The organism is Nocardioides renjunii, assembly GCF_034661175.1.
Classification (GTDB): Bacteria; Actinomycetota; Actinomycetes; order Propionibacteriales; family Nocardioidaceae; genus Nocardioides; species Nocardioides renjunii.
The window spans coordinates 1,068,701-1,123,247 of the sequence record NZ_CP141058.1; the positions used below are offsets into that span (position 1 = coordinate 1,068,701).

Below are 54,547 nucleotides of genomic sequence, written 5' to 3' on the forward strand. Positions count from 1 at the left end.
CCGGTGACCGCCATCGCGAGAGCCTCCACGGCGCCCTCCACCACGGCCCCGGAGCCGCGGGCCCAGTCCGCGTCGGTGGCTCGCAGCGCGAGGCCGTCGGTCCACCCCGGGCGCGTCAGGGCGGGTGCCGCCGTCCCGGACGCGAGGTGGTCGAGCAGCAGCAGCCAGTCCTCCCGCGGCACGTCGGCCGGCAGGCCGAGCGGCCGGGCGATGTCGCGCAGGTGGATGCAGGTGTCGGCGAAGGGCCCCATCGGGCCGACCCGCGGCGGGTCCACCCGGTCGGCCGCGCGCTCGCGCAGCAGGGACACCAGCTCGGTCGGCTCGCGGCGGGCGAGGGACCGGGTGACGTGGTCGACGGTCGCCGCCGTGTCGCCCCGGTGGCGCAGCGAGGCGAGCAGGAACCGACCGAAGCCGACGACCATCGGCTGCACGAGGTGGGCGGCCAGGTGCCGCACCGTCCAGCCCTCGCACAGGGTCGGCGCCTGCCACTGATCCGGCGTCAGCGACGCGAGGAGGTCCGCTGCCGCGCGCCGGTTGCGCGTCGTCCGGGCGAAGACGTCGTCGGCGTCCATCGGCACCTGCACCCAGGTCACTGCGCCCACCGGGCGCGGACCGCGGCCTCGACGCTGCGCAGCACCTCGGTCGCAGCGGCGATCTCCTGCACCGAGCACTCCGGGGCCAGCCGGGCGAGGTCCGCGAGCTCGCGGTCGTGCACCCGGCCGAAGAGGCGACGACCCTCGGCGGTCGGTGCCACGAGGACGGACCGGCGATGGTCGGGGTTGGGCGCGGTCGCCACGTGCCCGAGCCGCACGAGCTCGTCGACCTGGCGCTGGACGTTCTGCCGGGCGAGCGACAACCGCGTGGCGACGCGCGGGACGGTGGCCGCTCCGTCGACGACCAGCACCTCCATGACGGCGCGGGACCCCACGGTCCACCCCGTCCCGCGGAGACCCTCGTCCACGACGCGGGCGGAGCCGAGCACGATCGGGCGGACCAGGCGGAGCAGGTCGTAGAGGACTTCACCGCGGGACGACATGACACCAATGATGTCATTTCGGGTCAGGAGCGGCAACAGGGACGGCAAGGGGTACGGCAACGGCCCCCGGAGGTCCTCGGGGGCCGTCGTGGTCGATCGGTGGCTCAGACGCCGATCGGGTGCCAGACCGTCTTGGTCTCGAGGAAGCGCGTCATCCGGTCGAGATCGGGCTCGGCCAGCCAGTCCGTGTCCGGTGCGGGACGGCGTACGCGCTTGAGGTTGTCGGCGGCCGCCACCTCGAGCCCGGTCGCGAGCGCGGGGTCGGTGACGCCGGTGAGGTCGATGCCGTTGACGTCCATGTGCGAGGCCAGCCACGGCGCGATCTCGGCCTGCGAGCCGGTGAGGACGTTGACCACGCCACCGGGCAGGTCGCTGGTCGCCATGACCTCGCCGAGGGTGATCGCGGTCAGCGGGTGCTGCTCGCTGGCGATCACCACCACGGTGTTGCCGGTAACGATGAGCGGCGCCACGACGCTGACCAGGCCGAGGAGCGGGCCTCGGGGTGCGACGACGGCGATCACGCCGCTCGGCTCGGGCGTGGACAGGTTGAAGTAGGGCCCCGCCACGGGGTTGGCGTTGCCGACGACCTGGGTGATCTTGTCGGCCCAGCCGGCGTACCAGACCAGGCGGTCGATGGCGGCGTCGACGTAGGCGCGGGCCCGGGAGGAGGAGACCCCCTCGGCCGCGCGCAGCTCGGCCTCGAACTGCTCGCGGCGGCCCTCGAGGACCTCGGCGACGCGGTAGACGACCTGGGCACGGTTGTAGGCGGTGCGGCCCGACCACCCGCCGAAGGCGGAGCGGGCGGCGACCACGGCGTCGCGGGCGTCCTTGCGGGAGGCGAGCGCGGCGTTGGCGAGCAGGCGGCCCTTGGCGTCGTTGACGACGTAGGAGCGGCCCGACTCCGAGCGGGGGAACTGCCCGCCGATGTAGAGCTTGTAGGTCTTGCGCACGTCGATGCGGCTCATCAGCTGTCCGCTCCCTTCACGCTGGTTCCCTTGAGGTAGTCCTCGAGCCCGTGGCGGCCGCCCTCGCGGCCGTAGCCGGACTCCTTGTAGCCGCCGAACGGCGAGGTCGGGTCGAACTTGTTGAACGTGTTGGCCCAGACCACACCGGCCCGGAGGCGGTTGGCCATCGAGAGGATGAGCGAGCCCTTGTCGGTCCACACGCCGGCGGACAGGCCGAACGGCGTGTTGTTGGCCTTCTCGACCGCCTCGGACGGCGTGCGGAAGGTCAGCACCGACAGGACCGGCCCGAAGATCTCCTCGCGGGCGATGCGGTGGGCCTGGGAGACACCGGTGAAGACGGTCGGGGCGAACCAGTAGCCGTTGGCGGGCAGGTCGCACGGGGCCGACCACCGCTCGGCGCCCTCGGCCTCGCCGATCGCCGACAGCTCGCGGATCTTGGCGAGCTGCTCGGCGGAGTTGATCGCGCCGACGTCGGTGTTCTTGTCGAGCGGGTCGCCCACGCGCAGCGTCGCCATGCGGCGCTTGAGGCGGTCCATCACCTCGTCGGCGACCGACTCCTGCACGAGCAGGCGCGAGCCCGCGCAGCAGACGTGGCCCTGGTTGAAGAAGATGCCGTTGACGATCCCCTCGACGGCCTGGTCGAGCGGCGCGTCGTCGAAGACGATGTTGGCGGCCTTGCCGCCGAGCTCCAGGGTCACCTTCTTGTCGCTGCCGGCGACCGCGCGGGCGATGGCCTTGCCGACCTCGGTCGAGCCGGTGAAGGCGACCTTGTCGACGTCGGGGTGCGACACGATGGCCCGCCCGGTGTCACCGGCGCCGGTGACGATGTTGACCACGCCGGGCGGGAGGTCGGCCTGCTGGCAGATCTCGGCGAAGAGGAGGGCGGTCAGCGGCGTGGTCTCGGCGGGCTTGAGCACCACGGTGTTGCCGCAGGCCAGGGCCGGCGCGATCTTCCACGCCAGCATGAGCAGCGGGAAGTTCCACGGGATGACCTGGCCGGCCACGCCCAGCGGCGTGGTGCCGAAGCCGGAGTACTGGAGCTTGTCGGCCCAGCCGGCGTAGTAGAAGAAGTGCGCGGCGACGATCGGGACGTCGACGTCGCGCGACTCCTTGATCGGCTTGCCGTTGTCGATGGACTCCAGGACGGCGAGCTCGCGGCCGCGCTCCTGGATGATCCGGGCGATCCGGTAGAGGTACTTGGCCCGCTCGGCGCCGGACATGCGCGACCACACGCGGGTGTGGGCCCGGCGGGCGGCCTTCACGGCCGCGTCGACGTCGGCGTCGCTGGCCTCGGCGACCTCGGCGAGGACCTCCTCGGTGGCCGGGTTGACGGTCTTGAACGCCGTGCCGGTGCCGTCGACGAACTCGCCGTCGATGAACAGGCCGTAGGACGGCTTGACGTCCACGATCGCGCGCGACTCCGGCGCGGGTGCGTACTCGAAGGGGTTGCTCATGTCGCTCAGCCTCAGTCCAGCGTGAAGTAGTCGGGACCGGAGTAGCGACCGGTCGTCATCTTGGTGCGCTGCATCAGCAGGTCGTTGAGCAGCGTGGAGGCCCCGAAGCGGAACCAGTCGGGGTCGAGCCAGTCGGCTCCGCAGATCTCGTTGACCATCACCAGGTACTTGATGGCGTCCTTGGTGGTCCGGATGCCGCCCGCGGGCTTGACCCCGATCATCCGGCCGGTCTGGTCGCGGAAGTCGCGGACCGCCTCGAGCATGACGAGCGTGACCGGCAGGGTGGCGGCCGGCTGCACCTTGCCGGTGGAGGTCTTGATGAAGTCGGCGCCGGCCATCATGGCCAGCCAGCTGGCACGACGGACGTTGTCGTAGGTCTGCAGCTCGCCGGTCTCGAAGATGACCTTGAGGTGCGCGCTGGTGCCGTCGGGGCGGGCGCAGGCCTCGCGGACCTGCGCGATCTCGTCGTGCACGTCGAGGTAGCGGCCCGAGAGGAACGCGCCGCGGTCGATGACCATGTCGATCTCGTCGGCGCCCGCCTCCACGGCGTCACGGGTGTCGGCGAGCTTGATGTCCATCGCCGCGCGGCCGCTGGGGAACGCGGTGGCCACGGCGGCGACGTGGACGCCGCTGTCGCCGAGGACCTCCTTGGCCGTCGCCACCATGTCGGGGTAGACGCACACGGCGGCGGTGGCCGGGCAGGACGGGTCGGCGGGGTCGGGCCGCATCGCCTTGGACGCGAGCGCGCGGACCTTGCCGTGGGTGTCCTGGCCCTCGAGCGTCGTGAGGTCGACCATGCGGATCGCGAGATCGATGGCGTAGGCCTTGGCCGTGGTCTTGATGGAACGGGTGGCGAGGCCGGCGGCGCGGGCCTCGCAGCCGACCTGGTCCACGCCGGGCAGGCCGTGCAGGAAGCGGCGCAGCGAGGAGTCCGAGCGCACGATGTCGTCGAAGGCCCCGCTCACCTGAGGGCTGGCAGTGGGTGTCACCGACCCAGCATAGAGTTGGCCACGAAGAGCCCGGCAATCCCCAGAGGGCCGACAACTGCCCAGCTGGACGAGGAGAAGATGGCACGCCTGCAGGACGAGCGCGACGGGCCCGACACGGTGGTCGAGCGGTTCCACGCCACCAGCGGCCGGGTCTCGGGCTGGCTCGCGCTGGTGCTGTCGAGCCTCGTCGTCGTGGCCGGGCTGGCCTACCTCGACGACGGGTTCCCGCCCTGGGTGGCCGCCGCCGCGCTGCTGGTCGCGGTGCTCTCCTGGGCCGCCATGCTGCGCCCGGCGCTGTGGGCCACCGAGCAGCACCTCGTCATGCGCAACCTCGTCGAGACCGTGCACATCCGCCTCGCCGCCGTCGAGGAGCTCGCCGTGCGCCAGGTGCTGGCCGTCCGCGCCGCCGACCGGCGCTGGGTCTCCACCGTCGTGGGCCGGTCGTGGCGCAAGTCGATCACCGCCGGACGGGGCGGGGGCGAGGCAGGCGGGGCGCGCGAGGGCATGTCCTACCCCGACTTCGTCGACGACCGGCTCCACGAGCTCGTCGACCACGCCCGCAGCGCCGCCGGGGTGCGGCCGGGGTCGCGCGAGCAGCTGGCGCTGCCCGACGCCGTACGCCGCGAGCCCGCGTGGCTGCCCATCGGGCTGGTGGCGGGAGCGTCCCTGGTGCTGGTCGTGTCGTTCTTCCTGTGAAGGCTCAGCCGGCGACAGGGTCTGCGGACCCGGTCCAGTCCGGGACCCGGGTCCCGGTCAGCGCAGCGGGCCACGTCTCACAATCGCGCCTCGAGCCCGTCGAGGACCAGCGCGAGTCCCGGCTCGAACTCGTCGCTGTAGCTGTAGCTGCCGCCGACGACCTGCTGCGCGACCATCTGGGCGAGGTGCGGGAGCTCGGCGAGCAGGTCGATCCCGGCGACGAGCTCCTCGGCCGCCGCTCCCGCCTCGAAGGGCAGGTTCACCTCGGTCAGCACGAACCCGTAGACGTAGGCGTCGATGACGGAGAACGCCGACGCGGCCAGCGGGACGGAGAATCCTGCGGTCCGCAGGCAGCCCAGCACCGTGTCGTGGTGACGGAGGGTGGCCGGGCCGGGGTTACGACGCGACTCGATCAGGCCGAGCCCCCAGGGGTGGGCGACGAGGACCTCCCGGGCCGACCGGGCGCGCAGCTCCATCTGGGTGCGCCACGGACGGCCGACCACCGGCAGGTCGACCTGCGTGAACACCCAGTCAGCGAGACCGTCGAGCAGCGCGTCCTTGTTGGTCACGTGGTGGTAGAGCGACATCGCCTCGACGCCCAGCTCGCGACCCACGCTGCGCATGCTCACCCCACCCAGTCCGGCGGCGTCGGCCACCCGTGTGGCTGCCTCGACGATGGCCGCGGGGGAGAGAGGTGGTCTGGACATCGTGCTCCTCGGATCGACCGGCTTACACACGTAAGGCTACAGTGACGAGCGGTCGTCTTACAGGCGTAAGGGAGTGAGTGCCATGAAGGCAGCAGTCGTCGAGGGGTACGGAGCGCCGGAGGTCGTCTCGGTGCGAGAGGTCCCGGACCCGGTGGCCGGCGCGGGGCAGGTGGTGGTCCGGGTCGCGGCGACCACCGTCAACTCCGGCGACGCCCGCATCCGCGGGGCCCGGTTCCCCCGCGGGTTCGCCACGCCGGCCCGGCTCGTCCTGGGGGTGCGCGGGCCCCGGCGGCAGGTGCTCGGCGTCACGCTGTCCGGGGTGGTCGAGCAGGTCGGGGGCCGGGTCACCGGCCTGGCCGTCGGCGACGAGGTCTGCGGGATGACCGGCGCCGGCATGGGCGCGCACGCGGAGCTCGTCGCGGTGAAGGCGGACAAGCTCGTGCGGAAGCCCGCCGCCGTGAGCCACGCTGACGCCGCGGCCGTCCTCTTCGGTGGCAGCACCGCCCTGCACTTCCTGCGCGACCGCGTACGCCCGGGCACCGCCGTCCTGGTCAACGGCGCCTCAGGGTCCGTCGGCGCGGCCGCCGTCCAGCTCGCCCACCGCGCAGGCGGACGCGTCACCGGTGTGTGCGGCCCGACCAACGGAGCACTGGTCGAGTCCCTCGGGGCGGCTGCGGTCATCAACTACACCCGGACCCCGCTGGACACCGTCGCGGAACGGTACGACGTCGTGCTCGACACCGTCGGGAGCATCTCCCCGGCCGTGGGTCGTTCGCTCCTCGCGCCGGGGGGCGTGCTGCTGCTCGTCGTCGCCGACCTCTGGTCGACCCTGAGGGCGCGGGGCGACGTCGTCGCCGGCGTGGCGCCGGAGCGAGCCGAGGACTTCACGGCGCTGCTCGAGCTCGTCGAGTCGGGCGAGCTGAGGACCGTGGTCGACCGCACCCTCCCGCTCGCCGACGTCGTCGAGGCGCACCGCATCGTCGACTCCGGGCGCAAGGTGGGCAACCTGGTGGTCACGCCGTGAGTCGCCTCGCCGCTGCTGCCGTCCCCGGCGTCGGGAACCAGCGCGCGACGACGGCGCTCTGGCCCAGCGTCCACGTGGAGCTGCACACCCAGTAGACGAGCAGCGCCACCGGGGCGACACCGCCGGCGAGGAGCAGGCCGCCCGCCGACACGACAGGGAGGACGGCCTGCGCGGTGACGACCGCCTCGGGCAGGCCGTCGACCGTGGTGTTCGACGCGACGACGTAGCGCTGGGTGACGTAGGACAGCGCCGCGGCGGTCACCGCCAAGCCCGCGACCACGGCGAGGTGGACGGCGCCGGCACCGAGGTAGCCGCGTCCGGCGAGCGAGACCCCGACGACCGAGGCGGCGCCGAAGGACGACACGAGGTCGGGACCCATGGCGCCGACGGCGGCACCGGAGGACACGTCGGCCAGCAGGTGGTAGAGACCGAGCCACACCGGCAGCTGCACCAGCACCGGGAGGCAGCCCAGACGGCTGACCCCGTGCTCGGCGGAGACCAGGCGGCGCTCCTCGTGGTGCGCCCGGAGGCTCTCGGCGTCGGTGCGGCCGCGGTAGCGCTCGGCGATCCCACGCAGGTGCGGCCGGGCGCGGGCGGCGGCGTGTGCCTGCCGGACCCCGTGGACCACGAGGGGGAGCAGCGCGGTGCGGACGAGGACGACCACGGCGGCGATGCACAGCAGCCAGGTGGTGGCGGCGTCGGGACCGGCACCGAGCGAGGTGAGGCCGTCGTGGGTGGCCGCGAGGACCGCGGCGAGGGCGTGCTTGAACGGTTCGAGCAGGGACATGGTGGCTCCTGGAGCAGGTGGGGCGGGACGGGTCTGCGTGCTCGCGCGGGGGCGAGCGTCAGACGAGTCCAGGAGCGCGCGGTCGGACCGGGTGGTGGCCCACGTCGGTCGTCCGCCCGGCCAGCACGAGGGGTACGTCGACGGCGCGACGCCGCGGCCGCAGCGAGCGCAGGGTGGCGTCGGGGACGGCCGCGGGTCCGTGGACGGCCATCAGCGCCGTCGAGGTCGCCAGCGCGGCGAGCACGACGAGGGCCTCGGTCGACATCGCCGACACGGCCGACGCGGTCGGCGCGAGCGAGATGGCGGCGACGAGCGACGCCAGCGCGACCACCACGGACCGGACCATGGCGCCAGCGTAGCCCCGCGCGTCGGTCACCGGAGCTCGAACGCCCCGAGGTCGACCCGCCCGGCAACCGGGCGTCGGACCTGCCGTGCGGGGGCGACGTACTCCCACCGGGCGCGCCAGCGCGCCGGGACGGCCACGCCGCGGTTGACGGCGGGGGAGCCGGGGCGGAGCCGGAAGTCCTCCGACCCGGGCGCCACGAAGCCGGCGGGGCCCACGCGGCGGTTGCCCCGCGCGTCGGCCGGCCCGCTGGTGAGGTCCCCGGCACCGACGAGGAGGTTGTTGCGCAGGTGGGCGCTGGCGCCCTCGGCCACCGCGACGTAGGTGCCCGACGAGCGCTGGTTGACGAAGGTGTTGTTGACGACCCACAGGGTGCGGGACGGGTGGGTGAGGCCCTCGGCGCCGTAGGACACGACCGCGGGGTTCTCCGAGGCGGGTCCCTGCACGACGACGTTGCCGGCGACCAGCGCCCGGCCGCCGTTGGGCAGGTCGATGGAGTAGCTCGCGGTGCTGTCGCCGTCGCTGATGCGGTTGCCGACGATGGTGGTGCGCGCGGCCCGCGACTTGAGCTCGTGGCCGGTGTCGGCGCCCGACAGCCAGCTCCCGGTGACCGTCAGCGAGCGCACGGCGCCGATGTAGACGTTGTGGGAGTAGCCGTCGCCGGCGCCGTTGCGGAAGAACCGCGAGCCGCGGATGACGATGTCGCTGGCCGGGTCGGCGCCGGTGAGGATGCCGTTCTCGTTGTCGTGGAACCAGCTGCGCGTGACGGTGAGACCCGTGCCCTCCTGCCGGATCCCGGCGCCGTTGCGGTCGACCACGGCGGCGCCGCTGAGCTCGATGCGGTCGACGGTCGTGCGGTCGCCGGCGATCACCCAGATCGCCTTGCCCTGGGCGTCCTGGCCGTCGGCGCGCAGGTGCGCCCGGCCACCCTCGCCGCGCAGGGTGAGGTCGTCCTGCGTCCAGGTCGCGACGTCGCCGGAGTAGGTGCCCGCGTCGATGAGCACGGTGTCACCGTCGCGCGCGACGGCCGCCGCCTGGCTCGGCACGGTGAGCGTGCGGGTGGGGCCCACGTGCCACGTGCGCGGAGCGCTGTCGTCGTACGCCGCCGGGGCGGGCGCGGCGACGGACGCAGGGATGGAGGCGGGGATGGATGCGGCGCCGAGCACCAGGCCCACCACCGCGGCGAGCCCACGGGACGCCTGCACCTCAGGCACCGAAGGCGCTGCTGCGCAGGTCGGCCTTGATCGCGTCGAGCCGGCCGACGGCGGAGATGCGGGCGGCGTCGACGCCGCCGTCGTCGGGGTCCTCGCCGACCGGGACGACCACCTCGAGGTAGCACTTCACCTTCGGCTCGGTGCCGCTCGGGCGCACGATCACCCGGGCGCCCTCGGCGAGCGAGTAGCGCAGGCCGTCGGTCGGCGGCACCTGCTCCGTGCCCTCGGAGAGGTCCTCGACCAGCTCGACCGCGAGGCCGCCGAGGGAGGTCGGCGGCGTGGCCCGCAGCCGCTCCATCGTGGCGGGGATGTGGGCCAGGTCCTCGAACCGCACCGAGAGCTGGTCGGTGGCGTGCAGGCCGTGCTCGTGGGCGATGTCGTCGAGGATGTCGGTGAGCCCGCGTCCCTGCGCCTTGGCCTCGGCGGCCAGCTCGCAGACCAGCAGCAGCGCCGAGACGCCGTCCTTGTCCCGGACGTGCTCGGGGTCGCAGCAGTAGCCGAGTGCCTCCTCGTAGCCGAACGCGAGGCCCTCGACCCGGCCGATCCACTTGAAGCCGGTCAGCGTCTCCTCGTGCGGCTGACCGGCGGCCGCGGCCATCTTGCCGAGCAGGCTGGAGGACACGATCGAGTTGGCAAAGGTGCCGGTGCGGCCGCGGGCGAGCAGGTGGTGGGCCAGGAGGGCGCCCACCTCGTCGCCGCGCAGCATCCGCCAGCCGTGGGCGTCCGGCACGGCGACCGCGCACCGGTCGGCGTCGGGGTCGTTGGCGACCACGAGGTCGGCGCCGCTGCGGGCAGCCAGGTCCATGGCCAGGTCCATGGCGCCCGGCTCCTCGGGGTTGGGGAACGCGACGGTCGGGAAGTCGGGGTCGGGGTGCTCCTGCTGCTCGACGACGTGCGGGGCGTCGAAGCCGGCGGTCTCCAGGACCTGGGCCACGGTCGTGCCGCCGACGCCGTGCAGCGGGGTGTAGACGAGGGTGAGGTCGCGCGGGCCGTCGCCGGCCAGGCCGGCCACGGTGTCGAGGTAGCGGTCGACGATCTCCTCGCCGACGAGCCGGTTGGCGTCGCCGCGCGGCAGGTCGGCGAGCGGCCCGACGGCGGCGATCCGCGCCGCGATCTCGCCGTCGGCCGGCGGCACGATCTGGCTGCCGTCGCCGAGGTAGACCTTGTAGCCGTTGTCCTGCGGCGGGTTGTGGCTCGCGGTGACCATGACGCCTGCTGCGCACCCGAGCTCGCGGATCGCAAAGGCGAGCAGGGGAGTGGGCAGCGTGCGCGGCATGACGTACGCCTTGAAGCCGGCGCCGGTCATGATCTCGGCGGTGTCGCGGGCGAAGACGTCGGAGTTGTGCCGGGCGTCGAAGCCGATGACGACGGACCCGCCGGCGTGGCCGGTGTCCCGGAGGTACGCCGCCAGGCCGGCCGCCGCACGGGTCACCACGACGCGGTTCATCCGGTTGGGCCCCGCGCCGAGCGCGCCGCGCAGGCCGGCGGTGCCGAACTCGAGGGTGCCGGCGAAGCGGTCGGCCAGGTCGGTCGACTCACCGCGCCCGGCCGCCTCGACGAGGGCCCCCAGCTCGGCCCGGGTTTGCTCGTCGGGGTCCTCGGCGGCCCACGCACGGGCGCGCTCGATCAGCTCGGTCTCGGAGGTCGCGGCGGTCATGGACGCACGCTATCCCTCGGCGACCGGGCGGGACGTCATGGCCACTGGTCGCCGGCGCGACCACGCGCCCTGACGTTGTCGGTGGGCGGTGCCACGATCGGGTGATGATCGACCACCTGGGCATCAACTGCACCGACCTGCCGCGCGCCGCGGCGTTCTACGACAGGGTCCTGGGGGTGCTGGGCCACCGGCGCCTGATGGACTTCGGGGAGGCCATCGGCTACGGCACCGACACGCCGGACTTCTGGCTCAGCACCTTCGAGGGCGTGGGGCCCAACCGGGAGGTGCACGTCGCCTTCCTGGCACCCGACGCCGCCACGGTCCGGGCCTGGCACGCCGAGGCCGTCGCGGCGGGGGCGGAGTCGCTCCACGAGCCGCGGCTGTGGCCGGACTACCACCCCGGCTACTTCGGCGCCTTCGTCCGCGACACCGAGGGCAACAACGTCGAGGCGGTCTGCCACACCGGCGACTAGCGTGGGCGGGTGATCGCCACCGTCCGCTCCGTCAACACCGGCCCGCTGGCGCCGGTCGAGGGGCTGCGGCGCCCCAGCGGCATCCGCAAGCACCCGGTCGAGCGGATCGAGGTCCGCGACCCGGGCCCCAAGCGCGGCGGGCTCGGCAGCGGCGTGGTGGGTGACGCGATCTACAGCCGCAAGCACCACGGTGGCGCCACCCAGGCCGTCTACGCAGTCGCCCGCGAGGAGCTGGACTGGTGGGGCCGGGAGCTGGGTCGCGACCTGGCCGACGGGATGTTCGGCGAGAACCTCACGACCAGCGGCATCGACGTCGACGCCGCCGAGGTCGGCGAGCTGTGGCGCGTCGGCCTCACCCTGCTGGAGGTGTGCGGGCCGCGCGTGCCGTGCGCGACCTTCGCCAAGCACATGGCCGAGCCCCGCTGGGTGCGCCGCTTCGGCGACCGGGGACGCACCGGTGCCTACCTCGCCGTGCGCGAGGCTGGCGTGATCGAGCGCGACGACCCGATCGAGGTGGTCCACCGGCCGGCGCACGGGCTGACCGTGCCGATGTTCTTCCGGGCCTGGATGGGCGATCGCGAGCTGGCCGAGGTCTTCGTCTCGGCCCGGGTGCTGGCCGAGGCCGAGCACGAGTGGCTCGCCTCCCGCCTGTGACGCGTCAGCCCAGCGCGGCCACCGCTGCGTCGTAGTCGGGCTCCTGGCCGATCGCGTCGGTCAGCTGGGTGTGCAGCACGGTGCGGTCCTGGTCGAGGACGACGACCGCGCGCGCCAGCATCCCGGTCCAGGCGCCGTCGGCCATCGCGACGCCGTAGTCCTGGCCGAACGAGGAGCGGAAGGCCGAGCCGACCAGCGCGTCCTCGATGCCCTCGGCGCCGCAGAACCGGGCCTGCGCCAGCGGGAGGTCGACGGAGACGTTGACGACGGCGGCGTTGTCGAGGCCGGCCGCGAGCTCGTTGAACCGGCGCACGCTCGCCTGGCACACGCCGGTGTCGATGCTCGGGAAGATGTTGAGCACGACCCGCTTGCCGGCCACGTCGGCGTCGGTGAGGGACTGGAACTTCGTGTTCACCAGGTCGAACCCCGGTGCCTGCGAGCCGACAGCGGGCAGCTCGCCCACGGTGTTGACGGTGGTGTCGCCGAATTGTGTGGTTGCCATGGGCCATTCCTATCGCAGCCGCCCTGACCGCTCGTCGCTGGCTCTACAGTGCGGAGGTGACCACCTCGAAGCGCGCGGACGTCATCATCGACGTGCTGCGCGACGCGTTCGCCCCGCTCATGCGCGCCGACCCGGTGGCGTTCCGCGCCAAGTACCGCAAGATGGCGCGCGACCCGCTCGCGTTCTACCGCGGGACGGCCTGCCTGTTCTACTGCGACGTCACCGGCGAGGACGACCCCTGGGCGGACCACGGCGCCGAGCGCATCTGGATCCACGGAGACCTGCACGTCGAGAACTTCGGCACCTACCTCAACTCCGACGGCCGGCTGATCTTCGACGTCAACGACTTCGACGAGGCCTACATCGGTCGCTTCACCTGGGACCTCCAGCGGTTCGCGGCGAGCCTGGCGCTCCTCGGGTGGCAGAAGGCCCTGCCCGAGGACGCGATCCGCAAGCTCATCAGCCGCTACGCGCGGTCCTACCTCGCCCAGGTCAACCACTACACCGGCACCGAGGAGGACGAGACCTTCGAGATCCGGCTCGACACCGCCCAGGGCCCGGTCCTCACGGCGCTCGAGTCGGCCCGCACGAAGCGGCGCGCCGACCTCCTCGACCGCATCACGGTGATGCAGCACGGGGTCCGGAGGTTCAGCGAGGACGGCACGACGAGGCGTCTGTCCAGCACGGAGCGGGCGAAGGTCGTGGCGGCCTTCCACGGCTACCTCGAGACCATCCCGGAGTCCAAGCGCTTCGACCGGGACCTCTTCTACGAGCTGCGCGACGTCGTCGGCAAGTCGGGCTTCGGCATCGGCAGCGCGGGCCTGCCGGCCTTCAACGTGCTCGTGGAGGGCTACAGCCAGGCGCTCGACAACGACGTGGTGCTGAGCATGAAGCAGGCCAACGTCCCAGCCCTGAGCCGGTTCGTCGAGAGCGCTGAGGTCGACGCCTACTTCGACCACGAGGGGCACCGCACGGTGGTGAGCCAGCGGGCGCTGCAGGTGCACACCGACCCGCTGCTGGGGCACACGAGCATCGACGGCACCGGCTACGTCGTCTCCGAGGTCTCGCCCTACGAGGTCGATCTCGACTGGAGCGAGATCAACGAGCCCGAGGACATGCGGTCGGTGGTCGACCTGCTCGGCCGCGCGACGGCCAAGATCCACTGCGCCTCCGACGAGGACAGCCAGCAGGACCTGGTCGACTTCCAGGTCGAGGAGGCGATCCACAAGTCCCTGGACGGCCGGCGCAACGAGCTGGTGTCGTGGCTGGGCGAGTGGGGGATCGCGTACGCCGCCCGCGTGCGCGACGACCACGCGCTGTTCGTGGACGCCTTCCGCGAGGGCCGGGTCGGGATCACCTCCACCTGACCCGGCACCTCGTGCGCGTCAGGCGTCGATGGTCGACATGTCGCCGTAGCGCTCGCCCGCGACCGCGTCGCGGGGGACGGCCTGCTCGAGCGCGGCGAGGTCGTCGTGGGTGAGCTCGACGGCGACGGCGCCGACGTTCTCCTCGAGGTAGGCCACGCGCTTCGTGCCGGGGATCGGCACGACGCCCAGGTCGGGGTCGCCCTGCGCGAGCACCCACGCCAGCGCGAGCTGCCCGGGGGTGCAGCCCTTGTCGGCGGCGAGCTCCTTCACCTTCGCCACGAGCGCGAGGTTGGCGTCGAGGGCGTCACCGGAGAACCGGGGGAAGCGCCCGGTGGCACGGGAGTCGTCGGCCTCGAGCGACTCGCGGGTCACCGCGCCGGTCAGCATGCCGCGGCCCAGCGGGGAGTAGGGGACCAGTCCGATCCCGAGCTCGCGCAGCACCGGCATGACCTCGTCCTCGAGGTCGCGGGTGAACAGGGAGTACTCGGTCTGCAGGGCCGTGACCGGGTGCACGGCGTGGGCGCGGCGGATCGTGTCGGCGCCCGCCTCGGAGAGTCCGAGGTGACGCACCTTGCCCGCCTCGACGAGCTCCTTCATCGCCCCGACCGTCTCCTCGATGGGCACGGTCTTGTCGACGCGGTGCTGGTAGTAGAGGTCGATGTGGTCGACGCCGAGCCGCTCGAGGGAGGCGTCGCACGCCCTGCGGACGTAGTCGGGGGAGCCGTTGATGCCGACCCACGAGCCGTCGGGGTTGCGCTCGTTGCCGAACTTGGTGGCGAGCTGGACCTCGTCGCGCCGGCCCTCGAGGGCACGGCCGACGAGCCGCTCGTTGGTGAACGGGCCGTACATGTCGGCGGTGTCGAGGAACGTGACACCGAGGTCGAGGGCCCGGCGGATCGTGTCGATCCCGGACTGCTCGTCGGGGGTGCCGTAGAACTCCGACATCCCCATGCAGCCGAGGCCGAGGGTGCTCACGGAGAGCGAGGAGGTGGTGCCGAGGGTGCGCTGGCCGATGGAAGTGGTGGTCATGACTCCCACCAAACTCCTTGGAGTGCGCTCGAAGTCAAGCCCCCTCCGCGCCTTCCCTGCGTGGATCAGCCTGCCGGGGTGACGACGCTGTCGTAGATGGCGATCTTGTGGTCGATCGCGCGGAGGTGGGAGGTCACCTCGGCCAGCTGGCGCTCGACCACCTCGCGGTGGGCGAGCAGGAGCGCGAGGCGCTCGGCCTCGTTGCCGTCGCCCTCGCGGACCAGCGCGGCATAGCGTCGTACGTCGCGGATGGGCATCCCGGTGGCGCGCAACCGGGTCACCATCTGGATCCAGGTGAGGTCGCGCTCGGTGTAGCGCCGGTGCCCGGACGAGGCGCGCTCGACCGAGCCGAGCAGCAGCCCGTCGCGCTCGTAGTAGCGCAGGGTGTGGGCCGTCAGGCCGGTGCGCTCGGCCGCCTCGGCGATGCTCAGGCTGGTCATCGGACCAGTGTCCGACTTCGAGCGCACTCCAAGTCAAGGGCCCCGGCGACGCCTGGCCCGCCGGAGGAGGTCAGTCGCCCAGCGCCGGACGGTGGAACTGCGCGGTAGCGAAGGGGCCGCCGACGAACTCCGCCTCGGCCTCGTCGTCGGGCCCCGGCTCGACGCGGTCGGCGTGGTCCTCGGCGTCGTCCTGCGGCTCGTAGCCCAGGCGGCGGCCGGGCTCGAGGTCCCACCAGGCCCGCGTGTTGGCGCTGATGCCGTGGAGGACGGCGTAGCCGGGGGCCGGGGCGGTCAGCGCCGCCTCCACCATGCGTACGCCGTCGCCGTGGGACAGCCACGTCGACAGCGCGCGCGTGCTCGTCGGCTCCTCGAGGAACGAGCCGATGCGGCAGGCGACCGCGTCGATGCCGTGGCGCTCGGCGAAGAGCCGCATCAGCGCCTCGGCGGCGACCTTCGCGACGCCGTAGTAGGTGTCCGGGCGGGGCGGCACGTGCTCGGTGAGCTCGCCGTCGACGCGCGGCGTGCGACCGACCGCGTGGTTGGAGGAGGCGTAGACCAGGCGCGGGACGTCGTGGGCGACCATCGCGTCCAGCAGTGCCGCGGTGGTGATGACGTGCGAGGTCAGCTCGTCGGGCAGCGACACCTCCTCCGGCACGCCGGCGAGGTGCACGACCGCGTCCAGGCGCTCCTCGGCGAAGACGGCGGCGACCGCGTCGGCGTCGGCGCAGTCGGCCTCGTGCCAGGTGAACGTCGTGCCCTCGGGTGCCGGCACCAGGTCCAGCCCGACGACGTCGTGGCCGAGGTCGACCAGTCCGACCGTGACGACCCGGCCCATGCTGCCGGCCGCGCCGGTGACGAGGACGCGCACGTCAGATCCTCGTGACGACCTGGCTGAGCAGGCCGCCCATCCGGCTGGCCGCGGCACGGCCCGCCTCGAGCACCTCCGCGTGGTCGAGCGGCTCGCCGCTCAGGCCGGCGGCGAGGTTGGTGACGAGACTGATGCCGAGGACCTCCATGCCCGCCTCGCGGGCGGCGATCGCCTCGAGCGTGGTGCTCATGCCGACGAGGTGGCCGCCGAGGATGCCGGCCATGCGCACCTCAGCGGGGGTCTCGTAGTGCGGCCCGGGGAACTGGACGTAGACGCCCTCGTCGAGCGAGCCGTCGACCTCCCGGCACATCTCCCGGAGCCGGGGGCTGTAGAGGTCGGTGAGGTCGACGAAGTTCGCCCCGACGATCGGGCTGGTGCCGGTCAGGTTGATGTGGTCGGAGATCAGCACCGGCTGGCCCGGCTGCCAGCCCGGCTTGAGGCCGCCGCACCCGTTGGTCAGCACGATCGCCGAGCAGCCCGCGGCCGCAGCGGTCCGGACCGGGTGGACGACGGCGGCGACGCCCTTGCCCTCGTAGTAGTGGGTGCGGGACAGGAAGACCAGCAGGTTGCGGTCGCCGCTCTCCGACGAGGTCCGGACGGAGCGGATCCTGCCGCTGTGCCCGGTGACGCCCGCGGCGTGGAACCCCGGCAGGTCGGTGGTCGCGATCTCCGCGGTGGCCTCGCCCAGCGCGTCGACGGCCGGCAGCCAGCCCGAGCCCAGGACCAGGGCGATGTCGTGGCGCTCGACGCCGGTGAGCTCGGCGAGCCTCTCGGCGGCGGAGCCGGCGGCTTCGTAGGGGGTCTGGTCGTCCATGGGCGGCACTCTAGGGGCAGTCGGAGTGCCGGGTCACAGGCCGGTCGAGCGGCAGGCCCGGCGCCGCAGCGCGCCGACGTAGTCCTCGGGCGCCCCCGCCGCCTCGGCGGCGTCGGCGAGCACGCCGAGGTAGGACGCCGAGGGCAGGCCGCCCTCGTAGGCGTCGAGGACGTAGGCCCACACGACGAGCTCGCCGGTCATCGTCGAGACCCGCACCTTGGTCTTGCGGTAGAGCCCGGTGTCGGCGGACTCCCAGCCGTCGAGGGCGCGCTCGTCCTCCGGCGTGACGTCGTAGACCGCGACGAAGACCTGCTCGAAGGGGTCCTGGACGATCGTGGACAGCGCTCCGTCCCAGCCGTGCTCCTCCCCGCCGAACGTCAGCCGCCAGCCCGTCAACCACCCCGTGGAGTGGAGGATCGAATGGGGGCAGCGCTCGCTCATCCGGGCGGGATCGAGGTTCGTCCCGTAGGCGGCGTAGAGCGTCACGGGCCACAGGATACTGAGCCCCGACCTCGGGTGTCCCCGCCGTGGGCCGGACAACTAGGCTGGCACCGTGACCGACACGCACTTCGACACCCTCGTCCTCGGCGCCGGCCCCGGTGGCTACGTCGCCGCGATCCGCGCAGCCCAGCTCGGCCAGAAGGTGGCCGTGGTGGAGGAGAAGTACTGGGGAGGTGTCTGCCTCAACGTCGGGTGCATCCCGTCCAAGGCCCTGCTGAAGAACGCCGAGCTGGCCCACACGCTCCAGCACGAGAAGGCCAAGTACGGCATCGAGGGCGACGTGACCATGTCGTTCGGTCCGACCCACAAGCGCAGCCGCGACGTCAGCGCCGGCATCGTCAAGGGCGTCCACTTCCTCATGAAGAAGAACAAGATCACCGAGATCGACGGCTGGGGCACCCTCCAGGGCCGCAACGACGTCGACGTGAAGGACAAGGACGGCCAGACCACCCGCTACACGTTCGACAACCTGGTCATCGCCTCCGGCGCGACCGTGCGCCTGGTGCCGGGCGTCGAGCTCAGCGAGAACGTCGTCACCTACGAGGAGCAGATCCTCACCGACCAGCTCCCGAGCTCGATCATCATCGGCGGCTCGGGCGCGATCGGCGTCGAGTTCGCCTACGTGATGGCCAACTTCGGCGTCGACGTCACGATCGTGGAGTTCCTCGACCGGATGGTCCCCACCGAGGACGCGGACGTGTCCAAGGAGCTCGCCAAGCACTACAAGAAGCTGGGCGTGAAGGTGCTGACCTCCACCGCCGTCAAGGGCGTCGAGGACACCGGCTCGGGCGTCAAGGTCACGGTGGCCCCGGCCGCCGGCGGCGACGAGCAGGTGCTCGAGGCCGACAAGTTCCTCGCCGCGTTCGGCTTCGCCCCCCGTGTGAAGGGCTTCGGCCTCGAGAACGTCGGCGTCGACGTCACCGAGCGCGGTGCGATCGAGATCGACGACTACTGCCGCACCAACGTGCCGAACGTCTACGCGATCGGCGACTGCACCGGCAAGCTGATGCTCGCCCACGTGGCCGAGGCGATGGGCATCGTGGCCGCCGAGACCATCAACGGCGCCGAGACGATGCCGGTGGAGTACGACTTCGTGCCGCGCGCGACCTACTGCATGCCGCAGATCGCCTCCTTCGGCTACACCGAGGCGCAGGCCAAGGAGATGGGCTACGACGTCAAGACCTCGACGTTCCCCTTCACCGCCAACGGCAAGGCGATGGGCCTCGGCGAGGCGTTCGGGTTCGTGAAGGTCGTCGCGGACGCCGAGCACAACGAGATCATCGGCACCCACATGATCGGCCCCGACGTCACCGAGCTGCTGCCGGTGATGACGCTGGCCCAGAAGTGGGACCTCACCGCCGACGAGGTGGCCCGCAACGTCTTCGCGCACCCGACGCTGGGCGAGGCCGTCAAGGAGGCCGTCCACGGCATCGCCGGCCACATGATCAACCTCTGACATGCCCGATCGCATCGTCATCATCGGCGGCGGCCCGGGCGGCTACGAGGCGGCGCACGTCGCGGCGCAGCTCGGCGCGGAGGTCGTGGTCGTCGACACCGACGGCGTCGGCGGCTCGGCGGTCCTCACCGACTGCGTGCCGAGCAAGACGCTGATCGCCACCGCCGAGCTGATGACCGACATGTCGTCGGCGCAGGAGCTGGGCGTCAACTTCCACGACCACCAGGGTGACGCGGCGACGACGATCACCGTCGACCTGGCGCGGGTCAATGCCCGCGTCAAGCAGCTCGCGGCCGACCAGTCCGTCGACATCGCCGAGCGCCTCGACCGCGACGGCGTACGCCTCGTGACCGGCCGCGGCCGCCTCGGGCCGGACCTGACGGTCACCGCCGTCACGGCCGACGGCGAGGAGACCCTGCAGGCCGACGCGATCATCGTGGCCACCGGTGCCGCGCCCCGCACCCTGCCGAGCGCGCAGCCCGACGGCGAGCGGATCCTCACCTGGGAGCAGGTCTACGACCTCACCGAGGTCCCCGAGAAGCTGATCGTGGTCGGCTCCGGGGTCACCGGGGCGGAGTTCGCGAGCGCCTACCTCTCTCTCGGCATCGACGTCACGCTCGTGAGCAGCCGCGACCGGGTGCTGCCGGGCGAGGACGCCGACGCGTCCGCCGTGCTGGAGGACGTGCTGACCCGGCGCGGGATGAACGTCCTGGGCCAGTCCCGGATGCAGTCGGTGACCCGCGAGGGCGACACGGTCACCGTGACGCTCACCGACGGCCGCACCGTCTCCGGCAGCCACTGCATCCTGGCCCTCGGCTCGGTGCCCAACACCGCCGACCTCGGCCTCGAGGAGGCGGGGGTGGCCACGGACGACGGCGGCTTCATCGTCGTCGACCGGGTCTCGCGCACCTCCGCCCGCGGCATCTACGCCGCAGGCGACTGCACCGGCGTGCTGATGCTCGCGTCGGTCGCGGCGATGCAGGGCCGGATCGCGATGTGGCACTTCCTCGGCGACGCGGTCGCCCCGCTCGACCTCAAGAAGGTCTCCTCCAACGTGTTCACCTCACCGGAGATCGCCACCGTGGGCTGGTCCCAGCAGGCCGTGGACGCCGGGGAGATGCAGGCCGAGGTGGTGACGCTGCCGCTGGCCGGCAACGCCCGCGCCAAGATGCAGGGCGTGCGCGACGGGTTCGTCAAGCTGTTCTGCCGCCCCGGGACCGGCATCGTCGTCGGCGGAGTGGTGGTGGGCCCGCGTGCCTCCGAGCTGATCCACCCGGTCTCGGTCGCGGTCGCCGAGTCGCTGACCGCCGACCAGCTGGCTCACGCCTTCACGGTCTACCCGTCGATGAGCGGCTCGATCGCCGAGGCCGCCCGGCGCCTGCACGGGGTCTGACGCCGGGTCCCGCACCGACCCGCGTCTCCGGCCCGGGACCGGGCTGGCAGGCGCGGCACCACCAGGTGCGGCGGTTGGCCGCGTCGCCCGGGACCTCGGCGCTCACGCTCACCGGTCCGCCGCAGCGCCGGCACCCCTGGCGCTGGCGGCCGGTCACCCAGTGGTCGTCGCCGCGCGCCGACGATCCGGTCGTCACCTGGTAGGCACCCTCGACGGTCGCCGAGTGGCGCAGCATCCGGGCCGCGCGGTCCACCAGGTGCGCCACGTCGACGTCACCGATCGGGGTCCACGGGCTCACCCCGCTGAGGAAGGCGAGCTCGTTGACCCAGAGGTTGCCGAGCCCGGCCATGGCACGCTGGTCGAGCAGGGCGGTGACCAGCGGGGTGGTGGGGTCGCGGCGGAGGCGCCGGACGGCCTCCTCGGCGTCCCAGTCGTCGCGCAACGGGTCGGGACCGAGGTGGCCGACGAGGTCGCCCTCGCGGTCGGTCGGCACCAGCGCGAGGTCGTGGAGCCGGATGCCGTGGACGGTGCGGCCGTCGTCGAGGCCGAGCACGAGCCGCACGTGCGGCTGGACCGCGCCCGGCAGTCGCTTGCCCGGCGCGAGGGTCGACCAGGACCCGTCCATGCGCAGGTGGCTGTGGAGCGTCGCGCCCGGCGATCCGGCCATCGGGCCGAAGCGGGTGAGTAGGTGCTTGCCGTGGGTGTCGTGACCGAGGACCTCACGACCGGAGAGGTCACGGGTCGCCAGGGCGGGGGTGCGGAAGTCGGAGCGCACCACCGTGTGGCCGACCAGCTGGCGGTCCAACCGGCGGGCGAGCTTCCAGACGCTGTCTCCCTCAGGCACCCCTCCAGTGTCACAGGAGCCCCTGACAGCCCCTCAGGTCCCGGAGCCGACGCCGTCGGCGCCGCCGGTGGTCTGGTGGAGGTAGGCCTGAGCCAAGTTCTGCTGTCCGTGGACACCGTGCCCGGACCGACGGGCCAGCTGCGCCCCGGCGTCGATCGCGCCGTCCGCGCCGCCCGAGAGGTGCCACGGCACCCAGCGGTCGCCGACCCGCACCAGCCGCTCCAGCGGCGCCTCGCCGGCCGACAGACGCCGTACGTCGGCCGCGCAGGCCGCGATCGTCCGCGGCACGCCTCCGGCCGGGGTCCACCGCACGTCCTGCATCGCCGGACCGTGGCGGGGGTCGAAGAAGCAGGGCTCGCGGCGCTCGGGCAGCGGGTCTCCGGCGAGGACCGCGACGACGGCGGCGCGGTGGTAGCGAGCGTCGGCCACGACCTGCTCGACCGCCACCACGTCCTCGACCGTGGTGCTCGCCGAGAGCAGGGCCCTGGCCTGGTCGTAGTGCTCGATCGCACGCCGGTAGTGGCCGTGGGCCACTGGGTCGAGGTCCTCGGCGAGGATGTCGAGGTGCAGCTCGGCGACCTGCTCGCCCAGCAACCGTGACGTCCTCGTCGACGAGCCGGCGAGCCACGCGCCAGCGGTCGAGCCGGGCGAGCTCCTCCTCGCGGCGTCGACGCCGTCCCCCGAACATGCCGGGAGCCTGCCACACGCCCGGTCCCGGGGCGGGCGGCTCCCGCGGATCCCTGCGGCCGTTCACCACTCGGCTGTACGCTCGGTCGTCTTGCTGTCGAACGTCCCGGGGGAGACCTCACCGACCATGTCGCGACCACGCCACCTGACCCGCACCCGCACCGCCCGCCTGCTGCTGGGCGTCGCGGCGGGCGCGATGCTGCTCCCGGTCCTGCCCGCCGCGCCGGCGCAGGCCGACGCGGGAGAGCCGCGCCGGGCGGTCGAGACCTGGCTGACGCCGGGCAGCACCGCGATCACGCTCACCGGGCACGGGTTCGGTCACGGCCACGGCCTCTCGCAGTACGGCGCCCAGGGCGCGGCCCAGCAGGGCGTCCCGTGGCAGCAGATCGTCGAGTTCTACTACCCCGGCACGACGTGGGGCGCCGTGACGGGCACGATCCGCGTGCTGATCACCGCCGACACCGGGCGCGACGTCCAGGTCGTCGCACGCCCGGGCATCGAGGTCCGCAGCCTGCAGCGCAACCGCGCGTGGCGGCTGCCGCAGCTCCCCGCGAAGAAGTGGCGGCTCGTCGCCGCGGGTGACGACACGCGGGTGCAGCGCACGACCGGCGGTGCCTGGCGCACCTGGCGGACCGTGCCGGGCCAGGCGGAGCTGTCCTCGAACCGCGGGCCCCTGACGCTGGTGCTGCCCGGCGCCCGTCGCGACTACCGCGGCACGCTGCAGTCGGTCACCTCGGGCCAGGGCAGGCGGCAGACGGTCAACCGGGTCGGCATGGAGGCCTACCTGCGAGGCGTCGTCCCGCAGGAGGTCCCGGCACTGTGGGAGCCGGCCGCGGTCAGCGCGCAGTCGGTGGCCGCGCGCACCTATGCCGCCTTCGAGCGCTCGCACCCCGCGGCGGGCCACTACGACCTCTGCGACACCACCCAGTGCCAGGTCTACGGCGGCATGGACGTCGAGCACCCCGCGGCGACGGCGGCGATCCGGGCCACGGCGGGCCGGGGCGTCTTCCACGACGGCCGGCCGGCGTTCACCCAGTTCTCCGCCAGCAACGGCGGCCACTCCTCGGCCGGGTCGATGCCCTACCTCGTCGCCCAGCCCGACCCCTACGACGGCGTGAGCGGCCACCAGTACTCCACCTGGACCACGACGGTCGACGACACGCAGGTGGAGAAGCACTGGCCCGCCATCGGCGACCTCACCTCGATCGAGGTCACCTCGCGTGACGGCAACGGCGACTGGGGTGGTCGGGTCGCCGACATGGCGTTCGTCGGCACCACCGGCACGGCCCGTGTGGACGGCGACACCGTGCGTTCCACCCTCGGCCTCTACTCCGACTGGTTCACCTTCAGCGTGACCCCGCGGCAGAAGGGTCCGGCGCGCCAGTGACCGGGCTCCACCGTGCCGCCGCGTTGCTCGCGGCGCTCGTCCTGGCTGTGTCCGGCTGCTCGACCGGCAACGACGGCGACGGCGCCCTGCCCGACCCCGTCGTCGAGACCGAGGTGACGACGGGCATCGACTACGTCGCGCTGGGCGACTCGTTCTCCGCCGGGCCGTTCATCGGCGCGATGCGGAGCGACCCCGAGGGCTGCGCCCGCTCGCGCGACAACTACCCGGCGTTCCTCGCCGACTGGCTCGACGTCGAGAGCTACACCGACGTCACCTGCTCGGCCGCGACGACGGCCGACCTCTACGCGCCGATGGTCATGTTCAACGGCGCCACCACCGGGCCGCAGCTCGACGCGGTCTCGGCCGACACCGACCTCGTCACGATCGGCATGGGCGGCAACGACTTCGGCATCTACGACTCCCTCATCCGCTGCCAGGCCGGCGGGGCCGAGGCCTGCCCGGTGGCGGACCTGAGGGCCGACGCGGGCAAGGTCGCCGCTCGCGTCGAGAAGGCGGTGCGCCGGGTCCGCCAGGCGGCGCCGGAGGCCGAGGTCCTCGTCGTCGGCTACCCCGACATCCTCCCCACCGAGGGCACCTGCGCCGCGCTGGGCGTCTCCGCGGACGTCCTCGGCCCGGTGGCCGACGTCGCCGGGGTGCTCAACGCGTCCCTGCGCCGGGGCGCCACGGCCGGCGGCGGGTCGTACGTCGACCTCGAGGGCCCCTCGGAGGGGCACGACGTGTGCGCCAGGGGACGGGCGTGGGTCAACGGGCCGCAGTTCCGCCTCGGGGTCGCCGCGCCGTTCCACCCCAAGGTCAACGGCATGCGTGCCGCCGCGGGGGAGGTCTACCGCGAGGTGACCGGTGAGGAGCCCGAGGTCACCGAGCACGCCGAGCCCGACCCGGACGCCATCGTCCTCAACGAGCCGGCCGGCTAGCCCCGGCCGATCACCAGCACCAGGTCGCCACCCTCGACCGCCTGCGTCGCCGGCACGGCCAGCCGCGTCACCGTGCCGGCGACCGGCGCGGTGATCGAGGCCTCCATCTTCATCGCCTCGATGGTCGCGACGGTCTGCCCGGCCTCGACCCGGTCGCCCTCGGCGACCGTCACGGTGACCGCGCCGTCGTAGGGCGCCGCCACGTGGCCGCTGTCGGTCGGGTCGGCCTTCTCGGCGGCACTCACGTCGGCGGAGATGCTCCGGTCGCGCACCTGCACGGGCCGGAGCTGGCCGTCGGCCGTCGCCATGACCGTGCGGATGCCCCGCTCGTCGGGCTCGCTGATCGCCTCGAGCCCGAAGAGCATCTCGCGGCCCTCGCGCACCAGGACGCCGTGCTCCTCGCCGCGTCGCAGGCCGTAGAGGTAGTCGATGGTCGAGACCGCACTGAGGTCGCCGTACTTCTCCCGCGACTCGTGGAACGCGGCGGTGGGGCCGGGGAAGAGCAGCTCGTTGAGCGTGCCGCGACGGTCGGTGGCCAGGGCGGCCTGCTGCTCCGCGGTGAGGCTCTCGGTGGGCTGCTTCCACGTCCTGCCGGCCAGCGCCTTGCTGCGGAACGGCTCGGGCCAGCCGCCGGGCGGGTCGCCGAGCTCGCCGTTGAGGAAGCCGATCACCGAGTCCGGGACGTCGTACGACGCCGGGTCGGCCTCGAACTGCGCGGGGTCGGCGCCGGCGGCGACGAGGGCGAGGGCGAGGTCGCCGACCACCTTGGAGGACGGGGTCACCTTGACCACGTTGCCCAGGATGTCGTTGGCGGCGGCGTACATGTCCTCGACCTGCTCGAACTTCTCGCCGAGGCCCAGCGCGATCGCCTGCTGGCGCAGGTTGGACAGCTGGCCGCCCGGGATCTCGTGGCGGTAGACCCGCCCCGTCGGGGACGGCAGGCCGGACTCGAAGGGCGCGTAGACGCGGCGGACGGCCTCCCAGTAGGGCTCCATCGCGTTGACCGCGGCGAGGGAGAGGCCGGTCTCGCGCGCCGAGTGGTCGGTCGCGGAGATCAGCGCGGACAGCGCCGGTTGGGAGGTGGTGCCGGCCATCGACGCCGAGGCGGCGTCCACGGCGTCGACCCCGGCCTCGATCGCCGCCACCAGCGTGGCCAGCTGGCCGCCGGGGGTGTCGTGGGTGTGCAGGTGGACCGGCAGGTCGAAGCGCTCGCGGAGGGCGGTGACCAGGGTGCGGGCGGCGGGGGCCCGCAGCAGGCCCGCCATGTCCTTGATCGCCAGCACGTGGGCACCGGCCTCGACGATCTGGTCGGCGAGGCGGAGGTAGTAGTCGAGCGTGTAGAGCGTCTCGCCGGGCGAGGACAGGTCGCCGGTGTAGCAGAGCGCGACCTCCGCGACGGAGGTGCCGGTGGCGCGGACCGCGTCGATGGCCGGGCGCATCTGCGAGACGTCGTTGAGGGCGTCGAAGATCCGGAAGACGTCGATGCCGGTCTCCGCGGCCTCCTGCACGAAGGCCTCGGTGACCTGGGTGGGGTAGGGCGTGTAGCCCACGGTGTTGCGCCCGCGCAGCAGCATCTGCAGGCCGATGTTGGGGATCGCCTCCCGCAGGGCGGCGAGCCGCTCCCAGGGGTCCTCGGCGAGGAAGCGCAGCGCGACGTCGTACGTCGCCCCGCCCCAGCACTCGACCGACCACAGCTCCGGCGTGGTGCGGGCGACGTGGTCGGCGACCGCCACGAGGTCGCGGGTGCGGACGCGGGTGGCGAGGAGGGACTGGTGGGCGTCGCGGAAGGTGGTGTCGGTGACGGCGACGCGGTCCTGGGCCCGCAGGCGCCGGGCGAACGCGTCGGGGCCGATCTCGCGCAACAGCTGGCGGGTGCCCGCGGGGGCCGGCTGCGAGCGGTCGAGCGGGGGGAGCTTGCTCGCCGGGGTGATCGTCACGGGGGCGGCGCCGTGGGGCTGGTTGACCGTGACGTCGGCGAGGTAGGCCAGGAGCTTGGTGGCGCGGTCGCGGCCGACCTGGGCCGTGAGCAGGCCGGGGTGGTCCTCGATGAAGGAGGTGGTGACGCCGCCGGCGGCGAAGTCGGGGTCGGCCAGGACGGCCTGCAGGAAGCCGACGTTGGTGGAGACCCCGCGGATGCGGAACTCCAGCAGCGCCCGGCGGGCCTTCTGGACCGCGGACTCGAAGGTGCGGCCGCGACAGGTGAGCTTGGCCAGCATGGAGTCGAAGTGGGGGCTGATCTCGGCGCCGGTGTAGGTGGTGCCGCCGTCGAGGCGCACGCCGGGGCCGCCGGGGGAGCGGTAGGTGGTGATCTTGCCGGTGTCGGGGCGGAAGCCGTTGGCCGGGTCCTCGGTGGTGATCCGGCACTGGAGGGCGAAGCCGCGCGGCTGCACCGAATCCTGGGTGAGGTCGAGGTCGGCCAGGGTCGCGCCGGCGGCGATGAGCATCTGCGACTGCACGAGGTCGACCGCGGTGACCTCCTCAGTCACGGTGTGCTCCACCTGGATGCGCGGGTTCATCTCGATGAAGACGTAGCGCCCGCTCGGGTCGAGGAGGAACTCGACGGTGCCGGCGTTCTTGTAGCCGATCTCGCGCGCGAAGCGGACGGCGTCCGCGCAGATGCGGTCACGGAGGTCCGGGTCGAGGTTGGGCGCCGGGGCGATCTCGACGACCTTCTGGTGGCGGCGCTGGACCGAGCAGTCGCGCTCGTAGAGGTGGATGACGCCACCCTCCGAGCCGGTGCCGTCCGCGAGGATCTGCACCTCGATGTGGCGCGGGTCGACCACCGCCTGCTCGATGAAGACGGTGGGGTCGCCGAACGCACCCTCGGCCTCGCGCATGCAGGTCTCGATGGCCTCGCGCAGGTCGGCGCGGTCCTCGACGCGGCGCATGCCCCGACCACCGCCGCCGGCGACGGCCTTGACGAAGAGCGGCGCCTCGATCCGCTCCGCCGCCGCCAGCAGCTCCTCGACGTCCGTCGACGGCGGCACCGACTCGAGGACGGGTACGCCGGCCGCCTTGGCGGCGGCGATCGCGCGCGCCTTGTTGCCGGTGAGGGTCAGCACCTCGGCGGAGGGGCCGATGAAGGTGATGCCGGCGGCGGCGCAGGCCTCCGCGAGCGCCGGGTTCTCGGAGAGGAAGCCGTAGCCGGGGTAGATCGCGTCGGCGCCGCACCGCACCGCCACCTCGACGATGGCCCCTGGGTCGAGGTAGGCCCGGACCGGGTGCCCGACCTCGCCGATCTGGTAGGCCTCCTCGGCCTTCATGCGGTGCTCGGACCAGCGGTCCTCGTGGGGGAAGACGGCCACCGTCCGCGCGCCGATCTCACGCGCGGCTCGGAAGGCCCGGACTGCGATCTCGCCACGGTTGGCGACGAGCACCTTGGAGAACATGGGCGAACCGTATCGAGAGGCCTCTGTGACCTGTGTTACCTGTCCGTACCTCGGGCCGGGTCAGTCGGGACGTCATGGCGCGCGGTCGTCCCGGCGACCGCCGGCCACGACGCTGTCGGCCTACGTCATGGAGGTGGGTCGTCCCGGCGACCACGCGCCATGACGTCGTGGGACGGGACGACGGACGGCCCGCCCGGGTGTCAGCGGGCGAGCGCGCGACCCGCGGCGCGGCCGGAGAAGATGCAGCCGCCGAGGAACGTGCCCTCCAGGGCGTTGTAGCCGTGCACGCCACCACCGCCGAACCCGGCGACCTCGCCGGCGGCGTACAGGCCGGGGACCGGGGTCCCGTCGGCGGCCACGCACTGGCCGTCGAGGTTCGTCTCGAGGCCACCGAGGGTCTTGCGCGAGAGGATGTTGAGGCGTACGGCGATGAGCGGGCCGTGCGCGGGGTCGAGCACCTTGTGCGGCTTGGCGACGCGGATCAGCTTGTCGGTCCGGCTGCGGCGCGCGTTGTGGATGGCCATCACCTGGATGTCCTTGGAGAAGGAGTTGTCGACCTCGCGGTCACGCGCCTCGATCTGGGAGCGGAGGTCCTCGGCGTCCAGCTTCGGTCCCCGGGCCAGTTCGTTCATGCCGGTCACCAGCGTGTCGAGGTCGTCGGCGACCACGAAGTCGACGCCGTGCTCCTTGAACGCCTCGACCGGGCCGGGCGCGCCCTTCGCGAGCCGGCTCTGCGCGAGGAACCTGAGGTCCTTGCCGGTGATGTCGGGGTTCTGCTCGGAGCCGGAGAGGGCGAACTCCTTCTCGATGATCGACTGCGTGAGCACGAACCAGGAGTAGTCGGCGCCCGCCGCCAGGATCTGCTTCATGGCGCCGATCGAGTCGGCGCCGGGGACGCCGGACATCCCCTCGAGGCGCCTGCCGGTCGCGTCGAACCACATCGACGACGGCCCGGGCAGGATCCGGATCGCGTGGTCGGGCCAGACCGGGTCCCAGTTGTGGATGCCCTCGACGTAGGCCCACATCCGGTCGCGGTTGACCATGGTGGCGCCGGCGTCCTCGGCGATGGCCTGCATGCGTCCGTCGACGTGGGCCGGCACCCCGGAGATCAGGTGGTCGGGCGCGGGGCCGACCCGCTCGGTCGGCCAGCTGCGACGCATCAGCTCGTGGTTGTGCCCGATGCCCCCGGAGGTGACCACGACCGCCGGGGCCCGGTGCTCGAAGTCGCCGGTGCGCTCGCGGCTCGACCGTACGCCACGCGCGGCGGCGTCATCGGCGAGGAGGGTGCCGCGGACCCCGACGACGGCACCGTCCTCGACCACGAGCTCGTCGACCTGGTGGCGGAACGCGAAGCGGACCAGCCCGTCCGCCTCGGCGCGCTGCACGGGCTCGGCGAAGATCCGGACGACCTCGGGGCCGGTGCCCCACGTGAGGTGGAAGCGGGGCACGGAGTTGCCGTGCCCGGTGGCGCGGCCGTCGCCCCGCTCGGCCCAGCCGACGAACGGCAGCGAGCGGAGCCCGAGGGCGTGGAGGTAGTCGCGCTTCTCCTCGTGCGCGAAGCGGACGTACGCCTTCGCCCACTGCTGCGGCCAGTGGTCCTCGCCGCGGCCGGGTCCGTCGGTGCCGTCGCCGAGGCGGTCGAACTGCGCCGAGCCCTGCCAGTCCTGCCACGCGAGCTCGGGGGAGTCCTTGATGCCCATCCGGCGCTGCTCGGGGCTGTCCACGAAGAGCAGGCCACCGAGGGACCACCACGCCTGCCCCCCGAGGTTCGCGCGGTTCTCCTGGTCGAGGACCAGCACCCGCCGGCCGGCGAGGGCCAGCTCGTGGGTGGCGACGAGCCCGGCCAGGCCGGCGCCGACGACGATGACGTCGGGGGTGAAGTCGGGCGTGCTCACGGCGTCTCCTGCGGGTAGTGGTGGACGATCATCTCGGCGAGCAGGCGCAGCGCGCGCTCGACGGTGCGGCCGGGGGCGGCCGTCGGGTCGGGGTCGAGGGCGGAGAAGGCCATCCCGTCGAGCATGTTGACCACGATGCTGAGCACCGCGGCGAGGTCCGCGGGGCCGAGCCGATCGCCCCAGAGGTCGGTCGCGGCGTCCAGCATCTGCGCCTGGAGCGACTCGCGCGCCGGGACGAGGGCGGCGCGGAGCCCGGCGTCGGCGCGGGCCGCCACCAGCAGCTCGCGCCAGGTCTGGTTGGCCGGGGACAGGACTGCCCTGCGGAGGTGGGCCAGCACCGCCGCGACGTCGTCGACCGTCTCGACGTCGGCGCCGACGGTCGCCCGGAACGCCTCGACGTTGCGGGTGGCCACGCGCCCGGCGGTCGCCACGAGCAGCGCCTGCCGGGTCGGGAAGTGCCGGAAGAGCGCGCCCTGGCTGACGCCGGCCTCGGCGCACACCGCAGCGGTCGACGTGGCGGCGTACCCGCGGTGGGTCAGGCAGGTGACCGTTGCCTCGAGCAGCGCCTCGATGGTGCCCTCACGTCGCTGGGCCTGCGTGCGCCGCAGCGGCGGTCCGGTCTCGATCACCCCGGGATCCTCGCATAAAAAGCGAGTGCTCGCTATCTAGCGTGTCTGGGACACGTGTCCGAGATGTTGCCCACAGGAAGCGCTCGCTGGGGCGAGTTCTCGGACACGTGTGCCGCGACGGGCACGGCAGACCTCAGCGTGACCATCGGTCGCCGAGCGTCAGCCCGTGATCTCGCAGATCACCGCGCCGTTGGTCACCGTGTCGCCGACCTCGGCCCGGAGGCCGGTGACGGTGCCGGAGCGGTGGGCCTTGAGCGGCTGCTCCATCTTCATCGCCTCCATCACGACCACGGTGTCGCCCTCGGCGACCTCCTGGCCCTCGGTGACGACGACCTTGACGATGGTGCCCTGCATCGGCGAGGTCACCGCGTCGCCCGACGCCGCGGCTCCGGCCTTCTTCGCCGAACGCTTGGCCCTGCCCTTCCCGGTGCCGCCCCCACCTCCGGCGGTCGCGAGGCCACCGAGGCCGGCCGGGAGGACGACCTCGAGGCGGCGACCGCCGACCTCGACGGTGACCTTCTGCCGCTCGCCCGGCTCGTCCGCCTCTGCGGTGGCGCCGGCGTAGGGCTCGATCCGGTTGTCGAACTCGGTCTCGATCCACTGCGTGTAGACGCGGAACTCGCCCTCGCCCGACGGGGTCGACGGTCCGACGTAGGCGGGATCGGACACCACGGCGCGGTGGAACGGGATCACGGTGGGCATGCCGTCGACGACGAACTCGTCGAGCGCCCGGCGCGAGCGCTCGAGCGCCTGGGTGCGGTCGCGGCCGGTGACGACGAGCTTGGCGATGAGCGAGTCGAACGAGCCGGGGATCGTCTCGCCGTTCTCGTAGCCGCCGTCGAGGCGTACGCCCGGCCCGCTCGGCGGGCTCCACGCCGACAGCGTGCCGGGGGCGGGCATGAAGTTGCGGCCACCGTCCTCGGCGTTGATGCGGTACTCGATGGAGTGGCCGCGGACCTCGGGGTCGTCGTAGCCGAGCTCCTCGCCGGCGGCGATGCGGAACATCTCGCGCACCAGGTCGATGCCGGTGACCTCCTCGGACACGCAGTGCTCGACCTGGAGGCGGGTGTTGACCTCGAGGAAGGAGATCGTGCCGTCCTGGGCGACGAGGAACTCGCAGGTGCCCGCGCCGTGGTAGCCGGCCTCGCGGAGGATCCGCTTGGAGGACTCGTAGAGCTCGGAGCGCTGCGCGTCGGTGAGGAACGGCGCGGGTGCCTCCTCCACGAGCTTCTGGTTGCGTCGCTGCAGCGAGCAGTCGCGCGTGGAGACGACCACGACGTTGCCGTGCTGGTCGGCCAGGCACTGGGTCTCGACGTGGCGCGGCTTGTCGAGGAACTTCTCCACCAGGCACTCGCCGCGGCCGAAGGCGGTGACCGCCTCGCGGACGGCCGACTCGTAGGCGTCGGGGATCTCCTCGAGCGTGCGGGCGACCTTAAGGCCGCGGCCGCCGCCGCCGAAGACGGCCTTGATCGCCACCGGCAGGCCGTGGGACCTGGCGAACTCGACGACCTCGTCGGCGTCCCGCACGGGGTCCTTGGTGCCGGGCGCGAGAGGCGCCTCCGCCTTGGCGGCGATGTGCTTGGCCTTCGCCTTGTCGCCCAGCGCCTCGATGGCGGAAGGCGGCGGGCCGATCCAGACGAGTCCGGCGTCGATGACGGCCTGGGCGAAGTCGGCGTTCTCGGCGAGGAAGCCGTAGCCGGGGTGGATGCTGTCCGCGCCGGACTTCTCGGCGATCGCGATGATCTTGGCGATGTCGAGGTAGGACTCGGCGGGGGTCGCGCCGCCGAGGGAGTGGGCCTCGTCGGCCAGCCGCACGAAGAGCGCGTCGCGGTCCGGGTCGGCGTAGACCGCGACCGAGCCGATGCCGGCGTCCTTGCAGGCGCGGACGACACGGACGGCGATCTCGCCGCGGTTGGCGATGAGGACCTTCTTCAAGCTCACGCGAGGACTCCTGGGTGTGCGGCCGGGATGCGTACCGCTGGGCAGGCTACCGCGACCCGGGGGCGGGGAGGCGCGCGCCCGATGTGACGGGGGCCACCGGGGGTTAGCGATCGCTAACCCCCTCCGGCTAGGCTGCCGTCATGACCTTCGAGCTGTCCCCCGAGCACGAGCAGTTCCGTCGCAGCGTCCGTGACTTCGCCGAGGCCGAGATCGCGCCGCACGCCGCGCAGTGGGACCGCGAGCACCACTTCCCGACCGACGTCGTGCAGAAGATGGGCGCGCTCGGACTCATGGGGCTGACCGCCCCGGAGGAGTTCGGCGGTGCCGGGATGGCCGGCGAGGACGGCGGCTTCACGTCGCTGTGCCTGGCGATCGAGGAGATCGGTCGCGTCGACCAGTCGATGGGCATCACGCTCGAGGCGGCGGTGGGCCTGGGCATCAACCCGATCCTGACCTTCGGCACCGACGAGCAGAAGAAGACGTGGCTCCCCGCGCTCGTGGCCGGCGAGCAGCTCGCCGGCTTCGGCCTCACCGAGCCGGGCGCCGGCTCCGACGCCGGCGCGACGAGGACCAGGGCCGTCCTCGACGACGGCGAGTGGGTCGTCAACGGCTCCAAGCAGTTCATCACCAACTCCGGCTCCTCGATCACCTCCGTCGTCACCGTCACCGCGCGCACCGGCGACCGCCCGGACGGCCGCCCGGAGATCTCGACGATCATCGTGCCGTCGGGCACGCCCGGCTTCACGGCCGAGAAGGCCTACGACAAGCTCGGCTGGCACGCCTCCGACACGCACCCGCTGTCCTTCGCCGACGTCCGGGTCCCCGAGTCGCACCTGCTGGGCGAGCGCGGACGCGGCTACGCCCAGTTCCTCGCCACGCTCGACGACGGCCGCGTCGCGATCGCCGCCCTCGCGGTCGGCTGCATCCAGGCGTGCCTCGACATGTCGCTGCAGTACGCCGGTGAGCGCCAGACCTTCGGCGGGCCGATCGGCCGCAAGCAGGGCGTCGCGTTCCAGGTCTCCGACCTCCAGGTCATGCTCGACGCCTCGCGCCTGCTCACCTACAAGGCCGCCGCGATGAAGGACGCCATGGACGCCGGGTCGTCCTCGGTCTCCATGGCCGCCTTCAAGCAGGCCGCCGCCGTCGCCAAGCTCTACTCCACCGAGTCGGCCGTCACCGCGACCCGGATCGCGACCCAGGTCTTCGGCGGCTACGGCTTCATGGAGGAGTACCCCGTCGTGCGGTTCTACCGCGACGCCAAGGTGCTCGAGATCGGCGAGGGGACCTCGGAGGTCCAGCGGATGCTCATCGCCCGGGGGCTCGGCCTGCCGGTCGAGTGACCCAGCGCGGCAGCCGCCGCGCGGATGCCTCCTGAGGGGGTTCCGCGCGGCGGGGAGTCGTGCTGCGCTGACCCTCCGCCCGTCCCCTTCCGGAAGGTCCCCCCATGCACGCACGTCTCGCAGCCGTCCTCGCCACCGCCGCGGTGGGACTGTCCCTCGTGGCCCCGTCCGGCCCCGCCTCCGCCAGCACCGGCGGGACCATCGACACGAACAACACCTACTCGGGCGTCGGCATGATCGCCTTCTACGACGAGGGCAGCCGCTACCGCTGCTCCGCGACGCTGGTCAGCCCGACCGTGCTGCTCACCGCGGCGCACTGCACGTTCGGCGTCGACGGCAAGACGGCCGTCACGTTCAAGCTCCTGGTCGACGACGCCGCACCCTCCAACCTGCCGGTCGCCAAGGACCCGGCAGCGGGCTACACGTCGGCCGACCTCGTCGGCACCGGCTACCTCTCGGGCACGGCCTACACCCACCCGGACTACTCCGACTTCACCGACGTCGACAACTGGAACGACGTCGGCGTCATCGTCCTCGACGCGCCGGTCTCGAACGTCGCCATCACCCCCATCGCCGAGGAGGGGACGCTCGACACGATCGCGCGCCGCGACCTGCGCACCACGATCTTCCGTGCCGTGGGCTACGGCACCGAGGTGCGCCAGGCCACCTCCGGACCGCGCAAGCCGACGCCGCAGAGCTATCCGATCGTGCGGCGCTACGTCGACATGCCGGGCCAGAAGCTCACCTCGCAGATCCTGCAGACCAACGGCAACGAGAACGACAACGCCGGCACGGGCGGCACGTGCTTCGGTGACTCCGGCGGCCCGCTGCTCCTCGACGGCGAGATCGTCGGGGTGACGAGCTACGGCTACACGTCGAACTGCCGCTACATCGACGGCTACCAGCGCGTCGAGATCGACGTCGTCCAGGACTGGCTGGCCACGTTCGGCCTCTGATCGTCATGTGACCGGGCGAGCCGATGACGCCCCGCGACCCTCAGACGGGTCGCGGGGCGTACATGATCACGGCGACGCCGACCAGGCAGATGAGTGCGCCCGCGACGTCGTACCGGTCGGGACGGAACCCGTCGACGGCCACGCCCCACGCCAGCGAGCCGGCGACGAACACCCCGCCGTACGCCGCGAGGATCCGCCCGAAGTGGGCGTCGGGCTGGAGGGTCGCGACCAGGCCGTAGAGCCCGAGCGCGACGAACCCGCCGCCGATCCAGAGCCAGCCGCGGTGCTCCCGCACGCCCTGCCAGACCAGCCAGGCGCCGCCGATCTCCGCGACCGCGGCGAGGGCGAAGAGGAGCAGGGACCTGGCGACCGTCATGCGGGGGAGTCTCGCAGGCGAGCGACCGATCTCCCCCTCCCGGCGGATCCAGCAGCGACGGCCGGGTCCTACCCTCACCCCATGTCCCGGCTCAACCAGCGCGTCCTCGAGTGGTTCGGCGTGGACGACGACTGGGAGCGGCCACGCCCTCCGATCGGCCGCCAGGACGTCGTGCTCGCGGCGAGCGTCGGAGCGGTCGGCCTGCTGACGCTCGAGCTGGTGCGGAGCGCCGCCGGAGGGTTCGAGCACACCGACGCCCCGATGTGGGCCCAGTGGCTCGCCGTGGCGCTGGGAGCGGTGCTGCTGCTCGGCCGGCGCCGGTGGCCGCTGGTGGTGGCGAGCCTCGCGGCACTGCACATGTTCGTCGCCGGGGTGGCCATGCCCGAGGTGATGGCGCAGACGTCGCTCCAGATCGTCTACTTCGTGGCACTGCTCTCCGGTGTCGCGTGGGCCCGCGACCGGCGGGCGATGCTGCTGGTCGTCGGCGTGATCGTGCTCTTCATGTTCGCGTGGATCGGCTGGCAGTTCGCCATCGGCTCCGCCGCCCAGGAGTGGCTCGACGACGAGGAGGGCGCCGACCAGGTCGGGTTCTTCCCGCGGATCCCGGCCGCGGTCGGCTACTCCCTGGCGATCAACGCTCTCTACTTCGGCGGCGCGATCGCGGGTGGGGGCTTCTCGTGGCGCTCGGCCCGCCAGCGCGACCGCCTCGAGGAGCAGGCGGCCACCATCGCCGCACAAGCGGGCCGGCTGCGCCAGCAGGCCGTCGTGGACGAGCGCCTCCGCATCGCCCGCGACCTCCATGACGTGGTCGCGCACGGCGTCTCGGCGATGGGCATCCAGGCGGGAGCGGCGCGACGGGTGCTCGAGCGCGACCCCGACGCCGCGCGTACCGCCCTGTCCCACGTCGAGGAGGCGTCCCGCGACGCCGTCGCCCAGATGCGCCGCCTGCTCGGCACGCTGCGCGAGGGGACGGGCGAGGAGACCAGCAGCACGCGGACGACCGACGCCGGCGTCGGCGACCTCCCGGACCTCGTCGCCGAGGTCGACGGCCAGGGCCTCGCCGTCAGCCTCGACGTCGTCGAGGCGCAGCCGGGCGCGGCGTCGCGGCTGCCGCGCGGCCTCGGGCTCGCGGTCTACCGCACGGTGCAGGAGGCGCTGGCCAACGTCCGCCGCCACTCGACCGCCGACTCGGCCTCGGTCGTGGTGCGGGTCGACGAGGCGCCGCCGCGGGCCTACGCGGAGGTGGAGGTCGTCGACAACGGCCGCCCGCGCCACGGCACGTCGGGCAGTGGGCTCGGCCAGCTCGGGATCCGTGAGCGGGCGGCCACCCACGACGGCCAGGTGGACATCGGCCCGCGGGTCACCGGCGGCTACCGCGTCCGCGTGCGCTACCCGCTGGAGGCGTCGACGTGACCGACCGGCTGAGGGTGCTCATCGTCGACGACCACGCCATGGTGCGCTCCGGATTCGCCATGGTGCTCTCGGTCGAGGACGACGTGGAGGTGGTGGGCGAGGCGGCCGACGGCCTCCAGGCCCTCGAGCAGGCCCGGGCGACGCGACCCGACGTGGTCCTCATGGACGTCCAGATGCCCCGCATGGACGGGATCGAGGCGACGCGCCTGCTGGTGGCCGAGGACCTCGGCCGCGTCGTCATCGTCACGACCTTCGACCGCGACGACTACCTCTTCGACGCGCTCCGGGCCGGTGCCAGCGGCTTCCTGCTCAAGAACGCCGGCCCGGAGCAGCTGCTCGACGCCGTCCGCGCGGCCGGGAGCGGGCACGCCCTGCTGGCACCCGAGGTGACCCGACGGGTCATCTCCCAGATGGCGGGGGAGCGGGCGGCCGCGGAGGCACCCACCTCGGGTCGGGCGGCCGACCGGCCGGAGCCTCCCGGGCTGGCCCGCCTCACCGCCCGCGAGCGGGAGGTGCTGGTGCTGCTGGGCCGTGGGCTGTCCAACGGGGAGATCGCCGGCGAGCTCGTGCTCGGGGAGGCCACCGTCAAGACCCACGTGTCCAACGTCCTCGCCAAGCTGCACCTGCGCGACCGGGTCCAGGCCGTGGTCTTCGCCTACGAGGCCGGACTCATCCTCCCGACGGAGGGCTGAGGCCGAGGGCGCGCCCTCCACCTCGAGGTTCCGTCCCGCGGGGGATCCGGCGCGACTGCCGCGCCCCTAGCGTCGTGGTCATGTTGGAGATACGGGAGCTGACCAGACGGTTCGGTGACAACACCGCCGTGGACCACGTGTCGTTCGAGGTGCCCGACGGGCTCCTCACCGGGTTCGTCGGGGGCAACGGCGCGGGCAAGACGACGACCATGCGGATGGTCATGGGCGTGCTCGGCATCGACGGGGGAGAGGTGCTGTGGCAGGGCCGGCCGATCACCCGGCTGGACCGTCGGTCCTTCGGCTACATGCCCGAGGAGCGCGGCCTCTACCCGAAGCAGCCGATCCTCGACCAGCTCGTGTACGTCGCCCAGCTCAAGGGCCTCGGCCGGGTCGAGGCGCGGACCCAGGTCCTGGAGCTGCTCGAGCGCTTCGGCCTCGGCGAGCGGACCAAGGACCACCTCGAGAAGCTGTCGCTGGGCAACCAGCAGCGGGTGCAGATCATCGCCTCGGTGCTGCCCCGGCCGGCCGCGCTGATCCTCGACGAGCCGTTCTCGGGCCTCGACCCGATCGCCGTCGACTCGATGGTCGACCTGCTGCGCGAGTACACCCGCGACGGCGTCCCGGTCCTCTTCTCCAGCCACCAGCTCGACCTCGTCGAGCGCCTGTGCGACCGCCTGGTCGTGCTGGCCCACGGACGCCGGGTCGCCGCCGGGACGGTTGCGGAGCTGCGCGACGCGGGGGTGCCGCGCTTCCGCCTCGTCCTCGGCGGCGACGCCGGTTGGGTCCGCGACCACCGCGGGCTCGAGGTGCTGGACCTGGACGGCACCACCGCGCTCGTCGAGGTCCGCCAGGACGGCGCCGAGCAGCACCTGGTCGCCGAGGCCACGCGCCGCGGCGACGTCCACGAGTTCGTCCGGGTCCGCCCGGCGCTCAGCGAGATCTACCGGGAGGCCACCGCATGAGCACCGACAACCGCACGCACGACCGGGCGCACGACCGGGACACCGGGACCGAGCCCGCTTGGCTGCTCGTCACCCGCCGCGAGGTCGTCTCGCGCATCACCGACAAGTCGTTCATGATCGGCACCGTCCTCATGGTCGTCATGCTGGTCGGCTTCATCGGGTTCTCGGCCTGGCAGGAGGAGCGCACCACCGAGGTCACTCTGGGGGCCACGCCCGACTCGGTCGCGATGGCGGCGGCCATCGAGGAGGCCGCTCCCGACGTCGACGACAAGGTCGCGGTCACCGTCGTCGAGCTCGACGACCGGGCCGCCGCCGAGACCGCGCTCCGCGAGGACGAGGTCGACGCCTGGCTGCACCCCGTCGACGACGGGTGGGAGCTGACCTCGGAGTCCAGCGAGCAGGAGTCGCTGACCGAGGTGGCGAGCGCCGTCGTGCGCCAGCAGGTGCTGTCGGAGAACGCGGCGAACGTCGGCACGTCGGTCGAGGACCTCGAGGCGGGCAGCACCGTGTCGACCGACTTCCTGCGCGGCGACGCGGAGAAGGCGGCGGTCGCGCAGGCGGTCGGGTTCGTCTTCGTCTTCCTCTTCTACTTCGCCGCCCTGATCTTCGGCATGCAGCTGGCCTCCTCGGTGATCGAGGAGAAGCAGAGCCGCATCGTCGAGATCATCGCCGCCGCCATCCCGCTGCGCCAGCTGCTCGCCGGCAAGGTACTCGGCAACACGGCCCTGGCGATGATCCAGCTGCTGATCTACATCGCCGTCGGCCTCGTCGGGCTCTCGTTCACGTCCTACAAGTCCTACGTCCCGGCGCTGTCCGGACCCACCGCGTGGTTCATCGGCTTCTTCCTGGCGGGCTTCATCGCGCTCGCCTGCCTGTGGGCGGTGGCCGGCTCGCTGGCCTCGCGCACCGAGGACCTGCAGGCCACCTCGACGCCGCTGACGATGCTCATGCTGGTGATGTTCTTCGGGGGCGTCTCGCTCGACGGCCGCAGCCAGGTGATCGCGTCCTACATCCCGCCGGTCTCCGCGGTGGTGATGCCCAAGCGGATCCTCGCCGGTGGCGTGGAGTGGTGGGAGCCGCTCCTCGCACTGGGACTGCTCGCCGTCTTCGCCGTGGTGACGGTGTGGGTGGGCGAGCGCCTCTACCGCCGGGCGCTGCTGCAGACCGGTGGCCGCGTCACCCTCCGCCAGGCGTGGTCCAGCGCGGAGTAGCCGCGATGCGGCCGGGGCCTCACGACGGATCTCAGAACAGGTTGACGAGCCCGGAGGTCCCGGCCACGACCGCCCAGAACCTCAGCCCGCGACCGAGCGTCCCGGTGACGAGGAAGATCCAGAAGGGGACGCGCAGGATGCCCGCCAGCACCGCCGTGACGGCGTACGGCGGGAAGCCGGTGGCGGCGGAGACGAAGAGGAGGGCGGCCGTGAACCACGGCCGCCCTTCCGCGCGCTCGTGCCACTTGTCGAGCGACGCCTTGACCTTAGGCTTGGCGAGGTGCCGGTCGACCCAGGGGGCCCGGTCGAGGTGCATGCCGCCCCAGTACCAGAGGATCTTGCCGAGCATCTGCCCCACGATCGCGGCGACGAGCAGCGCCCACATCTGGTCGGGGGCACGGTTGACCGCCACCGCGAGGATGGCCTCGATGTTGATCAACGGGAGCAGGGCGGAGCCGATCGAGGCGCCCATGACGCTCCAGAAGAGCATCAGCCGACGGCCCCGGGCACAGGCAGCCCGATCCGCACCAGGCGGTGCAGCGAGACGCACTTGAGCACCAGCAGCGCCGAGGCGATGGCCAGGCCGACCCACATCCACCCGGTCACCAGCAGCAGCACCGCGAAGAGGGCGCTGTTGACCGCCTTGGCCGGCTTGGACCAGTTCCACAGCCAGATGGGCCGGTCGATGACGAAGAAGTAGTTGGGGCTGCGCACCGGCCAGGCGAGGAACGCGATCGAGAGGAAGAAGTCGACCACCATGAACTCGGCGAGGTAGACGAAGATCGCGGGGGACAGGTCCGGCTGCAGCCACGCCAGGCCGATGTAGAACGCGGCGGCGTTGAACCGGTCGCAGATGACGTCGAGGACCGCGCCGATGCGGGTCTCGCAGTCGCGGACCCGGGCGTAGAACCCGTCGAGCATGTCGCCGACCCAATAGACCACGAGCGCGGCGACCAGCAGCTCGAGGCTGTCCTGGTGGGCCGCGAGGGCGGCCAGCACGACGGAGGCGGCGGTGCGCACGCCGGTGATGACGGTCGCGCCGGTCAGCAGGCGCTCGTCGCGCACCCCGTAGCGGTTCTCGGGGTCGGCGACGGGCTCTGCCTTCACCGAACCGGGGCCCCCCACGCCGGGGATGCTATCGGGTCACGCCCACAGGTCCGGCCACCCGTGCCCGAGTTCGAGGACCAGCTCGCGCAGCAGCGGCAGGCTGACGCCCACCACGTTGTGGTGGTCGCCCTCGATGCCGGTGACGAACGCCCCGCCGATCCCGTCGATCGTGAAGGCGCCGGCGACCTCCAGCGGCTCGCCGGTCGCGACGTAGGCAGCGATCTCCTCGTCGCTGACGTCGGCGAAGTGGACGGTCGTCGAGCCGGTGGCCGCCGCGACCCGTCCGGTCGCGACGTCGCGTAGGCAGTGGCCGCTGTGGAGCACGCCGGAGCGGCCCCGCATCGCCTGCCAGCGGCGTCGTGCCTCCGCCGCGTCGTGCGGCTTGCCGAGCGCCTCCCCGTCGAGCTCGAGGACCGAGTCGCAGCCCAGGACGAGCGCATCGGCGGGCAGGTCGTCCCGAGCGGCCACCGCCGCGCACTTGAGCTCGGCCAGCTGCAGCGCGAGCTCGGCGGGCGGCAGGTCGGTCAGCTGCGACTCGTCGACCCCGCTGACGACGACCACCGGGTCGAGCCCGGCCGCACGCAGCGTCGTACGGCGTGCGGGGGAGGCGGAGGCAAGGACCAGCCGGGTCACAGGCGCCCCAGCGCGGTGCGCAGCGGGTCGAGCCCCAGCGAGCCCAGGTCGAGCGCGGCACGGTGGAAGGCCTTGAGGTCGAACCCCTCGCCCTGCCGCTGCTGCACCTCGGCCCGCGCCTCGAGCCAGATGCGCTCGCCGACCTTGTAGGACGGCGCCTGGCCGGGCAGGCCGAGGTAGCGCTTGACCTCGAACTGGATGACCTCGTCGTCCATCCGGCAGTGCAGCCGCATGAACTCCAGGCCCAGCTCGGGCGTCCACGTCTCGCCCGGGTGGAAGGCGGCGCCGCCGGCGCCGAGCCGGTTGTCCTTGGGGACGGTGAGGCCGAGGTGCATCCCGATGTCCACGATCACCCGGGCCGCGCGCATCGACTGGCCGTCGAGCATGCCGAGCAGGTCGGCGGGGTCGTCGAGGAAGCCGAGCTCCTCCATCAGCCGCTCGGCGTAGAGCGCCCAGCCCTCGCCGTGGCCGCTGCACCAGCACATCAGGCGCTGCCAGCGGTTGAGCGTGTCGCTGCGGTAGGCGGTCTGCGCGACCTGCAGGTGGTGACCGGGCACGCCCTCGTGGAAGACCGTGGTCACCTCGCGCCACGGGTGGAAGTCCTCGATGCCGTCGGGCACCGACCACCACATCCGGCCCGGGCGCTCGAAGTCCTCCGACGGGCCGGTGTAGTAGATGCCGCCGTCGTTGGTGGGGGCGAGCATGCACTCGATCCGGCGGATCGGCTCCGGGATGTCGAAGTGCACGTCGGCCATGTCGGCGACCGTGCGGTCGGCCAGCCGCTGCATCCAGTCGCGGAAGGCCTCCCGCCCGTGCACGACCCGCTCGGGATCGGCGACGAGGTGCGCGACCGCGCCGTCGACGTCGGCGCCGGGGAGGATGCGGTCGGCGGTGGCGTGCATGAGGTCGGAGAGCCGCTGGAGCTCGGCCCAGCCCCAGGCGTAGGTCTCGTCGAGGTCGACCTCGGCGCCGAGGAAGTAGCGGCTGGCGAGGGCGTACACCTCGCGGCCCACGCCCTCCTCCGCCCGGCCCTGCGGCTCCATCTCGTCGCTGAGGAAGAGGCCGAACGACGCCGTGGCCGCGCTCGCGGCGCCGGCCAGCGCCCGGAGCTCGGTGCGGTCGGCGACGTCGAGCCGCTCGACGAGGCCGAGGTAGAAGTCACCCGCCTCGCCGGTCTGGCCGGTCCAGCGGCGCACCTGCTCGGCCACCTCGGCGTACTGCCGCGCCGCGACGACGTTGCCCTTGCGTGCCTCGTCGGAGAGCGTGACCCGCAGGCCCTCGAGGACGGCGGGCACGGCGGCGAGCCGGGCCGCGATCGCCGCGACGGCGTCCTCGCCCTCGGTCGGCATCAGGTCGAAGACGCCCCGGACCTCGTGGAGCGGGCTCCACAGCACCGACATCCGGGAGCGGTTGACGCCGGCCTCCTCGAGCTCGAGCTCGAGGCGGGTGCGCTCGAGGAACGCGTCCTTCGCGGCCGCCTCCCGGTCGTCGACCGGCGTGGCCGCCTCGACCGCCGCCACGGCCCGGCGGGCCAGTGCCTCGCGGGCGTCGAACCCGGCGGGGGAGAAGTCCGTCAGCTCGTGGTCGTGCCCGCCGACGCCGATCGAGGTGGCGGTCAGCGGGTCGAGGGCGCAGTAGTCGTCGACGTAGGCGTCGCAGAGGGCGTCGATGGTGCGTGCGGTGCTCGGTCCGGGCATGGGCCACACCTTGCCACGTCCGGCCGGACGCCCTGTGCGAGCATCGGCCCATGACGACGCGCGCCCGTGCCGCCCTGCTCGCGCCCGCTCTCACCGTCACCCTGGCCTTCACCCTGGCCGCCTGCAGCGACGAGCCGGCGCCGGTGCGGGAGACGGGTGTCGACCCGGAGTGGTACGCCGAGCTGGACCGGGCGGTCGAGGACGCCGACCAGGTCGGGGACGTCCCGGTCCTGTCCTCGGGCTCGTGCCCGATCGACACCCCGGAGGTCGCCGGGCACGACCTGGACGAGGACTCGCCGGACGTCGGCGTCAGCACGCTGGGTGACAGCGGGCACCGGCTGATCTGCTCGTGGTCGCCCCCGGCGACCGACCTGGTCGTGGCCCGCTTCGACGACCCGGCCGAGCTCGAGCTGGCGCGAGAGGACGTCAGCCGGGTCGGCGAGGTGGACAACGGCCAGAACGTCCAGGTCACGGAGGCGATCACCGTCGGCCGACGCGAGTTCTTCGTCCGGCGGACCACCTTCCCCACCAACGACTCGCACATCGACTACGCCGTGTGGTTCCTCGACGAGGACGAGCAGGGACTGGTCCTGCTCGACGTGGAGACGACCGACACCCACGACCTCATCGAGACCTACGACGCGCAGCAGGCGGCGCAGGACCTGGCGGACCTGCTCTCCTGATCGCCGGTCGCCGTCGCAGGTCGCCGGGTCGCTGACGGCTCAGCGCGGCAGGCCGCTGGCCCGCCAGCCGTCGGGCCCGTTGCGGTGCGGGTGCCGGACGCCGCGGGCCGGGTGGCTCCACGCCGGCCGCGGGCGGCGTGGAGCCTCGCCACCGGACGAGCCCAGGGAGGCGAACACCGCGACCAGGGCCGCGACCTCCTCGGGGGTCGCGTCCGGGTCGACGACCCGGAGCAGCGGCTGGTCCTGCTGTCCCTCTGACGCGGCCATCAGAGGGGGATGTTCCCGTGCTTCTTCGGCGGCAGCGTCTCGCGCTTGGAGCGCAGCAGCCGCAGGGAGCGGACGATCTCGACGCGCGTCTCGTGCGGCGCGATGACGGCGTCGACGTAGCCCCGCTCGGCGGCGATGTAGGGGTTGGCCAGCGTGGTCTCGTACTCGTCGATGAGCTCGGCGCGGCGCGCCTCGACGTCGCCCCCCTCGTCCTCGACCGCCTTGAGGGTCTTGCGGTGCAGGATGTTGGCGGCTCCCTGCGCGCCCATCACGGCGATCTGCGCGGTCGGCCAGGCGACGTTGATGTCGGCGCCGAGGTGCTTGGAGCCCATCACGTCGTAGGCGCCGCCGTAGGCCTTGCGGGTGATGATCGTGACCAGCGGGACGGTCGCCTCGGCGTAGGCGTAGATCAGCTTGGCGCCGCGGCGGATGATCCCGTCCCACTCCTGGTCGGTGCCCGGCAGGAATCCCGGCACGTCGACGAACGTCAGCACCGGCAGGTTGAAGGCGTCGCAGAACCGCACGAAGCGGGCGGCCTTCTCCGAGGCGTCGATGTCGAGGGTGCCGGCCAGCTGCAGGGGCTGGTTGGCCACGATGCCGACCGACTGCCCCTCGACGCGGCCGAAGCCGACGAGGATGTTGGGCGCGAACAGCTCCTGGACCTCGAGGAACTCCTCGTCGTCGAGCACGGCGGTGATCACGTCGTGCATGTCGTAGGGCTGGTTGGGGCTGTCGGGGATGAGGGTGTCGAGGCTGCGGTCGAGGTCGGTGACCTCCATGTCCGGTCGCTCGTCGTAGGTCGGCGACGGGTCGAGGTTGTTCTGCGGGAGGTAGGACAGCATCGCCTTGACGTAGTCGATGGCGTCCTCCTCGTCGGAGGCCATGTAGTGGGCGTTGCCGGACTTGGTGTTGTGCGTCCGCGCCCCGCCGAGGTCCTCCATCGTGACGTCCTCACCGGTGACGGTCTTGATGACGTCGGGACCGGTGATGAACATCGCGGAGGTCTGGTCGACCATGACCGTGAAGTCGGTGACGGCGGGGGAGTAGACGTGGCCGCCGGCGCAGTTGCCCATGATCAGGCTGATCTGCGGGATCACGCCCGAGGCGTGCACGTTGCGGCGGAAGATCTCGCCGTAGAGCCCGAGCGAGACGACGCCCTCCTGGATGCGCGCCCCGGCGCCCTCGTTGATGCCGACGATCGGGCAGCCGGTCTTCATGGCGAGGTCCATCACCTTGGTGATCTTCTCGCCGTAGACCTCGCCGAGCGAGCCGCCGAAGACGGTGAAGTCCTGGCTGAACACGCACACCATCCGGCCGTTGACCTCGCCGTAGCCGGTCACGACGCCGTCGCCGTAGGGGCGGGTCCTCTCGAGCCCGAACGCCGTCGAGCGGTGCCGGGCCAGCTCGTCGAGCTCGACGAACGTGCCCTCGTCGAAGAGCATCTCGATGCGCTCACGGGCGGTCCCGCGCCCCTTGGCGTGCTGCTTCTCGATCGCCTTCGCGGAGCCCGCGTGCACCGCCTCGTCGAGGCGCCGCTCGAGGTCGGCGAGCTTGCCCGCCGTGGTGTGGACGTCGATCTCCATGTCCTGAGGGGGGACGTCGGTGCCCTCACCCGGCTGTGCACTCACGCGGTGGCCTCCTGGTCGTCTCGCACGACGTCTGCGTCGTGATCGATCTCTGCGGCAATCTAGACCCATGACGGAGAGACCCGCACCGCGACCACCCCTCGACCCCGCCCGGCTCGCGGCGCCCCTCGGGTGGCGCGTCGAGCTGCTGGACGCGACCCCCTCCACCAACGCGTACGTCGCCGAGCGGGCCCGCGCGGGCGAGGAGCCCGGCCTCGTCGTGGTGACCGAGCACCAGACCGCCGGGCGCGGCCGCCTGGACCGCGCGTGGGAGACGCCGGCGCGGTCCTCGCTGACCTTCTCGGTGCTGCTGCGCCCGGACGTGCCCCCGACCTCGTGGCCGTGGCTGCCCCTCCTAACCGGGTACGCCGTGCAGGCCGCGCTCGCCGACCGGCTGCCCGACATCGCCCTCAAGTGGCCCAACGACGTGCTGGTCGACGCGGCCTCGGGGCCCGGGCGCAAGGTGTGCGGCATCCTCGTCGAGCGCATCGAGGCCGAGCGGGGGCCGATGGCGGTGGTGGGGGTCGGCATCAACGTCGACCAGACCCTCGACGAGCTGCCCGTCGCGCTCGCCACGTCGGTCGCGCTCGAGACCGGCGAGCCCGTCGAGCGCACCGGCCTGCTCGGCCAGGTGCTCGGCTCGCTGCACGGGCTGCTCGGCCTGCTCGACGACACCGAGGCGCTGCGCCGCGCCTACGCCGACGTGTGCGTCACGCTGGGCCGGACCGTCGACGTGCACCTGCCCGGGGACGTCGTACGCCGCGGGGAGGCGCTCGACATCGACGCGACCGGGGCGCTGGTGGTCGGCACCGGCGACGGCACCTTCACCGTGGCCGCCGGCGATGTGGTGCACGTGCGGCCGGCCTAGTGACATGATCGGCGCGTGGCCTACCCGAGCAAGCTCCTCAACGAGGGCGAGCACGTCGTCGTCACCACGAGGACGCACCCCAAGGCGCTGATCGGTCCGGCGCTGGTGCTCGTGCTCCTCGTGGCGGCCGTGATCTGGCTGAGCACCCTGACCGACTCCACACCGGTCGGCGTCGGCGCGGGGATCGTCGCCGTCCTCGTCGTCCTGTGGTTCGTCGTGCGCCCGCTGGTCGCGTGGCTGACCACCACCTACACGTTCACCAACCGCCGCTTCATCAAGCGCTCCGGCTTCATCGCCAAGGAGGGCCGCACGATCCCGCTCAACCGGATCAGCGGCGTCGACTTCGAGATCGGCGTGATCGACCGGATCTTCGGCTGCGGCACGCTCGTGGTCTCCGACGCGAGCACCGACGGCAGCGTCCTGCTCCACGACATCCCCGACGTCGAGCAGGTCCAGCTCCAGGTCGCCAACGAGCTGCACCGGCTGTCCGGTGGTGACCGTCGAGACGATGGCGCCTGACCGCAAGTCGTCCCGAGCGCCCTCCGAGCCCGCAGCCAGGCAGGCGCCGGGGGAGAGGCTCGACGAGGCCATCCTGCGCAGCGCCCCGGAGTTCAACGCGCTCGAGGTGGCCACCGAGACCGGGGTGACCATCGAGCAGGCCCGTCGGCTGTGGCGCGCGCTCGGGTTCCCCGAGTTCGTCGGCGAGAAGGCCTACACCGCCGCCGACGTCAAGGCCGTCGCGACGCTGATGAGCTTCGTCGACGCCGGGGCGGTCGACTTCGACACGGCCGTCAACCTCACCCGCGGCGTGGGCCAGACGATGGCCCGGCTCGCCGACTGGGAGGTCTCCACCCTCGTCAGCCGCGTCGAGGAGATGGAGTCCGGCGCCGAGGCCACCGGCTCGCGCATCGGCTCCGCGCTGCGCCTCATCGACGAGGTCAACCCGCCCTTCGAGCGCCTGCTGGTCTACGCCTGGCGCCGCCACCTCGCCGCCGCGGTGGGCCGCATCGAGGCGATGGGCGCCAAGGACGAGGACCTCCACACCATCGACGTCAGCGTCGGGTTCGCCGACCTGGTGTCCTTCACGGCGCTGTCCAACACCCTCGACCGCGACGAGATCGGCGACCTCGTCGAGGTCTTCGAGAGCCGCTGCCAGGACGTCGTGGCGCGCTACGCCGGTCGCATCATCAAGAGCCTCGGCGACTCCGTGCTCTTCGTGACCAGCGGCGCCGAGGACGCCGTCGCGGTGGCCGAGGGGATCATCAACGTCATCGGCCGCGACTCCAAGATGCCCGACGTCCGCCTCGGCCTGGCCAGCGGACCGGTGGTCCAGCGCCTCGGCGACATCTTCGGCCCGCCGGTCAACATGGCCGCACGGCTCACGCAGGTGGCCCGGCGCAACCGGCTGATCGTCGACCAGAACACCGCCGACCTGCTGCCCGCCGAGGACTGGGAGAGCCGGCGCCTCCCGGCTCGGCCGGTGCGCGGGTTCGGGCTGGTCGAGCCGGTGGCCGTACGCCGTCGCTGAGCGGCCCGGGTGCACCGCGGGACGGACCCGCAGGTGGACCAGACCACTCGGCCATTTTTCACCCATAAGGACCCCCCGGGCACCGTCTCCTCCCTACGTTCAGCGCGTGTTGGCTGTGCAGGATGTGCGACTCGACCCGACCACCCGTCAGGTGTGGCGAGGCGACCGCGAGATCAGGCTCTCGCGCAAGGAGTTCCAGCTCCTGCACGCCCTCATGTCCCGACCCGGTGACATCGTCACCCGCGGCGAGCTGATGGCGGACGTGTGGCAGACGTCGTTCTACACCAACTCCAAGACCATCGACGTGCACCTGGGGTGGTTGCGGCGCAAGCTCGACGACGACCCCCGCAACCCGACCCTGATCACCACGCACCGCGGCCGCGGGCTGCGCTTCGAGAGCCGCGCGCGCACCGTCGCCAGCTGAGGCGGGCGACCCCCTGCCCCGGTGCTTCTATAGGCTCCGGTCGTGTCCTCGACCGGTTCGCACCGCGCTCCCACGCTCGCCGTCATCGGGGGCGGCCAGCTCGCGCGGATGATGGCCCAGCCCGCGATCGCGCTCGGCCTGCCGCTGCGCCTGCTCGCCGAGGCCGAGGGCGTCTCCGCCGCCCAGGTCATCCCCGACCAGCTCGTGGGTGACCACACCGACCTCGCCACGTTGCGCCGGGTGACCGAAGGCGCCCGCGTGGTCACCTTCGACCACGAGCACGTGCCGACCGCGCACCTGCACGCCCTCGAGGCCGACGGCGTCGCCGTACGCCCCGGTCCCGACGCGCTCGTGCACGCCCAGGACAAGGCGGTCATGCGTCGCCGTCTCGCCGAGCTCGACGTGCCGTGCCCCCGCAACGCCGTCGTCACCACGACCGCCGACGTCGAGGCGTTCGGGATGCCGTGCGTCCTCAAGACGACCCGCGGCGGCTACGACGGCAAGGGCGTGTGGGTGGTGCGCAGCGCCGACGAGGCGCAGGCCGCCTTCGACGCCGCGACCGCGGCCGGGGTGGAGGTGCTGGCCGAGGAGCTGGTCGACTTCCGCCGCGAGCTGTCGGCCCTCGTGGCCCGCTCGCCCAGCGGCCAGGCCGCGGCGTACCCCGTCGTCGCCTCCACCCAGCTCGACGGCATCTGCCACGAGGTGGTCGCCCCCGCCCCGGACCTCGCGCCCGCCCTGGCCGGTCAGGCGCAGGAGATCGCCCTGCGCGTCGCCGGTGCGCTCGACGTCACGGGCATCCTCGCCGTCGAGCTCTTCGAGACCACCGACGGCAGGATCCTGGTCAACGAGCTGGCGATGCGTCCGCACAACACCGGCCACTGGACCCAGGACGGCGCCGTGACGTCCCAGTTCGAGAACCACCTGCGTGCCGTCATGGACCTCCCGCTGGGCTCCCCGGCCCCGCGCGCCCGCTGGACCGTGATGGTCAACATCCTCGGCGGACCCACCGACAGCGGCCACCTCTACGACGGCCTCCCGCACGCCATGGCGCGCGACCCGCACCTGCGCGTGCACCTCTACGGCAAGGACCTGCGGCCCGGCCGCAAGGTCGGCCACGTCAACGCCTACGGCGACGACCTCGACGACTGCCTCGAGCGGGCCCGCCACGCCGCCGCCTGGTTCCGCGGCGACCTGGGCGACGAGAGCGAATGAGCGCCGAGCCACCCGAAGCCATCCCGAGCCATCCCGAGCCAGCCCGAGCCAGCCCGAGCCAGCAGAGACCGACGAGAGGGTCGACCCATGAGTGAGCAGGTCCAGCAGGGCAGCGCGAAGGTCGGGATCGTGATGGGCTCGGACTCCGACTGGCCCGTCATGCAGGCCGCGGGGGAGGCGCTCACCGAGCTCGGCGTCGCCTGGGAGGCCGACGTGGTGTCCGCCCACCGGATGCCCACCGAGATGATCGAGTGGGGCCAGCAGGCCCACGTCCGCGGCCTGTCGGTGGTCATCGCCGGCGCCGGGGGAGCGGCCCACCTGCCCGGCATGCTGGCCTCCGTCACGCCGCTGCCGGTCATCGGGGTGCCGGTGCCGCTGAAGTACCTCGACGGCATGGACTCGCTGCTCTCGATCGTGCAGATGCCCGGCGGGATCCCGGTCGCCACCGTCGCCATCGGCAACGCGAAGAACGCCGGCCTCCTGGCTGCGCGCATCCTCGCGACCAGCGACCCCGAGCTCCGGCAGCGGCTGCTCGACCACGCGTCGACGCTCGCGGAGACCGCGCACGCCAAGGGCGACGTCGTCCGCCAGGCGGCGGCGGGCCAGACCCGCCGCGTCGGCTTCTAGTCCCGGTCGCGCACCCGGCCGCGCAGGGCCTTGGTGCCCGCTCGCTCCTTCTTCGCGCGCAGCCGGCGCTCCTTGGCGCCGCGACTCGGTCGCGTCGGGCGTCGCTGAGGAGGCGGCGGGGCCAGCGCCTCGCGCAGCGCGTCGGCGAGCCGCTCGCGGGCGGCGACCCGGTTGCGGTGCTGCGAGCGGTGCTCCGACGCGGCGATCGCGATCCGGCCCGAGGGCCAGCGACGCAGCGCGCGGGTGCGCTGGGTGTCGGTCAGCGCGCTGGTCGCGGCGACGTCGAGCTCGAGCTCCACGCGGGAGTCCGAGGTGTTCACCGACTGGCCGCCGGGGCCCGGCGAGCGCGAGAAGCGCTCGACGAGGTCGGTCGCGGGCACGACCAGGCCCTCGGGCAGGCCCGGGCCCGCGGGGACGTGGAGGTCGCGCATCCCGACATTGTGGCTTGACGGTGGCTGCCGCACCCACCAGCGTCCTCCGCATGGGGGAGATGAGGGTGGGGCTCGTCGGTGGCGGGATCCTCGGCGTCGCCATCGCGCGCGAGGTCGTCCGTCGCCGTCCGGGCACCGAGGTCGTGGTGCTGGAGAAGGAGGACCGCCTCGCGGCGCACCAGACGGGCCACAGCTCGGGCGTCGTGCACGCGGGCATCTACTACAAGCCCGGCAGCCTCAAGGCCGAGCTGTGTGCCCGCGGCAGGACGATGCTGCGCGACTTCTGCGCCGAGCACTCGATCGCGTACGACGCCTGCGGCAAGCTCGTCGTCGCGGTGGACCGTGAGGAGATGGGGCGTTTCGACGCCCTCGCGCACACCGCGACCGACAACGGGGTGCCGGGGCTGCGGCGCCTCGCGGCCGGGGAGATCGGGGAGGTCGAGCCGCACGCCGGCGGGCTCGCCGCGCTGCACTCGCCGGAGACCGCCATCACCGACTACACCGCGATCACGCAGGCGATGGCCGACGACGTGTTCGCCGGCGGCGGAGGGGTGCGGCTCGGGGCGAAGGTGGTCGACATCCGGCGCCGTGCGGATGGCGCGACGGTGCAGGTCGAGGGCGATCCCACACCACTGCACTTCGACCACGTCGTCGTGGCCGCCGGCCTGCACGCCGACCGGGTCTCCGCGCTCGTCGACGGCGAGCGCGGGCCGGCCATCCTGCGCGTTCCGCGGGGAGTACCTCGCCGTGAGCACCGCCAAGCAGGACCTGGTGCGGGGGATGGTCTACCCCGTCCCGGACCCGCGCTACCCGTTCCTCGGCGTCCACTTCACCCGCCGAGTCACCGGGGAGCTCGAGGTCGGCCCCAACGCTGTCCTCGCCACCCGGCGCGAGGGCTACCGGCGGCGCGACGTCTCCGCGACGGACCTCCGCGAGGTGCTGGCGTGGCCAGGCTTCTGGCGCCTGGCCCGTGAGCACTGGCGCACCGGCATCGACGAGGTGGTCGGCTCCGCGTCGCAGCGCGCGTTCATGCGCTCCGCGTCGCGCTACGTGCCCGCCATCGGCGTCGCGGACGTGCGCCGCGCCGGCAGCGGCGTGCGCGCGCAGGCGGTGGACCGCGACGGGAGCCTGGTCGACGACTTCCGCATCACGCACGCCGACGGCGTGACCTGCGTGCGCAACGCGCCCTCGCCGGCCGCGACCTCCAGCCTGGCCATCGCGCAGCACGTGGTCGACCGCGCCTGGCCCTAGGCGAGCCCCTAGGGTCGTGCCATGACGACGCGCTGGGGAATCGCCGCGACCGGCGGAATGGCTGCGGCCTTCGCCACCGACCTGGCCCTGGTGCCGGACGCCGAGCTCGCCTTCGTGGGCAGCCGCTCGCCGGGATCGGCCGCCGACTTCGCGGACCGCTTCGGGGCGGCCGGGTCCGGCACCCACCGCGACCTCCTCGACGCGGGCGCGCGGGGCGAGGTCGACGTGGTCTACATCGCCACCCCGCACCCGCAGCACCACGCGCTCGCGCTGGCCGCCGTCGAGGCCGGGACCGCGCTGCTCGTCGAGAAGGCCTTCACCGCGACGCTGGCCGGCGCCGAGGAGGTGGTGGCGGCGGCCCGCGCCGCCGAGGTCTTCTGCATGGAGGCCATGTGGACCCGCTTCCAGCCGGCGCTGCGGCACGCGCGCGACCTCGTCGCCGGCGGCGCGATCGGCGACGTGCTGCTGGTGCAGGCCGACTTCGGTGCCTTCCGCGAGTACGACCCCGGCAACCGGCTCTTCGACCTGGCGCTCGGCGGCGGGGCGGTCCTCGACCTCGGCGTCTACCCGATCTCGCTGGCCCAGCACTTCCTGGGCCGCCCGGACCGGGTGACCGCGACCGGGACGACCTACCCCAACGGTGCGGACCGCTCGGCCGCGATCCAGCTGTCGTGGGCCGACGGGCGCGCCGCGTCGCTGACCTGCTCGCTCGCGAGCGCGACGCCGGGACGCGCGCTCCTCGTCGGCACCGAGGGGACCCTCGAGCTCGTGCCGCCGTTCCACCACCCGAGCCGCGTCGTCGTACGCCGCAACGGGCAGGAGGCCGAGGAGGTCGAGCTGCCGCCGACCGGCACCGGCTACGTCCACCAGGTCGAGGAGGTCCAGCGCTGCCTGGCCGCGGGGCTCACCGAGAGCCCGGTGATGCCGCTGGCCGACACCCTCGACGTGCAGTGGGTGCTCGAGGAGTGCCTCGGCCAGCTCGGCATCACGATGGCCGAGGCGACGGTCGACCTCGAGGGCTAGCGGCCGCGGCGCCGCCACTCGATGGCGGGGCAGGTGTCCATCACCATCGCGACCCCCGCCGCGGTGGTGCGTGCGAAGGCCTCGTGGTCGACGACGCCGAGCTGGAACCACACGGCCTGCGCCCCGACCTCCACCGCCTGGTCGGCGAACTCGCCGGCCGCCTCCGAGCGACGGAAGACGTCGACGACGTCGATCGCGAACGGCACGTCGGCTAGGGAGGCGTAGCCCTGCTCGCCGAGCACCGCGGGGGCCGCGGGGTCGGCGAACTGCGGGTGCACCGGCACGATCCGCTTGCCACGCTCCTGGAGCAGCGCGGCGATCGAGTACGCCGTCCTCGACGGGTCGCCGGACAGGCCGACGACCGCCCACGTGCCGAGCTCGTCGAGCATGCGGTCGATGGCCTCGTGGTCCTGCCAGGCGGGAGCAGCCGGAGTGGTCATGCCCACACCGTAGACGCCTCCTCCAGAAAGGATGGACGTCCTACAATTCGTGCATGAGCGAGTTCCCCCTCTACGCCCTCCCCGAGGAGCACCAGGCGATCCGCGAGGCCGTCCGCGCGGTGTGCGACGCCAAGATCGCCCCCCACGCGGCCGCCGTCGACGAGGAGGCGCGCTACCCCCACGAGGCCGCCGCCGCGCTGCTCGCCTCGGACTTCCACGCCCCGCACGTGCCGGAGGAGTACGGCGGCGCCGGCGCCGACGCGCTCGCCACGGTGCTGGTGATCGAGGAGGTGGCCCGCGCGTGCGTGTCGTCCTCGCTGATCCCCGCCGTCAACAAGCTCGGCTCGCTCCCGGTGCAGATCGCCGGCTCCGAGGAGCTCAAGAAGCGCTACCTCGGCGCGCTCGCCCGCGGTGAGGGCGGCTTCTCCTACTGCCTCTCCGAGCCCGACGCGGGCTCCGACGCCGGTGGCATGAAGACCCGCGCCGTCCGCGACGGCGACGCTTGGGTCATCGACGGCGTGAAGCGCTGGATCACCAACGCCGGCGAGTCCGAGTTCTACACCGTGATGGCCGTGACCGACCCCGAGAAGAAGACCCGCGGCGGGATCTCGGCCTTCGTGGTCGAGAAGTCCGACGAGGGCGTCTCCTTCGGCGCCCCGGAGAAGAAGCTCGGCATCAAGGGCAGCCCGACCCGCGAGGTCTACCTCGACAAGGTGCGGATCCCCGCCGACCGGATGATCGGCGAGGAGGGCACCGGGTTCACCACCGCCATGAAGACCCTCGACCACACCCGGGTGACGATCGCGGCCCAGGCCGTCGGTGTCGCCCAGGGAGCCCTGGACCACGCCCTCGACTACGCCAAGGAGCGCCAGCAGTTCGGCAGGTCGATCGCCGACTTCCAGGGACTCCAGTTCATGCTCGCCGACATGGGCATGAAGATCGAGGCGGCCCGCCAGATGACCTACGCCGCCGCCGGCCGCTCCGAGCGGGGTGACTCCGACCTGACGTTCTTCGGCGCCGCGGCCAAGTGCTTCGCCTCCGACGTGGCGATGGAGGTCACCGTCAACGCCGTCCAGGTGCTCGGCGGCTACGGCTACACCCGCGATTACCCGGTCGAGCGGATGATGCGCGACGCCAAGATCACCCAGATCTACGAGGGCACCAACCAGGTCCAGCGGATCGTGATGGCGCGCCAGCTGCTCGCAGGGGTCCAGAGCGAGCTCTGAGCCCGCGGTCTGGCCCGGTCAGCCGGGCGGCGCGCCCTCCAGCGCCTCGGCGTAGATCCGCTCGAGCATGTCGTGGGCGGACACGCGCTGCCGCTTGGTGGGCGTGCGGTCGTCCGCCGCCGCCGAGACGAGGGCCCGGGCGATGTCGCGCACCTTGCGGTTGGTGTCGACGGAGAAGGCGCGCAGCAGGACCCACGCCGTGTCGGCGTCCACGCTGTAGAGCTGCATCAGCACGCCCTTGGCCTGCTCGATGACCGCCCGGTGCCCGACGAAGTCCACGACCGCCGACTCCAGCTCGGCGTTGACGGCGTCGCGGCGTACGTCGGTGAGGTCGACGAGGTGTCCCGAGACGACGAGGGTGCCGTCCTCGTCCTCGACGTGGCCGGCGGCGATGACCACCTTGTGCGCCTGGGTGGCGGTGACGATGCGGTGCAGGAAGGAGTAGGCCTCTCCGCGGCCCACGACCGCCTCTCGCGACT

General features: G+C 72.8%; 58 protein-coding genes (2 of these 58 cut by a window edge). 26 read left to right on the forward strand and 32 right to left on the reverse strand.

All coding sequences use genetic code 11. The features are described from left to right. The 5 genes from SHK17_RS05030 to deoC all read right to left on the reverse strand — a co-directional run. On the reverse strand, nt 1-593 hold the 5' portion of the coding sequence (locus SHK17_RS05030) for a maleylpyruvate isomerase family mycothiol-dependent enzyme (protein ID WP_322921276.1). It extends 70 nt beyond the left edge of the window; 593 of the gene's 663 nt are visible here — the first part of the coding sequence; its start codon is at nt 591-593; its stop codon lies beyond the left edge, outside the window. Continuing rightward, the gene (locus tag SHK17_RS05035) at nt 590-1,036 is read right to left on the reverse strand and encodes a MarR family winged helix-turn-helix transcriptional regulator (RefSeq protein WP_172270248.1); all 447 of its coding nucleotides are present in this window, start codon (nt 1,034-1,036) and stop codon (nt 590-592) included. Before SHK17_RS05035 ends, SHK17_RS05030 begins: the two co-directional genes overlap by 4 nt. Nucleotides 1,037-1,140: 104 nt before the next feature. Beyond that, nucleotides 1,141-2,001, reverse strand: coding sequence for an aldehyde dehydrogenase family protein (locus SHK17_RS05040; protein ID WP_322921277.1), 861 nt, complete (start codon nt 1,999-2,001; stop codon nt 1,141-1,143). Further along, the gene (locus SHK17_RS05045) at nt 2,001-3,455 is read right to left on the reverse strand and encodes an aldehyde dehydrogenase family protein (RefSeq protein ID WP_322921278.1); all 1,455 of its coding nucleotides are present in this window, start codon (nt 3,453-3,455) and stop codon (nt 2,001-2,003) included. The genes SHK17_RS05040 and SHK17_RS05045 overlap by 1 nt, the downstream gene beginning before the upstream one ends. An 11-nt stretch (nt 3,456-3,466) precedes the next feature. Continuing rightward, nucleotides 3,467-4,444 carry a deoxyribose-phosphate aldolase gene (gene deoC, locus SHK17_RS05050; RefSeq protein WP_322921279.1) on the reverse strand — a complete coding sequence of 326 codons (978 nt, stop codon included), beginning with the start codon at nt 4,442-4,444 and terminating at the stop codon, nt 3,467-3,469. A 78-nt stretch (nt 4,445-4,522) separates the two neighbouring features. On the opposite strand from deoC, the gene SHK17_RS05055 reads away from it, so the two are divergent. Continuing rightward, nucleotides 4,523-5,140: a hypothetical protein gene (locus tag SHK17_RS05055; protein ID WP_322921280.1), complete on the forward strand. Its 618-nt coding sequence runs from the start codon at nt 4,523-4,525 to the stop codon at nt 5,138-5,140. A 77-nt stretch (nt 5,141-5,217) separates the two neighbouring features. Here SHK17_RS05055 and SHK17_RS05060 read toward each other — a convergent pair whose 3' ends face one another. After that, complete coding sequence (locus SHK17_RS05060) at nt 5,218-5,847, reverse strand: TetR/AcrR family transcriptional regulator (protein WP_322921281.1); 630 nt, start codon at nt 5,845-5,847, stop codon at nt 5,218-5,220. Between the two features lie 82 nt (nt 5,848-5,929). Between SHK17_RS05060 and SHK17_RS05065 the strand changes: the two genes are divergently transcribed. After that, on the forward strand, nt 5,930-6,871 hold the full coding sequence (locus tag SHK17_RS05065; RefSeq protein WP_322921282.1) for an NAD(P)-dependent alcohol dehydrogenase: 942 nt from the start codon (nt 5,930-5,932) through the stop codon (nt 6,869-6,871). On the opposite strand, the gene yidC is transcribed toward SHK17_RS05065, so the two are convergent. Genes yidC through SHK17_RS05085 form a run of 4 tightly spaced genes read right to left on the reverse strand, consistent with a single transcriptional unit; the run spans nt 6,861 to nt 10,872 of the window. Continuing rightward, nucleotides 6,861-7,658: a membrane protein insertase YidC gene (gene yidC / locus SHK17_RS05070; protein ID WP_172270260.1), complete on the reverse strand. Its 798-nt coding sequence runs from the start codon at nt 7,656-7,658 to the stop codon at nt 6,861-6,863. The genes SHK17_RS05065 and yidC overlap by 11 nt on opposite strands. Nucleotides 7,659-7,716: 58 nt before the next feature. Beyond that, on the reverse strand, nt 7,717-8,004 hold the full coding sequence (locus SHK17_RS05075) for a hypothetical protein (protein ID WP_172270262.1): 288 nt from the start codon (nt 8,002-8,004) through the stop codon (nt 7,717-7,719). 26 nt (nt 8,005-8,030) lie between these two features. After that, the gene (locus SHK17_RS05080; RefSeq protein WP_322921283.1) at nt 8,031-9,215 is read right to left on the reverse strand and encodes a right-handed parallel beta-helix repeat-containing protein; all 1,185 of its coding nucleotides are present in this window, start codon (nt 9,213-9,215) and stop codon (nt 8,031-8,033) included. Further along, entirely contained in the window at nt 9,208-10,872 is a 1,665-nt protein-coding gene (locus SHK17_RS05085) for a phospho-sugar mutase (RefSeq protein WP_322921284.1), read from the reverse strand. Before SHK17_RS05085 ends, SHK17_RS05080 begins: the two co-directional genes overlap by 8 nt. A gap of 104 nt (nt 10,873-10,976) precedes the next feature. Here SHK17_RS05085 and SHK17_RS05090 point away from each other — a divergent pair, with 104 nt between their 5' ends. Both SHK17_RS05090 and SHK17_RS05095 read left to right on the forward strand, forming a co-directional pair. Continuing rightward, nucleotides 10,977-11,345, forward strand: a complete 369-nt coding sequence (locus SHK17_RS05090) for a VOC family protein (protein WP_172270268.1) — start codon at nt 10,977-10,979, stop codon at nt 11,343-11,345. 9 nt (nt 11,346-11,354) lie between these two features. Beyond that, nucleotides 11,355-11,999 carry an MOSC domain-containing protein gene (locus tag SHK17_RS05095; protein ID WP_322921285.1) on the forward strand — a complete coding sequence of 215 codons (645 nt, stop codon included), beginning with the start codon at nt 11,355-11,357 and terminating at the stop codon, nt 11,997-11,999. Nucleotides 12,000-12,003: 4 nt separating this feature from the next. Here the strand turns inward: SHK17_RS05095 and tpx are convergent, their stop codons facing one another. Continuing rightward, on the reverse strand, nt 12,004-12,501 hold the full coding sequence (gene tpx, locus SHK17_RS05100; RefSeq protein WP_322424802.1) for a thiol peroxidase: 498 nt from the start codon (nt 12,499-12,501) through the stop codon (nt 12,004-12,006). Between the two features lie 56 nt (nt 12,502-12,557). Between tpx and SHK17_RS05105 the strand changes: the two genes are divergently transcribed. After that, nucleotides 12,558-13,868, forward strand: coding sequence for a DUF2252 domain-containing protein (locus tag SHK17_RS05105; protein WP_322424801.1), 1,311 nt, complete (start codon nt 12,558-12,560; stop codon nt 13,866-13,868). 18 nt (nt 13,869-13,886) lie between these two features. Here the strand turns inward: SHK17_RS05105 and SHK17_RS05110 are convergent, their stop codons facing one another. The 5 genes from SHK17_RS05110 to SHK17_RS05130 form a co-directional block, all read right to left on the reverse strand. Continuing rightward, complete coding sequence (locus SHK17_RS05110; protein ID WP_322921286.1) at nt 13,887-14,897, reverse strand: aldo/keto reductase; 1,011 nt, start codon at nt 14,895-14,897, stop codon at nt 13,887-13,889. Between the two features lie 65 nt (nt 14,898-14,962). Then, nucleotides 14,963-15,337 (reverse strand): MerR family transcriptional regulator, encoded by a 375-nt coding sequence (locus tag SHK17_RS05115; RefSeq protein WP_172270276.1) that lies wholly within the window; start codon nt 15,335-15,337, stop codon nt 14,963-14,965. 70 nt (nt 15,338-15,407) lie between these two features. Next, nucleotides 15,408-16,205: an NAD-dependent epimerase/dehydratase family protein gene (locus SHK17_RS05120; protein WP_322921287.1), complete on the reverse strand. Its 798-nt coding sequence runs from the start codon at nt 16,203-16,205 to the stop codon at nt 15,408-15,410. A gap of 1 nt (nt 16,206) precedes the next feature. Further along, complete coding sequence (locus tag SHK17_RS05125; protein ID WP_172270280.1) at nt 16,207-17,019, reverse strand: purine-nucleoside phosphorylase; 813 nt, start codon at nt 17,017-17,019, stop codon at nt 16,207-16,209. A gap of 33 nt (nt 17,020-17,052) precedes the next feature. After that, nucleotides 17,053-17,505 carry a gamma-glutamylcyclotransferase gene (locus tag SHK17_RS05130; protein WP_172270293.1) on the reverse strand — a complete coding sequence of 151 codons (453 nt, stop codon included), beginning with the start codon at nt 17,503-17,505 and terminating at the stop codon, nt 17,053-17,055. A gap of 67 nt (nt 17,506-17,572) precedes the next feature. Here SHK17_RS05130 and lpdA point away from each other — a divergent pair, with 67 nt between their 5' ends. Both lpdA and SHK17_RS05140 read left to right on the forward strand, forming a co-directional pair. Continuing rightward, nucleotides 17,573-18,976, forward strand: a complete 1,404-nt coding sequence (gene lpdA / locus SHK17_RS05135) for a dihydrolipoyl dehydrogenase (protein WP_172270295.1) — start codon at nt 17,573-17,575, stop codon at nt 18,974-18,976. 1 nt (nt 18,977) lies between these two features. Further along, on the forward strand, nt 18,978-20,369 hold the full coding sequence (locus tag SHK17_RS05140; RefSeq protein WP_322424796.1) for an NAD(P)H-quinone dehydrogenase: 1,392 nt from the start codon (nt 18,978-18,980) through the stop codon (nt 20,367-20,369). Here SHK17_RS05140 and SHK17_RS05145 read toward each other — a convergent pair. Beyond that, nucleotides 20,305-21,213 (reverse strand): DNA-formamidopyrimidine glycosylase family protein, encoded by a 909-nt coding sequence (locus SHK17_RS05145; RefSeq protein ID WP_322921288.1) that lies wholly within the window; start codon nt 21,211-21,213, stop codon nt 20,305-20,307. The genes SHK17_RS05140 and SHK17_RS05145 overlap by 65 nt on opposite strands. Before the next feature lie 33 nt (nt 21,214-21,246). Next, nucleotides 21,247-21,807, reverse strand: a complete 561-nt coding sequence (locus SHK17_RS05150; RefSeq protein WP_322921289.1) for a hypothetical protein — start codon at nt 21,805-21,807, stop codon at nt 21,247-21,249. A gap of 184 nt (nt 21,808-21,991) precedes the next feature. Here SHK17_RS05150 and SHK17_RS05155 point away from each other — a divergent pair, with 184 nt between their 5' ends. Together SHK17_RS05155 and SHK17_RS05160 are read left to right on the forward strand one after the other, a co-directional pair. Further along, the gene (locus tag SHK17_RS05155) at nt 21,992-23,287 is read left to right on the forward strand and encodes a SpoIID/LytB domain-containing protein (RefSeq protein ID WP_322921290.1); all 1,296 of its coding nucleotides are present in this window, start codon (nt 21,992-21,994) and stop codon (nt 23,285-23,287) included. After that, entirely contained in the window at nt 23,284-24,222 is a 939-nt protein-coding gene (locus SHK17_RS05160) for an SGNH/GDSL hydrolase family protein (RefSeq protein WP_322921291.1), read from the forward strand. Before SHK17_RS05155 ends, SHK17_RS05160 begins: the two co-directional genes overlap by 4 nt. Here SHK17_RS05160 and SHK17_RS05165 read toward each other — a convergent pair. The 4 genes from SHK17_RS05165 to SHK17_RS05180 form a co-directional block, all read right to left on the reverse strand. Beyond that, entirely contained in the window at nt 24,219-27,611 is a 3,393-nt protein-coding gene (locus SHK17_RS05165; protein ID WP_322921292.1) for a pyruvate carboxylase, read from the reverse strand. The genes SHK17_RS05160 and SHK17_RS05165 overlap by 4 nt on opposite strands. Before the next feature lie 200 nt (nt 27,612-27,811). After that, complete coding sequence (locus tag SHK17_RS05170; RefSeq protein ID WP_322921293.1) at nt 27,812-29,506, reverse strand: FAD-binding dehydrogenase; 1,695 nt, start codon at nt 29,504-29,506, stop codon at nt 27,812-27,814. Then, on the reverse strand, nt 29,503-30,135 hold the full coding sequence (locus tag SHK17_RS05175; RefSeq protein ID WP_322921294.1) for a TetR/AcrR family transcriptional regulator: 633 nt from the start codon (nt 30,133-30,135) through the stop codon (nt 29,503-29,505). Before SHK17_RS05175 ends, SHK17_RS05170 begins: the two co-directional genes overlap by 4 nt. Before the next feature lie 159 nt (nt 30,136-30,294). Beyond that, entirely contained in the window at nt 30,295-32,076 is a 1,782-nt protein-coding gene (locus tag SHK17_RS05180) for an acetyl/propionyl/methylcrotonyl-CoA carboxylase subunit alpha (protein WP_322921295.1), read from the reverse strand. 140 nt (nt 32,077-32,216) lie between these two features. Between SHK17_RS05180 and SHK17_RS05185 the strand changes: the two genes are divergently transcribed. Then, complete coding sequence (locus tag SHK17_RS05185; RefSeq protein ID WP_322921296.1) at nt 32,217-33,416, forward strand: acyl-CoA dehydrogenase family protein; 1,200 nt, start codon at nt 32,217-32,219, stop codon at nt 33,414-33,416. 104 nt (nt 33,417-33,520) lie between these two features. Beyond that, nucleotides 33,521-34,372 (forward strand): S1 family peptidase, encoded by an 852-nt coding sequence (locus SHK17_RS05190; protein WP_172270315.1) that lies wholly within the window; start codon nt 33,521-33,523, stop codon nt 34,370-34,372. Nucleotides 34,373-34,412: 40 nt separating this feature from the next. On the opposite strand, the gene SHK17_RS05195 is transcribed toward SHK17_RS05190, so the two are convergent. Further along, complete coding sequence (locus SHK17_RS05195; RefSeq protein WP_322921297.1) at nt 34,413-34,748, reverse strand: YnfA family protein; 336 nt, start codon at nt 34,746-34,748, stop codon at nt 34,413-34,415. A gap of 81 nt (nt 34,749-34,829) precedes the next feature. Here SHK17_RS05195 and SHK17_RS05200 point away from each other — a divergent pair, with 81 nt between their 5' ends. The 4 genes from SHK17_RS05200 (at nt 34,830) to SHK17_RS05215 (ending at nt 39,026) form a co-directional block, all read left to right on the forward strand. Beyond that, a complete protein-coding gene (locus tag SHK17_RS05200) occupies nt 34,830-36,161 on the forward strand; it encodes a sensor histidine kinase (protein WP_322424785.1) in 1,332 nt (443 codons plus the stop codon). Further along, nucleotides 36,158-36,853, forward strand: a complete 696-nt coding sequence (locus SHK17_RS05205; protein WP_322921298.1) for a response regulator transcription factor — start codon at nt 36,158-36,160, stop codon at nt 36,851-36,853. Before SHK17_RS05200 ends, SHK17_RS05205 begins: the two co-directional genes overlap by 4 nt. An 80-nt stretch (nt 36,854-36,933) precedes the next feature. After that, complete coding sequence (locus SHK17_RS05210) at nt 36,934-37,815, forward strand: ABC transporter ATP-binding protein (RefSeq protein WP_172270323.1); 882 nt, start codon at nt 36,934-36,936, stop codon at nt 37,813-37,815. Beyond that, entirely contained in the window at nt 37,812-39,026 is a 1,215-nt protein-coding gene (locus SHK17_RS05215; RefSeq protein ID WP_322921299.1) for an ABC transporter permease, read from the forward strand. The genes SHK17_RS05210 and SHK17_RS05215 overlap by 4 nt, the downstream gene beginning before the upstream one ends. Before the next feature lie 31 nt (nt 39,027-39,057). Here the strand turns inward: SHK17_RS05215 and SHK17_RS05220 are convergent, their stop codons facing one another. Genes SHK17_RS05220 through SHK17_RS05235 form a run of 4 tightly spaced genes read right to left on the reverse strand, consistent with a single transcriptional unit; the run spans nt 39,058 to nt 42,463 of the window. Further along, the gene (locus tag SHK17_RS05220) at nt 39,058-39,516 is read right to left on the reverse strand and encodes a VTT domain-containing protein (RefSeq protein WP_172270327.1); all 459 of its coding nucleotides are present in this window, start codon (nt 39,514-39,516) and stop codon (nt 39,058-39,060) included. Further along, on the reverse strand, nt 39,516-40,151 hold the full coding sequence (locus SHK17_RS05225; RefSeq protein WP_322424781.1) for a CDP-alcohol phosphatidyltransferase family protein: 636 nt from the start codon (nt 40,149-40,151) through the stop codon (nt 39,516-39,518). The genes SHK17_RS05220 and SHK17_RS05225 overlap by 1 nt, the downstream gene beginning before the upstream one ends. An 18-nt stretch (nt 40,152-40,169) precedes the next feature. Further along, on the reverse strand, nt 40,170-40,766 hold the full coding sequence (locus SHK17_RS05230) for a Maf family protein (RefSeq protein ID WP_322921300.1): 597 nt from the start codon (nt 40,764-40,766) through the stop codon (nt 40,170-40,172). Continuing rightward, on the reverse strand, nt 40,763-42,463 hold the full coding sequence (locus SHK17_RS05235; protein WP_322921301.1) for a DUF885 domain-containing protein: 1,701 nt from the start codon (nt 42,461-42,463) through the stop codon (nt 40,763-40,765). The genes SHK17_RS05230 and SHK17_RS05235 overlap by 4 nt, the downstream gene beginning before the upstream one ends. A gap of 50 nt (nt 42,464-42,513) precedes the next feature. Between SHK17_RS05235 and SHK17_RS05240 the strand changes: the two genes are divergently transcribed. Then, nucleotides 42,514-43,146: a hypothetical protein gene (locus tag SHK17_RS05240; RefSeq protein ID WP_322921302.1), complete on the forward strand. Its 633-nt coding sequence runs from the start codon at nt 42,514-42,516 to the stop codon at nt 43,144-43,146. 39 nt (nt 43,147-43,185) lie between these two features. On the opposite strand, the gene SHK17_RS05245 is transcribed toward SHK17_RS05240, so the two are convergent. Next, complete coding sequence (locus tag SHK17_RS05245) at nt 43,186-43,413, reverse strand: acyl-CoA carboxylase subunit epsilon (RefSeq protein ID WP_322921303.1); 228 nt, start codon at nt 43,411-43,413, stop codon at nt 43,186-43,188. Next, a complete protein-coding gene (locus SHK17_RS05250) occupies nt 43,413-44,996 on the reverse strand; it encodes an acyl-CoA carboxylase subunit beta (RefSeq protein ID WP_172271664.1) in 1,584 nt (527 codons plus the stop codon). Before SHK17_RS05250 ends, SHK17_RS05245 begins: the two co-directional genes overlap by 1 nt. Before the next feature lie 112 nt (nt 44,997-45,108). Here SHK17_RS05250 and SHK17_RS05255 point away from each other — a divergent pair, with 112 nt between their 5' ends. The 6 genes from SHK17_RS05255 (at nt 45,109) to purE (ending at nt 49,697) form a co-directional block, all read left to right on the forward strand. Beyond that, nucleotides 45,109-45,906 carry a biotin--[acetyl-CoA-carboxylase] ligase gene (locus tag SHK17_RS05255; protein ID WP_322921304.1) on the forward strand — a complete coding sequence of 266 codons (798 nt, stop codon included), beginning with the start codon at nt 45,109-45,111 and terminating at the stop codon, nt 45,904-45,906. Nucleotides 45,907-45,921: 15 nt separating this feature from the next. Further along, nucleotides 45,922-46,425, forward strand: a complete 504-nt coding sequence (locus SHK17_RS05260; RefSeq protein ID WP_322424775.1) for a PH domain-containing protein — start codon at nt 45,922-45,924, stop codon at nt 46,423-46,425. Then, complete coding sequence (locus SHK17_RS05265; protein WP_172270341.1) at nt 46,415-47,434, forward strand: adenylate/guanylate cyclase domain-containing protein; 1,020 nt, start codon at nt 46,415-46,417, stop codon at nt 47,432-47,434. The genes SHK17_RS05260 and SHK17_RS05265 overlap by 11 nt, the downstream gene beginning before the upstream one ends. A gap of 106 nt (nt 47,435-47,540) precedes the next feature. Continuing rightward, nucleotides 47,541-47,858: a winged helix-turn-helix domain-containing protein gene (locus SHK17_RS05270; protein WP_172270343.1), complete on the forward strand. Its 318-nt coding sequence runs from the start codon at nt 47,541-47,543 to the stop codon at nt 47,856-47,858. A gap of 42 nt (nt 47,859-47,900) precedes the next feature. Next, complete coding sequence (locus SHK17_RS05275) at nt 47,901-49,070, forward strand: 5-(carboxyamino)imidazole ribonucleotide synthase (RefSeq protein ID WP_172270345.1); 1,170 nt, start codon at nt 47,901-47,903, stop codon at nt 49,068-49,070. An 87-nt stretch (nt 49,071-49,157) separates the two neighbouring features. After that, nucleotides 49,158-49,697: a 5-(carboxyamino)imidazole ribonucleotide mutase gene (purE, locus tag SHK17_RS05280; RefSeq protein ID WP_172270347.1), complete on the forward strand. Its 540-nt coding sequence runs from the start codon at nt 49,158-49,160 to the stop codon at nt 49,695-49,697. On the opposite strand, the gene arfB is transcribed toward purE, so the two are convergent. Further along, on the reverse strand, nt 49,694-50,128 hold the full coding sequence (gene arfB / locus SHK17_RS05285; RefSeq protein ID WP_172270349.1) for an alternative ribosome rescue aminoacyl-tRNA hydrolase ArfB: 435 nt from the start codon (nt 50,126-50,128) through the stop codon (nt 49,694-49,696). The genes purE and arfB overlap by 4 nt on opposite strands. Before the next feature lie 50 nt (nt 50,129-50,178). Here arfB and SHK17_RS05290 point away from each other — a divergent pair, with 50 nt between their 5' ends. From SHK17_RS05290 to SHK17_RS05300, 3 genes are read left to right on the forward strand one after another with little or no spacing between them, the layout of a single operon-like run. Next, nucleotides 50,179-51,102 carry an FAD-dependent oxidoreductase gene (locus tag SHK17_RS05290; protein ID WP_322921307.1) on the forward strand — a complete coding sequence of 308 codons (924 nt, stop codon included), beginning with the start codon at nt 50,179-50,181 and terminating at the stop codon, nt 51,100-51,102. Continuing rightward, nucleotides 51,065-51,379: an FAD dependent oxidoreductase family protein gene (locus SHK17_RS05295; RefSeq protein ID WP_322921308.1), complete on the forward strand. Its 315-nt coding sequence runs from the start codon at nt 51,065-51,067 to the stop codon at nt 51,377-51,379. The genes SHK17_RS05290 and SHK17_RS05295 overlap by 38 nt, the downstream gene beginning before the upstream one ends. Before the next feature lie 21 nt (nt 51,380-51,400). Further along, on the forward strand, nt 51,401-52,402 hold the full coding sequence (locus SHK17_RS05300) for a Gfo/Idh/MocA family protein (RefSeq protein ID WP_322921310.1): 1,002 nt from the start codon (nt 51,401-51,403) through the stop codon (nt 52,400-52,402). Here the strand turns inward: SHK17_RS05300 and SHK17_RS05305 are convergent. Beyond that, entirely contained in the window at nt 52,399-52,842 is a 444-nt protein-coding gene (locus SHK17_RS05305; RefSeq protein ID WP_172270355.1) for a CoA-binding protein, read from the reverse strand. The genes SHK17_RS05300 and SHK17_RS05305 overlap by 4 nt on opposite strands. A gap of 53 nt (nt 52,843-52,895) precedes the next feature. On the opposite strand from SHK17_RS05305, the gene SHK17_RS05310 reads away from it, so the two are divergent. Then, nucleotides 52,896-54,068, forward strand: a complete 1,173-nt coding sequence (locus SHK17_RS05310; RefSeq protein WP_322921312.1) for an acyl-CoA dehydrogenase family protein — start codon at nt 52,896-52,898, stop codon at nt 54,066-54,068. 18 nt (nt 54,069-54,086) lie between these two features. On the opposite strand, the gene SHK17_RS05315 is transcribed toward SHK17_RS05310, so the two are convergent. Then, nucleotides 54,087-54,547, reverse strand: partial view of a PAS and ANTAR domain-containing protein gene (locus SHK17_RS05315; RefSeq protein WP_172270359.1) — the 3' portion only. 202 nt of this gene lie beyond the right edge of the window; 461 of the gene's 663 nt are visible here — the last part of the coding sequence; the start codon falls outside the window, past its right edge — the gene reads right to left on this strand; its stop codon occupies nt 54,087-54,089.

Bases quoted from the DNA above. Each gene is read 5' to 3' on its own strand.
- SHK17_RS05035 (WP_172270248.1), bottom strand. From the start codon at position 1,036: ATGTCGTCCCGCGGTGAAGTCCTCTACGACCTGCTCCGCCTGGTCCGC.
- SHK17_RS05040 (WP_322921277.1), bottom strand. From the start codon at position 2,001: ATGAGCCGCATCGACGTGCGCAAGACCTACAAGCTCTACATCGGCGGG.
- SHK17_RS05045 (WP_322921278.1), bottom strand. From the start codon at position 3,455: ATGAGCAACCCCTTCGAGTACGCACCCGCGCCGGAGTCGCGCGCGATC.
- SHK17_RS05055 (WP_322921280.1), top strand. From the start codon at position 4,523: ATGGCACGCCTGCAGGACGAGCGCGACGGGCCCGACACGGTGGTCGAG.
- SHK17_RS05060 (WP_322921281.1), bottom strand. From the start codon at position 5,847: ATGTCCAGACCACCTCTCTCCCCCGCGGCCATCGTCGAGGCAGCCACA.
- SHK17_RS05065 (WP_322921282.1), top strand. From the start codon at position 5,930: ATGAAGGCAGCAGTCGTCGAGGGGTACGGAGCGCCGGAGGTCGTCTCG.
- yidC (WP_172270260.1), bottom strand. From the start codon at position 7,658: ATGTCCCTGCTCGAACCGTTCAAGCACGCCCTCGCCGCGGTCCTCGCG.
- SHK17_RS05075 (WP_172270262.1), bottom strand. From the start codon at position 8,004: ATGGTCCGGTCCGTGGTGGTCGCGCTGGCGTCGCTCGTCGCCGCCATC.
- SHK17_RS05085 (WP_322921284.1), bottom strand. From the start codon at position 10,872: ATGACCGCCGCGACCTCCGAGACCGAGCTGATCGAGCGCGCCCGTGCG.
- SHK17_RS05090 (WP_172270268.1), top strand. From the start codon at position 10,977: ATGATCGACCACCTGGGCATCAACTGCACCGACCTGCCGCGCGCCGCG.
- tpx (WP_322424802.1), bottom strand. From the start codon at position 12,501: ATGGCAACCACACAATTCGGCGACACCACCGTCAACACCGTGGGCGAG.
- SHK17_RS05110 (WP_322921286.1), bottom strand. From the start codon at position 14,897: ATGACCACCACTTCCATCGGCCAGCGCACCCTCGGCACCACCTCCTCG.
- SHK17_RS05115 (WP_172270276.1), bottom strand. From the start codon at position 15,337: ATGACCAGCCTGAGCATCGCCGAGGCGGCCGAGCGCACCGGCCTGACG.
- SHK17_RS05125 (WP_172270280.1), bottom strand. From the start codon at position 17,019: ATGGACGACCAGACCCCCTACGAAGCCGCCGGCTCCGCCGCCGAGAGG.
- SHK17_RS05140 (WP_322424796.1), top strand. From the start codon at position 18,978: ATGCCCGATCGCATCGTCATCATCGGCGGCGGCCCGGGCGGCTACGAG.
- SHK17_RS05165 (WP_322921292.1), bottom strand. From the start codon at position 27,611: ATGTTCTCCAAGGTGCTCGTCGCCAACCGTGGCGAGATCGCAGTCCGG.
- SHK17_RS05185 (WP_322921296.1), top strand. From the start codon at position 32,217: ATGACCTTCGAGCTGTCCCCCGAGCACGAGCAGTTCCGTCGCAGCGTC.
- SHK17_RS05190 (WP_172270315.1), top strand. From the start codon at position 33,521: ATGCACGCACGTCTCGCAGCCGTCCTCGCCACCGCCGCGGTGGGACTG.
- SHK17_RS05195 (WP_322921297.1), bottom strand. From the start codon at position 34,748: ATGACGGTCGCCAGGTCCCTGCTCCTCTTCGCCCTCGCCGCGGTCGCG.
- SHK17_RS05200 (WP_322424785.1), top strand. From the start codon at position 34,830: ATGTCCCGGCTCAACCAGCGCGTCCTCGAGTGGTTCGGCGTGGACGAC.
- SHK17_RS05210 (WP_172270323.1), top strand. From the start codon at position 36,934: ATGTTGGAGATACGGGAGCTGACCAGACGGTTCGGTGACAACACCGCC.
- SHK17_RS05215 (WP_322921299.1), top strand. From the start codon at position 37,812: ATGAGCACCGACAACCGCACGCACGACCGGGCGCACGACCGGGACACC.
- SHK17_RS05220 (WP_172270327.1), bottom strand. From the start codon at position 39,516: ATGCTCTTCTGGAGCGTCATGGGCGCCTCGATCGGCTCCGCCCTGCTC.
- SHK17_RS05235 (WP_322921301.1), bottom strand. From the start codon at position 42,463: ATGCCCGGACCGAGCACCGCACGCACCATCGACGCCCTCTGCGACGCC.
- SHK17_RS05240 (WP_322921302.1), top strand. From the start codon at position 42,514: ATGACGACGCGCGCCCGTGCCGCCCTGCTCGCGCCCGCTCTCACCGTC.
- SHK17_RS05245 (WP_322921303.1), bottom strand. From the start codon at position 43,413: ATGGCCGCGTCAGAGGGACAGCAGGACCAGCCGCTGCTCCGGGTCGTC.
- SHK17_RS05250 (WP_172271664.1), bottom strand. From the start codon at position 44,996: ATGGAGATCGACGTCCACACCACGGCGGGCAAGCTCGCCGACCTCGAG.
- SHK17_RS05255 (WP_322921304.1), top strand. From the start codon at position 45,109: ATGACGGAGAGACCCGCACCGCGACCACCCCTCGACCCCGCCCGGCTC.
- SHK17_RS05265 (WP_172270341.1), top strand. From the start codon at position 46,415: ATGGCGCCTGACCGCAAGTCGTCCCGAGCGCCCTCCGAGCCCGCAGCC.
- purE (WP_172270347.1), top strand. From the start codon at position 49,158: ATGAGTGAGCAGGTCCAGCAGGGCAGCGCGAAGGTCGGGATCGTGATG.
- arfB (WP_172270349.1), bottom strand. From the start codon at position 50,128: ATGCGCGACCTCCACGTCCCCGCGGGCCCGGGCCTGCCCGAGGGCCTG.
- SHK17_RS05290 (WP_322921307.1), top strand. From the start codon at position 50,179: ATGGGGGAGATGAGGGTGGGGCTCGTCGGTGGCGGGATCCTCGGCGTC.
- SHK17_RS05300 (WP_322921310.1), top strand. From the start codon at position 51,401: ATGACGACGCGCTGGGGAATCGCCGCGACCGGCGGAATGGCTGCGGCC.
- SHK17_RS05305 (WP_172270355.1), bottom strand. From the start codon at position 52,842: ATGACCACTCCGGCTGCTCCCGCCTGGCAGGACCACGAGGCCATCGAC.
- SHK17_RS05310 (WP_322921312.1), top strand. From the start codon at position 52,896: ATGAGCGAGTTCCCCCTCTACGCCCTCCCCGAGGAGCACCAGGCGATC.